General features: G+C 41.2%; 53 protein-coding genes, 17 tRNA genes, 1 rRNA gene and 1 riboswitch. Of the genes, 17 read left to right on the top strand and 54 right to left on the bottom strand.

The window, feature by feature from the left end:
• Positions 1 to 15: 15 nt before the first annotated feature.
• The gene (locus tag JI665_RS00355; RefSeq protein WP_206834859.1) at positions 16 to 270 is read left to right on the top strand and encodes a YhdB family protein; all 255 of its coding nucleotides are present in this window, start codon (positions 16 to 18) and stop codon (positions 268 to 270) included.
• 58 nt (positions 271 to 328) lie between these two features.
• Here the strand turns inward: JI665_RS00355 and JI665_RS00350 are convergent, their stop codons facing one another.
• The 6 genes from JI665_RS00350 to JI665_RS00325 form a co-directional block, all read right to left on the bottom strand.
• Complete coding sequence (locus tag JI665_RS00350) at positions 329 to 865, bottom strand: NADPH-dependent FMN reductase (protein ID WP_206834857.1); 537 nt, start codon at positions 863 to 865, stop codon at positions 329 to 331.
• Between the two features lie 140 nt (positions 866 to 1,005).
• On the bottom strand, positions 1,006 to 1,653 hold the full coding sequence (locus JI665_RS00345; protein WP_206834855.1) for a response regulator: 648 nt from the start codon (positions 1,651 to 1,653) through the stop codon (positions 1,006 to 1,008).
• Complete coding sequence (locus JI665_RS00340; RefSeq protein WP_312886112.1) at positions 1,654 to 2,784, bottom strand: GAF domain-containing sensor histidine kinase; 1,131 nt, start codon at positions 2,782 to 2,784, stop codon at positions 1,654 to 1,656.
• Between the two features lie 145 nt (positions 2,785 to 2,929).
• On the bottom strand, positions 2,930 to 3,652 hold the full coding sequence (locus tag JI665_RS00335; RefSeq protein ID WP_206834850.1) for an SDR family oxidoreductase: 723 nt from the start codon (positions 3,650 to 3,652) through the stop codon (positions 2,930 to 2,932).
• A gap of 42 nt (positions 3,653 to 3,694) precedes the next feature.
• Positions 3,695 to 5,440 carry a phospho-sugar mutase gene (locus JI665_RS00330; protein WP_206834849.1) on the bottom strand — a complete coding sequence of 582 codons (1,746 nt, stop codon included), beginning with the start codon at positions 5,438 to 5,440 and terminating at the stop codon, positions 3,695 to 3,697.
• Positions 5,441 to 5,608: 168 nt separating this feature from the next.
• The gene (locus JI665_RS00325) at positions 5,609 to 7,111 is read right to left on the bottom strand and encodes a bifunctional GNAT family N-acetyltransferase/carbon-nitrogen hydrolase family protein (protein ID WP_009331513.1); all 1,503 of its coding nucleotides are present in this window, start codon (positions 7,109 to 7,111) and stop codon (positions 5,609 to 5,611) included.
• Positions 7,112 to 7,482: 371 nt separating this feature from the next.
• Here JI665_RS00325 and JI665_RS00320 point away from each other — a divergent pair, with 371 nt between their 5' ends.
• Positions 7,483 to 7,923 carry a disulfide oxidoreductase gene (locus JI665_RS00320; protein WP_206834847.1) on the top strand — a complete coding sequence of 147 codons (441 nt, stop codon included), beginning with the start codon at positions 7,483 to 7,485 and terminating at the stop codon, positions 7,921 to 7,923.
• The gene (locus JI665_RS00315) at positions 7,923 to 8,393 is read left to right on the top strand and encodes a thioredoxin family protein (protein ID WP_206834845.1); all 471 of its coding nucleotides are present in this window, start codon (positions 7,923 to 7,925) and stop codon (positions 8,391 to 8,393) included. Before JI665_RS00320 ends, JI665_RS00315 begins: the two co-directional genes overlap by 1 nt.
• 39 nt (positions 8,394 to 8,432) lie before the next feature.
• Here JI665_RS00315 and JI665_RS00310 read toward each other — a convergent pair whose 3' ends face one another.
• Complete coding sequence (locus JI665_RS00310; RefSeq protein ID WP_206834842.1) at positions 8,433 to 8,831, bottom strand: YhcU family protein; 399 nt, start codon at positions 8,829 to 8,831, stop codon at positions 8,433 to 8,435.
• Positions 8,832 to 9,173: 342 nt separating this feature from the next.
• Here JI665_RS00310 and JI665_RS00305 point away from each other — a divergent pair, with 342 nt between their 5' ends.
• Positions 9,174 to 10,094 (top strand): RluA family pseudouridine synthase, encoded by a 921-nt coding sequence (locus JI665_RS00305; RefSeq protein ID WP_206834839.1) that lies wholly within the window; start codon positions 9,174 to 9,176, stop codon positions 10,092 to 10,094.
• A 113-nt stretch (positions 10,095 to 10,207) separates the two neighbouring features.
• Here JI665_RS00305 and JI665_RS00300 read toward each other — a convergent pair whose 3' ends face one another.
• The 3 genes from JI665_RS00300 to helD form a co-directional block, all read right to left on the bottom strand.
• Positions 10,208 to 10,468: a GlsB/YeaQ/YmgE family stress response membrane protein gene (locus JI665_RS00300; protein ID WP_206834835.1), complete on the bottom strand. Its 261-nt coding sequence runs from the start codon at positions 10,466 to 10,468 to the stop codon at positions 10,208 to 10,210.
• Between the two features lie 207 nt (positions 10,469 to 10,675).
• Positions 10,676 to 11,503, bottom strand: coding sequence for an aldo/keto reductase (locus JI665_RS00295; RefSeq protein WP_280516049.1), 828 nt, complete (start codon positions 11,501 to 11,503; stop codon positions 10,676 to 10,678).
• A gap of 288 nt (positions 11,504 to 11,791) precedes the next feature.
• A complete protein-coding gene (gene helD / locus JI665_RS00290) occupies positions 11,792 to 14,059 on the bottom strand; it encodes an RNA polymerase recycling motor HelD (protein WP_206834832.1) in 2,268 nt (755 codons plus the stop codon).
• A gap of 387 nt (positions 14,060 to 14,446) precedes the next feature.
• Here helD and JI665_RS00285 point away from each other — a divergent pair, with 387 nt between their 5' ends.
• From JI665_RS00285 to JI665_RS00270, 4 genes are all read left to right on the top strand, one after another.
• Positions 14,447 to 14,710 carry a CD3324 family protein gene (locus JI665_RS00285; protein ID WP_206834829.1) on the top strand — a complete coding sequence of 88 codons (264 nt, stop codon included), beginning with the start codon at positions 14,447 to 14,449 and terminating at the stop codon, positions 14,708 to 14,710.
• 140 nt (positions 14,711 to 14,850) lie between these two features.
• On the top strand, positions 14,851 to 15,489 hold the full coding sequence (locus JI665_RS00280) for a FusB/FusC family EF-G-binding protein (RefSeq protein WP_206834827.1): 639 nt from the start codon (positions 14,851 to 14,853) through the stop codon (positions 15,487 to 15,489).
• Between the two features lie 189 nt (positions 15,490 to 15,678).
• Positions 15,679 to 16,296: a DUF47 domain-containing protein gene (locus tag JI665_RS00275; RefSeq protein WP_206834824.1), complete on the top strand. Its 618-nt coding sequence runs from the start codon at positions 15,679 to 15,681 to the stop codon at positions 16,294 to 16,296.
• Positions 16,297 to 16,308: 12 nt separating this feature from the next.
• Positions 16,309 to 17,307, top strand: coding sequence for an inorganic phosphate transporter (locus tag JI665_RS00270; RefSeq protein ID WP_206834821.1), 999 nt, complete (start codon positions 16,309 to 16,311; stop codon positions 17,305 to 17,307).
• 42 nt (positions 17,308 to 17,349) lie between these two features.
• Here the strand turns inward: JI665_RS00270 and gntK are convergent, their stop codons facing one another.
• The 3 genes from gntK to gnd form a co-directional block, all read right to left on the bottom strand.
• Positions 17,350 to 18,894 carry a gluconokinase gene (gene gntK, locus JI665_RS00265; RefSeq protein ID WP_206834819.1) on the bottom strand — a complete coding sequence of 515 codons (1,545 nt, stop codon included), beginning with the start codon at positions 18,892 to 18,894 and terminating at the stop codon, positions 17,350 to 17,352.
• 103 nt (positions 18,895 to 18,997) lie between these two features.
• The gene (locus JI665_RS00260; protein WP_206834817.1) at positions 18,998 to 20,341 is read right to left on the bottom strand and encodes a GntP family permease; all 1,344 of its coding nucleotides are present in this window, start codon (positions 20,339 to 20,341) and stop codon (positions 18,998 to 19,000) included.
• Positions 20,342 to 20,448: 107 nt separating this feature from the next.
• Positions 20,449 to 21,345: a phosphogluconate dehydrogenase (NAD(+)-dependent, decarboxylating) gene (gene gnd, locus JI665_RS00255; RefSeq protein WP_206834815.1), complete on the bottom strand. Its 897-nt coding sequence runs from the start codon at positions 21,343 to 21,345 to the stop codon at positions 20,449 to 20,451.
• 195 nt (positions 21,346 to 21,540) lie between these two features.
• On the opposite strand from gnd, the gene JI665_RS00250 reads away from it, so the two are divergent.
• A complete protein-coding gene (locus JI665_RS00250; protein ID WP_206834812.1) occupies positions 21,541 to 22,395 on the top strand; it encodes a MurR/RpiR family transcriptional regulator in 855 nt (284 codons plus the stop codon).
• Between the two features lie 12 nt (positions 22,396 to 22,407).
• On the opposite strand, the gene JI665_RS00245 is transcribed toward JI665_RS00250, so the two are convergent.
• Entirely contained in the window at positions 22,408 to 23,067 is a 660-nt protein-coding gene (locus JI665_RS00245) for an HAD family hydrolase (protein ID WP_206834808.1), read from the bottom strand.
• Positions 23,068 to 23,149: 82 nt separating this feature from the next.
• Positions 23,150 to 24,820 carry a M20 family metallopeptidase gene (locus JI665_RS00240; RefSeq protein ID WP_206834805.1) on the bottom strand — a complete coding sequence of 557 codons (1,671 nt, stop codon included), beginning with the start codon at positions 24,818 to 24,820 and terminating at the stop codon, positions 23,150 to 23,152.
• A 280-nt stretch (positions 24,821 to 25,100) separates the two neighbouring features.
• Here JI665_RS00240 and JI665_RS00235 point away from each other — a divergent pair, with 280 nt between their 5' ends.
• Both JI665_RS00235 and JI665_RS00230 read left to right on the top strand, forming a co-directional pair.
• Positions 25,101 to 26,402, top strand: a complete 1,302-nt coding sequence (locus JI665_RS00235) for an NCS2 family permease (RefSeq protein WP_206834802.1) — start codon at positions 25,101 to 25,103, stop codon at positions 26,400 to 26,402.
• Positions 26,403 to 26,536: 134 nt separating this feature from the next.
• Positions 26,537 to 27,118 (top strand): YitT family protein, encoded by a 582-nt coding sequence (locus JI665_RS00230; protein ID WP_206834799.1) that lies wholly within the window; start codon positions 26,537 to 26,539, stop codon positions 27,116 to 27,118.
• 48 nt (positions 27,119 to 27,166) lie between these two features.
• Here the strand turns inward: JI665_RS00230 and JI665_RS00225 are convergent, their stop codons facing one another.
• Both JI665_RS00225 and proC read right to left on the bottom strand, forming a co-directional pair.
• The gene (locus JI665_RS00225) at positions 27,167 to 28,555 is read right to left on the bottom strand and encodes an L-cystine transporter (protein ID WP_206834796.1); all 1,389 of its coding nucleotides are present in this window, start codon (positions 28,553 to 28,555) and stop codon (positions 27,167 to 27,169) included.
• 217 nt (positions 28,556 to 28,772) lie between these two features.
• Positions 28,773 to 29,588 carry a pyrroline-5-carboxylate reductase gene (gene proC, locus JI665_RS00220; RefSeq protein WP_206834793.1) on the bottom strand — a complete coding sequence of 272 codons (816 nt, stop codon included), beginning with the start codon at positions 29,586 to 29,588 and terminating at the stop codon, positions 28,773 to 28,775.
• A gap of 140 nt (positions 29,589 to 29,728) precedes the next feature.
• Here proC and JI665_RS00215 point away from each other — a divergent pair, with 140 nt between their 5' ends.
• On the top strand, positions 29,729 to 30,325 hold the full coding sequence (locus tag JI665_RS00215; protein WP_206837595.1) for a DNA-3-methyladenine glycosylase: 597 nt from the start codon (positions 29,729 to 29,731) through the stop codon (positions 30,323 to 30,325).
• 75 nt (positions 30,326 to 30,400) lie between these two features.
• Here the strand turns inward: JI665_RS00215 and JI665_RS00210 are convergent, their stop codons facing one another.
• Positions 30,401 to 31,543 carry a cation:proton antiporter gene (locus tag JI665_RS00210; RefSeq protein WP_206834791.1) on the bottom strand — a complete coding sequence of 381 codons (1,143 nt, stop codon included), beginning with the start codon at positions 31,541 to 31,543 and terminating at the stop codon, positions 30,401 to 30,403.
• Between the two features lie 328 nt (positions 31,544 to 31,871).
• Here JI665_RS00210 and JI665_RS00205 point away from each other — a divergent pair, with 328 nt between their 5' ends.
• Positions 31,872 to 32,066, top strand: a complete 195-nt coding sequence (locus tag JI665_RS00205; protein WP_206834788.1) for a hypothetical protein — start codon at positions 31,872 to 31,874, stop codon at positions 32,064 to 32,066.
• Positions 32,067 to 32,327: 261 nt separating this feature from the next.
• On the opposite strand, the gene JI665_RS00200 is transcribed toward JI665_RS00205, so the two are convergent.
• Complete coding sequence (locus tag JI665_RS00200) at positions 32,328 to 33,545, bottom strand: homoserine dehydrogenase (protein ID WP_206834783.1); 1,218 nt, start codon at positions 33,543 to 33,545, stop codon at positions 32,328 to 32,330.
• Between the two features lie 111 nt (positions 33,546 to 33,656).
• Positions 33,657 to 33,758, bottom strand: a riboswitch (SAM riboswitch).
• 76 nt (positions 33,759 to 33,834) lie between these two features.
• Positions 33,835 to 34,473: an NUDIX hydrolase gene (locus tag JI665_RS00195; RefSeq protein WP_206834782.1), complete on the bottom strand. Its 639-nt coding sequence runs from the start codon at positions 34,471 to 34,473 to the stop codon at positions 33,835 to 33,837.
• Between the two features lie 213 nt (positions 34,474 to 34,686).
• On the opposite strand from JI665_RS00195, the gene JI665_RS00190 reads away from it, so the two are divergent.
• A complete protein-coding gene (locus JI665_RS00190) occupies positions 34,687 to 35,298 on the top strand; it encodes a general stress protein (RefSeq protein ID WP_206834780.1) in 612 nt (203 codons plus the stop codon).
• A gap of 61 nt (positions 35,299 to 35,359) precedes the next feature.
• Here JI665_RS00190 and yhbH read toward each other — a convergent pair whose 3' ends face one another.
• Positions 35,360 to 36,532 carry a sporulation protein YhbH gene (gene yhbH, locus JI665_RS00185; RefSeq protein ID WP_206834777.1) on the bottom strand — a complete coding sequence of 391 codons (1,173 nt, stop codon included), beginning with the start codon at positions 36,530 to 36,532 and terminating at the stop codon, positions 35,360 to 35,362.
• Between the two features lie 302 nt (positions 36,533 to 36,834).
• Entirely contained in the window at positions 36,835 to 37,020 is a 186-nt protein-coding gene (locus JI665_RS00180) for a hypothetical protein (protein WP_113883540.1), read from the bottom strand.
• A 116-nt stretch (positions 37,021 to 37,136) separates the two neighbouring features.
• On the opposite strand from JI665_RS00180, the gene JI665_RS00175 reads away from it, so the two are divergent.
• Positions 37,137 to 37,274: a hypothetical protein gene (locus JI665_RS00175; protein WP_206834775.1), complete on the top strand. Its 138-nt coding sequence runs from the start codon at positions 37,137 to 37,139 to the stop codon at positions 37,272 to 37,274.
• 125 nt (positions 37,275 to 37,399) lie between these two features.
• Here the strand turns inward: JI665_RS00175 and JI665_RS00170 are convergent, their stop codons facing one another.
• The 5 genes from JI665_RS00170 to queG all read right to left on the bottom strand — a co-directional run bounded on the left by JI665_RS00170 (position 37,400) and on the right by queG (position 43,246).
• On the bottom strand, positions 37,400 to 39,295 hold the full coding sequence (locus JI665_RS00170) for a PrkA family serine protein kinase (RefSeq protein ID WP_206834774.1): 1,896 nt from the start codon (positions 39,293 to 39,295) through the stop codon (positions 37,400 to 37,402).
• A 414-nt stretch (positions 39,296 to 39,709) separates the two neighbouring features.
• The gene (gene nfsA, locus JI665_RS00165) at positions 39,710 to 40,459 is read right to left on the bottom strand and encodes an oxygen-insensitive NADPH nitroreductase (protein WP_206834772.1); all 750 of its coding nucleotides are present in this window, start codon (positions 40,457 to 40,459) and stop codon (positions 39,710 to 39,712) included.
• A 97-nt stretch (positions 40,460 to 40,556) separates the two neighbouring features.
• Positions 40,557 to 41,030, bottom strand: coding sequence for a tRNA (uridine(34)/cytosine(34)/5-carboxymethylaminomethyluridine(34)-2'-O)-methyltransferase TrmL (trmL, locus tag JI665_RS00160; protein WP_206834770.1), 474 nt, complete (start codon positions 41,028 to 41,030; stop codon positions 40,557 to 40,559).
• 62 nt (positions 41,031 to 41,092) lie between these two features.
• Positions 41,093 to 41,971, bottom strand: a complete 879-nt coding sequence (locus JI665_RS00155) for an amidase domain-containing protein (protein ID WP_206834766.1) — start codon at positions 41,969 to 41,971, stop codon at positions 41,093 to 41,095.
• A gap of 141 nt (positions 41,972 to 42,112) precedes the next feature.
• The gene (queG, locus tag JI665_RS00150) at positions 42,113 to 43,246 is read right to left on the bottom strand and encodes a tRNA epoxyqueuosine(34) reductase QueG (protein WP_206834763.1); all 1,134 of its coding nucleotides are present in this window, start codon (positions 43,244 to 43,246) and stop codon (positions 42,113 to 42,115) included.
• 107 nt (positions 43,247 to 43,353) lie between these two features.
• On the opposite strand from queG, the gene JI665_RS00145 reads away from it, so the two are divergent.
• On the top strand, positions 43,354 to 44,022 hold the full coding sequence (locus tag JI665_RS00145; protein WP_206834759.1) for a B3/B4 domain-containing protein: 669 nt from the start codon (positions 43,354 to 43,356) through the stop codon (positions 44,020 to 44,022).
• A 125-nt stretch (positions 44,023 to 44,147) separates the two neighbouring features.
• On the opposite strand, the gene JI665_RS00140 is transcribed toward JI665_RS00145, so the two are convergent.
• The 10 genes from JI665_RS00140 to JI665_RS00095 form a co-directional block, all read right to left on the bottom strand.
• Positions 44,148 to 44,221, bottom strand: a tRNA-Gly gene (locus tag JI665_RS00140).
• A gap of 193 nt (positions 44,222 to 44,414) precedes the next feature.
• On the bottom strand, positions 44,415 to 45,383 hold the full coding sequence (locus tag JI665_RS00135; protein WP_206834756.1) for a sugar phosphate isomerase/epimerase family protein: 969 nt from the start codon (positions 45,381 to 45,383) through the stop codon (positions 44,415 to 44,417).
• A gap of 18 nt (positions 45,384 to 45,401) precedes the next feature.
• Positions 45,402 to 46,439, bottom strand: coding sequence for a Gfo/Idh/MocA family protein (locus JI665_RS00130; protein ID WP_206834753.1), 1,038 nt, complete (start codon positions 46,437 to 46,439; stop codon positions 45,402 to 45,404).
• Between the two features lie 9 nt (positions 46,440 to 46,448).
• Entirely contained in the window at positions 46,449 to 47,477 is a 1,029-nt protein-coding gene (locus JI665_RS00125) for a Gfo/Idh/MocA family protein (RefSeq protein ID WP_206834751.1), read from the bottom strand.
• 1 nt (position 47,478) lies between these two features.
• Positions 47,479 to 48,219: a ThuA domain-containing protein gene (locus tag JI665_RS00120; protein ID WP_206834749.1), complete on the bottom strand. Its 741-nt coding sequence runs from the start codon at positions 48,217 to 48,219 to the stop codon at positions 47,479 to 47,481.
• Positions 48,220 to 48,235: 16 nt separating this feature from the next.
• On the bottom strand, positions 48,236 to 48,964 hold the full coding sequence (locus JI665_RS00115; protein WP_206834747.1) for a response regulator transcription factor: 729 nt from the start codon (positions 48,962 to 48,964) through the stop codon (positions 48,236 to 48,238).
• Between the two features lies 1 nt (position 48,965).
• A complete protein-coding gene (locus JI665_RS00110) occupies positions 48,966 to 50,756 on the bottom strand; it encodes a sensor histidine kinase (protein WP_206834745.1) in 1,791 nt (596 codons plus the stop codon).
• A gap of 147 nt (positions 50,757 to 50,903) precedes the next feature.
• Entirely contained in the window at positions 50,904 to 52,190 is a 1,287-nt protein-coding gene (locus JI665_RS00105; RefSeq protein ID WP_206834742.1) for an ABC transporter substrate-binding protein, read from the bottom strand.
• A gap of 69 nt (positions 52,191 to 52,259) precedes the next feature.
• Positions 52,260 to 53,087: a carbohydrate ABC transporter permease gene (locus JI665_RS00100; RefSeq protein WP_206834740.1), complete on the bottom strand. Its 828-nt coding sequence runs from the start codon at positions 53,085 to 53,087 to the stop codon at positions 52,260 to 52,262.
• Positions 53,087 to 54,028 carry a carbohydrate ABC transporter permease gene (locus JI665_RS00095; protein WP_206834738.1) on the bottom strand — a complete coding sequence of 314 codons (942 nt, stop codon included), beginning with the start codon at positions 54,026 to 54,028 and terminating at the stop codon, positions 53,087 to 53,089. The genes JI665_RS00100 and JI665_RS00095 overlap by 1 nt, the downstream gene beginning before the upstream one ends.
• Before the next feature lie 181 nt (positions 54,029 to 54,209).
• On the opposite strand from JI665_RS00095, the gene JI665_RS00090 reads away from it, so the two are divergent.
• On the top strand, positions 54,210 to 55,160 hold the full coding sequence (locus JI665_RS00090; protein ID WP_244671062.1) for a nuclease-related domain-containing protein: 951 nt from the start codon (positions 54,210 to 54,212) through the stop codon (positions 55,158 to 55,160).
• A gap of 577 nt (positions 55,161 to 55,737) precedes the next feature.
• Here JI665_RS00090 and JI665_RS00085 read toward each other — a convergent pair.
• From JI665_RS00085 to rrf, 17 genes are all read right to left on the bottom strand, one after another.
• Positions 55,738 to 55,819, bottom strand: a tRNA-Leu gene (locus JI665_RS00085).
• A gap of 23 nt (positions 55,820 to 55,842) precedes the next feature.
• A tRNA-Leu gene (locus JI665_RS00080) sits at positions 55,843 to 55,931 on the bottom strand.
• Between the two features lie 28 nt (positions 55,932 to 55,959).
• A tRNA-Cys gene (locus JI665_RS00075) sits at positions 55,960 to 56,033 on the bottom strand.
• A gap of 18 nt (positions 56,034 to 56,051) precedes the next feature.
• A tRNA-Gly gene (locus tag JI665_RS00070) sits at positions 56,052 to 56,126 on the bottom strand.
• 4 nt (positions 56,127 to 56,130) lie between these two features.
• Positions 56,131 to 56,205 (bottom strand) — tRNA-Gln (locus tag JI665_RS00065).
• 60 nt (positions 56,206 to 56,265) lie between these two features.
• A tRNA-His gene (locus tag JI665_RS00060) sits at positions 56,266 to 56,341 on the bottom strand.
• 11 nt (positions 56,342 to 56,352) lie between these two features.
• Positions 56,353 to 56,426, bottom strand: a tRNA-Trp gene (locus JI665_RS00055).
• 7 nt (positions 56,427 to 56,433) lie between these two features.
• Positions 56,434 to 56,517: transfer RNA gene (locus JI665_RS00050), tRNA-Tyr, on the bottom strand.
• A 16-nt stretch (positions 56,518 to 56,533) separates the two neighbouring features.
• Positions 56,534 to 56,609: transfer RNA gene (locus JI665_RS00045), tRNA-Thr, on the bottom strand.
• An 18-nt stretch (positions 56,610 to 56,627) separates the two neighbouring features.
• Positions 56,628 to 56,700: transfer RNA gene (locus tag JI665_RS00040), tRNA-Phe, on the bottom strand.
• A 23-nt stretch (positions 56,701 to 56,723) separates the two neighbouring features.
• Positions 56,724 to 56,800: transfer RNA gene (locus JI665_RS00035), tRNA-Asp, on the bottom strand.
• A 3-nt stretch (positions 56,801 to 56,803) separates the two neighbouring features.
• Positions 56,804 to 56,877, bottom strand: a tRNA-Met gene (locus tag JI665_RS00030).
• A gap of 9 nt (positions 56,878 to 56,886) precedes the next feature.
• A tRNA-Val gene (locus tag JI665_RS00025) sits at positions 56,887 to 56,962 on the bottom strand.
• Between the two features lie 4 nt (positions 56,963 to 56,966).
• Positions 56,967 to 57,041, bottom strand: a tRNA-Glu gene (locus JI665_RS00020).
• 15 nt (positions 57,042 to 57,056) lie between these two features.
• A tRNA-Ser gene (locus JI665_RS00015) sits at positions 57,057 to 57,147 on the bottom strand.
• A 3-nt stretch (positions 57,148 to 57,150) separates the two neighbouring features.
• Positions 57,151 to 57,225 (bottom strand) — tRNA-Asn (locus JI665_RS00010).
• Between the two features lie 20 nt (positions 57,226 to 57,245).
• A 5S ribosomal RNA gene (gene rrf, locus JI665_RS00005) occupies positions 57,246 to 57,344 on the bottom strand; the annotation flags it as partial.

Genomic DNA, 57,344 nt, shown 5'->3' with positions numbered 1-57,344 from the left:
AGGAGGAGAGGACAAATGAATAAAGTGGATTATGACCGTGCGCTATATTACACGCACCGGTCAGAATGGGATAACCTGCTGATCCTGATGGTCAGAACAGATGATCAATTTCTTTCGAAGAAGATCGAACATTTCCTTCATGCCTACAACTTCGAAAAAGACTATTCTGTTATTGAGAAACATTTATATTCACTCTTGAGATATATTGACCATGCCAATGAATTATCGGAAAAACTGCTGCCAAACACAGTATTTTATGAACTAACTTAAAAATGAATTCCACCAATAATAAAACACGGATTTTTGGGTCCGTGTTTTTGTATTTATTTTATTTTATTTCCTGCTTAATTTGACCATACGCCTTCATATAAAGCTGAAGTTCTTTCATTAATCCCTCAACAAGCTGGGCAGGTTCCTCAAAAAGGCCATCATTTTCATAATCGAAACAATGCGGGTCCAGGACCAGCTGCTTAGGAATGACATTGGCGTATACACCCCTGCCCGCAATTCTCAAATTATTCAGGGCATTGATGCCGCCTTTTCCGCCTCCTGCCACAACCAGCAAGCCGACTGGCTTATGGGCAAATTGCTCGCTTCCGAGAAAATCCAGCGCATTTTTTAGAGCTCCGCTCATAGCACTGTGATACTCAGGGGAAGCAAGAATAACCCCATCAGAATCTGCAATCTGCTGGCGCAGCTTTTTAACGGCAGACAGCTGATATTGATCTTCTGTTCCATTATATAAAGGAATTTCTCCAAGACTTAAATCGATCAGTTCAGCATTATATTTCCTTGCAATATAACGAGAGGCTATTCCCGTTCTTCCCTTAGCTCGCGGGCTTCCATTAATAATCGTAAGCTTCATTCTAAACTCTCCTTTTAGTTCCTATATTCTTTAGTATATAGAAATATGCGCTTTTAAACATCGTCAGTATGGCTGAGTTTTATAAAGCTTATCTTAGGACTAATTCAGTAAATATCTTCTGCAACTTTAGGATGATTTTTTCAATTTGAATCTGCAATACCATGACGCACTGCATATAGTGCTGCCTGTGTTCTGTCAGCAAGTTCCAATTTGGACAATAAGTTGGAAACATGTGTTTTGACTGTCTTTTCTGTTATATAAAGGGATGAAGCAATTTCTTTATTGCTTTTCCCTTTTGCAATTTCCCGCAGAACTTCCAGTTCTCTTTTTGTCAGTTCTTCCAGCGGCTGCCTTTCTGTACTGTTTTTATTCGTTAAATGTGTGAGCAGATGGGAGGTGGCTTTGGGATGCAGCTGGTTCTCCCCTTTCATCAGCTGGATAATTGCCTGAACAAGAATATCCGGCTCAATGTCCTTGAGCTGATATCCTGAGGCCCCCGCCTCAATTGCCGGAATCACATGATCCTGGTCTGAAAAGCTTGTGAGTATCATGATCTTCACTTCAGGGCAGCTCGCTTTAATTTGCTTTGTGGCTTCAATACCATTCATAACAGGCATATCCAAGTCCATTAATACAACATCAGGCTGGTTTGTTTGCATCATCTCTACAGCTTCACGGCCGTTTTTTGCTTCTCCGATAATTTCTATTTCAGGCTGTGTTTTCAGAAAGAATACAAGACCCCTTCTTACAACATGATGATCGTCCGCTATTAAAACCTTGATGGCCATCTATTTCCCTCCCTTTTTCAAAGGAATGATAATTTCAATTTTCGTTCCTTTGTTTGGCTCTGTTTTTATTTTAAATAAACCATTCAGTGCTTCCGTCCTTTTCTTCATGCTTTTGAGCCCGAGAGAAGGGATATCATTTTCACGATAATGAAACCCTCTGCCGCAATCGGAAATCACCATTTCAACTGTTTTTTCATCCACTGTCAGTTCTAAATCTGCTGTTGATCCACCAGAGTGTTTTTTGCAATTGGCCAGTGCTTCCTGGCCAATTCTCCATAGTGTCTCTTCCACTTTTCCGGGCAGACAGATCACACCATTTACTTTTGAATTGAGCTTCAGGCCAAGCATTTGGCTGTAGGTCTGCATAGCACATACAATCCCATTTTCCAGGCCGCGGGGTTTCAGCTGCCAGATAAGTGCCCTCATCTCGCTTAAAGCTTCCTGTGCGAGATCCTGCATGTAAGAAAAGGTCTCTTTAATTTCAGGGCTATCAGTCATTTCAGCCCCTCCTCTTGCCGTTAAGCTTAAGGAGAATAATAGCTGGTTAACTGAATCATGCAGGTCCCTTGCCAGCCTATTTCTTTCCGCAGCAAGAGCCGTCTCCTGTTCCAGCTGCGTCAGTTTGATTCGTTTTATAGCCGTTCCAATTTGAAAAGCTACCGATTCCAGCAATGCCAATTCTTCAGGTGAAAAATGGGTTTTATCAGGTGAGCCGATATTAAGGATCCCAAACTTTTCTTCCCCTGCTCTCAGCGGTACGGAGGCATGATGGGTAAGCCCGTTGGTATCCTTTCTTTGCTCGGCAATGGCATCTTCTATTCTTTTGCATTCAATAATGTTCGAAGCTTTGTTTAATCTGCCGTCATTATAGCGGTCAATACACCAGCAGTCTCCCTTGCACATCGGTCTGCAGTTATCCGCTGAAAGAGCAGGAGGCAGTTTCTCTTCTGCTGCCAGGCGAAACTCCCCTTGGCTATCGATTAGAAATACCCATCCCGTTTCAAGACTGGTAATATGAAGCAATTTCTGCAGAACCTCTTTTAAAAGGGAATCAATTTCTGTTCCTTCATTCAACAGTTCTGCTATTTCTTTTAAAATTCTGATTTCAGATTGCCTTTTTTCCCCTAACACCCTTATCCCCCTTGGAACTTTCATATTATGTACTTTTATTATATAACTTTTATTCCCTTTCTTCCTTGGCATTTTGGAGGAAGCGGCCTGCGACTAAAGTTGTAGACAGAAAAACACCGAAGAGGAGGCCTCTCCGGTGCATATATTATGCAATTGGATAGTTTTGAACAAATGGATGAAGGACGATTTCGTCTATCAGCATGTGTTTCGGCGCAGACGCCATGTAAACAACAGCATTGGCGATATCTTCGACCTTTAGCCAATCTCTTTTCTCTTCAAGCCCCTGCTTAGATTCCGCAAAAAACGTATCTACCATGCCGGGATTAATGGTTCCGACGCGGATACCGTATTCTCTGACTTCCTGAGCTAAGGATCCCGAAAAGCCCTGCACTGCATATTTTGTAGCTGTATAGGCTGATCCATTGGGGATGGTGTATCTGGCTACGTCTGAAGAAATGGTAATGATTGTACCGGATTTACGCTCTTTCATGTACGGCAGTACTGCCTTGCATCCGAGGAAGACTCCCTGCACATTTACTTCAAAGACCTTTTTCCACTCGTCCAGTGTTGTTTCATCAACCTGCTTAAAAAAGCCCACCCCTGCATTGTTCACCAGAAGATCAAGCTGTTTGTACTTCTGAAGAGTTTTTTCAACTGCATCCTTTACTTGGGCTTCATCTGAAATATCTGCTTGAATGGGCAGTACATCTGCAAATCCCATATTCTTGAGATCTTCAGCAGATTGATTAACTTCCCCTGAACTTCCAATCAGGGTAAGCTTCATGCCCTGCTGGGCCAGTTTAACAGCAATTTCCTTGCCGATTCCTCTTGATGCACCTGTTACGATTGCCGCTTGTCCCTTTAACATCGAATCTTCCTTTCCGGATAATAACTTTCTGGATATTAAAAGCTATTTTAATACTGAACTGCCCATTCTTTCTTCTACGATTTGCATAAAGTCTTTTTGAACAGATTCCAGTTTTTCCTTGCTGCTGGCTAATGAGGAGGCACTGATTCCAAAGTAGAATTTAATTTTCGGTTCTGTACCTGATGGCCTTAGGCAGATCCAGGTCCCATCTTCGAAGAAATACTTAATAACATTGGACTTCGGCAGGTCTATTACTTTCTCCATTCCATCTTCTTCTGTTCTTATTCCTGTTAAGTAATCTTCAACTGCCTGGACCTTCATTCCTTGAAGGTCTTTTATCGGATTGGCACGGAAGGATGCCAGGGTCTGCTGGATTTTTTCTGCTCCTTCAATTCCCTTTAGAGTAATTGATTTTAACCCTTCAAGAAAATAGCCATACTCGTCAAATAAGCTGAGCAATGCATCATAAAGGGACATGTTTTTCTTTTTATAAAAAGCAGCCATTTCCGCAGCAAGCAAAGCTGCCTGGATAGCATCTTTATCCCTTGCAAAGTCGCCGATAAGATAGCCATAGCTTTCCTCATATCCAAACAGGAAGCTGTATTCACCAGTCTCCTCGTATTCCTTGATTTTTTCTGCAATAAACTTAAAGCCTGTTAAAACATCGATGGTTTCTACACCAAAAGATGAAGCAACCTTGCGTCCAAATTCAGATGTAACGATCGTTTTTAGCATAATGCCATTGTCGGGCAGTGTATTCTTCTCTTTCTTCTGAGAAAGTATATAGTGAAGCAGCAATGCACCTGTCTGATTTCCTGTCAAAAGGACATACTCACCATCTTTGTTTTTTGCAGCAATGCCAAGACGATCAGCATCTGGGTCTGTAGCAATTAAAATATCTGCATTTGTCTCTCTTCCATCTCTCATGGCCAGCTCAAATGCAATTTTCTCCTCTGGATTAGGACTCTTTACTGTTGAAAACTCAGGATCCGGGAGCTCCTGTTCCTTTACTACATGCACATGTTCATAACCCAAAGCAGCCAAAGCCTCTCTAATTGGCTTATTGGCTGTACCGTGCAGAGGTGTAAAAACTACATGAACATCTGTTTCATTTGCAGCATCAGGGTTTTCGGAAATGGTAAGGAGCTGCTTCTGATAGGCCTGATCAACTGTAGTTCCAATCATTGTGATAAGCCCTTTTTCCTTTAAATTGTTCTCGTCCATCACTTCAATAAGCAGTTCGTTTTCTATTTCATTTACTTTGCCGATAACAATGTCAGCTTCGGCAGGAGTCAGCTGAGCACCGTCCGATCCATACACCTTATAGCCATTGTATTCCGGAGGATTATGGCTTGCTGTCACGACTATCCCAGCATACGCATGCAGGTACCGGACTGCGAATGAAAGTTCAGGTGTTGGGCGGAGTTCGTCAAATACATATGTCTGAATGCCCCTGCTGGCAAGTGTTTTAGCCGCTTCCATTGCAAATTCAGGGGACATGCGGCGTGAATCATATGCAATTGCCACCCCTCTGTTCTTTGCTTCCAATCCTTTTTCTTCTATGTATGCGGCAAGTCCCGCAGATGCCTTACGGACTGTATATATATTCATGCGGTTTGTTCCAGGTCCTATCTCCCCGCGCATACCGCCTGTTCCAAATTCCAGTCCCTTATAAAACGCTTCTTCAAGGAGCTTTTCATTTCCCTGCAGACCTTTCAGCTGTTCCAGTAATTCACTGTCCAAATTCTCATGTTTTATCCATCGTTCTGCCGCTGTCTTCCATTCCATCGTATGACCTCCTAAAAAAAGCTTCTTCATATTCCTTTTCGAGTTCCAGGCGATTTTCCCTCTTAAAAACATCCGAGTTTTTTTGACAAAATTCACCCTAAAATTATGTATGCTTCCGCTGAAAAGCATTGAGCGCCAGGTGAAAGGCGCTCAATCTGCAACTATATATTACTTCTTATATTTAATGCTGTAAATATCATGCCTGCGGTCTTTTAGCTGGCGCACTGTGCCATCCTGTCTTTGCCGGCGGAGAATTTCCAGATCAACATCACCAATCAGGACCATTTCAATATTTGGATTGGTCTCTCCCACAATGCCATCCCTTGCAAACTCAAAATCAGATGGTGCAAATATGGCAGACTGTGCATACTGAATATCCATATTCTCAGTTTGCGGAAGATTGCCCACCGTTCCTGAAATTACCGTGTATATCTGATTTTCAACAGCGCGGGCCTGAGCACAATAGCGCACCCGCAAATATCCTTGGCGATCTTCAGTACAAAAAGGTGTAAATATAATTTTTGCACCTTTATCAGTGGCAATTCTCGCCAGCTCAGGGAATTCGATATCATAGCAAATTTGGATGGCTATTTTTCCGCAATCCGTATCAAATACTTTCACTTCGTCCCCGCGGCTGATTCCCCACCATTTGCGCTCATTTGGCGTAATATGGAGCTTATACTGCTTTTCAATCGTCCCATCGCGGCGGAAAAGATAAGCAATATTATAAATCTCATCATCATCTTCTTTAACAAAATGAGAACCGCCAATTATATTGATATTATACCTGACTGCCAAATCCGTAAATAACTCGATATATTGCTCAGTGTATTCCGTCAGCTTCCTGACCGCAAGGCTTGGTGACCGTTCGTCCAGAAATGACATTAACTGGGTGGTAAATAGCTCGGGAAATACAGCAAAGTCAGAACCGGAATCAGAAGCAACATCTGTAAAGTATTCCACCTGATGGGCAAATTCATCGAAGGATTTAATCTGCCGCATTAAATATTGCACCACACATATACGGACCGGGTAGCTTGTTTTATAAAAACGCTTAGTCATTGGCCTGTAATCAACATTATTCCATTCCATCAGCGTTGCATATTTATTTGACTGAACATCATCAGGCAAATAGTTCGGGTTAATCCTCATCAGAGTAAATCCATTCAGGAGCTGAAAGGATAATACCGGGTCATAGATTTTATGAAGAGAGACCTCGTTCACATACTCACGGGGGTTCATTTCTTTCGCGTATTTATGATAATTCGGAATGCGCCCCCCTATGATGATACTTTTTAAATTTAAAGATCTGACAAGCTCTTTTCTCTCCTCATACAGGCGATGGCCAATTTTCATTCTGCGGTAATCCGGATGAACCATGACTTCTATCCCATAAAGGTTATAGCCTTCCGGATTATGGTTCGTTATGTATCCTTTATCTGTTACATCATCCCAGGAATGACGATCATCATACTCATCAAAATTGATTATAAGGCTCGAACACGAACCAATGATTTCCCCATCATATTCTGCAACAAACTGGCCTTCTGGGAAAATATCCAGATGGCTTTCAAGCTGATCCTTCTTCCAGGGTATCATGCCGGGGAAACAGAGCTCCTGAAGTGCAATGATATGATCTATATCTGAATGCCGTGTATTTCTGATAATCATTTTTTTCTCAAACTTCTTTAAATCAAGCTTTGTCAATGGTGGTGCACTCCTTTTGGAAATAATAATTATCCTGGGGGCTGATAAAAAGTTCATCCTCTCCAGTGATATACAGGTCTTTTCCCTTATTTACTGTATTCATAACACCCTCTGAATTTTCTCAGCCAATTTCCCCCTTATGCTTATCTTGCGTCTTTTCCTTTATATATATTTCTATAAAGGGGCTGAATGTCTTCTTTTAATTTCCGTAATGATGCTAATACCATTTCAATATTACAATTGCCCTATTTCTGATGGTCGTTTGAACATGTTAATTTACAAGGCATGTCCAATAGCTTTATAATTTTAGAGTACATATTAATAAGGAGATTATTATGGAGAAAACACAAACAGACCGACGGGAGAATTTGCTGTTTATTGCCTGGGCAGCATCAATTCTGGCCCTGTTCGGCAGCCTTTATTTTTCGGAAATCAGGCAATACGAGCCTTGCGAGCTTTGCTGGTATCAAAGAATTGTCATGTACCCATTTGCTGTTATATTAGGCTTGGCTGTTATTAAGAAAGATTATCGCATCAGCCTTTATACAATGGTGCTATCTGCAGTTGGAGCAGGAATATCGATATACCACTATTCCATCCAGAAAATTTCATTTATGGCAGACCATGCTGCAGCATGCGGGAGAGTTCCCTGTACAGGGCAATATATAAATTGGCTTGGATTCATCACAATTCCGTTTTTAGCATTGACAGCTTTTATTATTATTCTTACATGCAGTTATCTTGTCTGGAAGAAAACCAAGGAGGTAGCAGTTTAATGAAAAAGGTCATCATTTTCCTTGCCATTATCGTTGTGTTATTCGCAGCTGTTGGAATCTTAACTAAAATGCAAAATGAAGAAAAAGTGTCAGGGGATAATCCATATGAAAAGGATTCACTTCATCCTGAAACAGTCAAACAGCTTGAAGACCCAAATTATCAAAATTTGATTCTTCCTGAGGAATTGGACAAAAAGTTAAATGAAAATGAAGATGTAACTGTGTATTTTTATAGCCCGACATGCCCTCATTGCCAGAGGACAACTCCTATTGTGTCTCCTCTCACAGAAGATATGGGCATCGACCTGGTTCAATTCAACCTGCTTGAATTTGAAGACGGCTGGGATAATTATGGAATTAAGGAGACTCCAACAATTGTTCAATTCAAAGACGGCAAGGAGGTTAACAGAATTACTGGTTACCAGGAAAAAGAAGTCTTTGAACAATGGTTTAATGAGAATTCGAAATAACCAAAAACGCCTGCGGCTCAGTCAGCTGCAGGCGTTTTTTTATACAAGCATTTCATTTGCGGCTTTGGCATAGACACTGAACAAACTATTCCGCGGCATCCTTTCTCCGCAAAAATGACTGTAGTCAAATGGGAATGACAAACCGAATTCTTGAAGTATTTGAACATTTTTGACGAAAATCATCTCATATTTGTCATTCATTTGCCGGGATTCCAGAATAGCCATTAGCGTCTGCAGCCCTGCTATAACCTGGTAAGCCTCCTTTAATGTTCCGAAGTATTCAAAGTGCCGTGTAGAAGTATGTAAAATCTTCTGCTGTTCAAATTCTCTTATGTCATCATCTGTGAAATAAAGAGGAAACACATTTGAATAGAATTTTCTAATTAACTCTTGAATTTTTTGTTCCTGATCAGGAGTTGATGCAAATACAACTTTCACTGATAACCCACCTTTGTAATCCTTGTAATCAGTTCGTAATATATAATTTAGAATATCATATTCTGAAAGCCCTTTAGGGTGGTAATTATACCCATGGAGAAGGGATTTGTTGACATTTATTCCTCCTGAGGAAATAGATGGCACAGGTTTAATGCTTTATAATTGGTTCTAAAGTTCTATATTAACTCCATTTTCAGCAAAATAAAAGGTGTTATTAAATATTACAATAATATTTTGTAAACACCTATTCCTTTTATCAGCTGTTTTTAAAGGCTAATATATTATTGTAATTAATTTATATGTATGAAAGTCACGATTATTCAATCAGGATAGGAGTAATTTATGGTAAAAATACAAAGGTTTGGCGAATGGTGTGAAATAGAGGTGCCTGTTAAATGGCAAGGATATACCGTCCAATATATAGTCCGGACATTATGGGGAGCACCCAAAAAACAGACACACAATATGAGGATGAACAAGCAGGTATTAATCAATGATGAACCTGCCAATTGGACAAAGCCGCTAAATGCAGGGACTAAATTAAAATTCCACTTCTTTGAAGAGGAAAATATAGGCATTCTACCCTATTATTATGACATCGAAGTACTCTTTGAAGATGATCATTTACTTGTTTTGAATAAGCCTGCAGGCATGGACACGCATCCTAATTCTCCAGAGCAAAATAATACATTAGCAAACGCTGCTGCCTTTCATATACAGATGCAGGGCGAATGCAGAAGCATAAAACATATTCATCGCCTGGATCGAGATACGACCGGTGCCATTTTGTTTGCCAAACATGCCTTGGCAGGAGCAATCCTGGATAAAGAACTGGAAGACAGAAAAATAAAACGTACATATTTAGCATTGGTTCATGGCAGGGTTTCAAAGATCAAAGGAACCATCAGCGAGCCAATTGGGCGGGACAGGCATCATCCAACCAGAAGAAGAGTATCTCCCAGCGGCCAGCCTGCTGTCACAAACTATGAACTGATCGAGTACTTTCCTAAGCTAAATCTTTCACTTATTAAGTGCCAGCTGGATACAGGCAGAACACATCAGATCCGTGTTCATCTCAGCTATATCGGACATCCTCTAGCAGGGGATATTTTATATGGCGGGAAACCGGCTTTTCCCCGGCAGGCACTGCACGCCGTAAAACTTGAGATTCCACACCCTTTCTTAGAGGAAACTATAGTCTGTCATGCACCTTTTTTAGATGATCATGAGGTTTTTAAGGGAATTGATCCGTATGCCTTTTAATAACGATTTAAGCTGCCCTTTCAGGGGCAGCTTTTAATTCACTAAAACAAAGAAGTTGTGGCTATCAGCTCAAAAAAAGAAGCCCCATATAGGACTTCTTTCAGATGATTCTATTAGTCATGAGATTTGCGCATAGCCTTCATAATGAAGCCTACAATGAATACAAGCACGATAGCACCAATTAAAGCAGGAATAATAGCAAAGTCAGCTACTACTGGACCCCAATCACCAAGAATTAATGAACCTAACCATGCACCAATGAAACCAGCGATGATGTTACCAATTACGCCTCCTGGAATATCTCTTCCCACAATCATACCTGCTAACCAACCAATGATACCACCTATAATTAATGCCCATAAAAAGCTTAACATTGAAAATCACTCCTCGTTTTGATTTAATTTAGTTTCTGTTCAGATTAAGAATTTCATTCAGCAGCTGCGCAGCTTTTGGTGATCTTATCTGCTTGTACAATTAAATTACCCAGGATTCACTATCTAAAACCAAAAAATAAAAAACTATTCTTCTGGAAAAATTTTATATAAAAAAAGCACCCCTTAGGATGCTTTTAAATAGCTTAATTAAAAATCAAATTTGTCCGGGTCGGCCCCAAATCGCTGATTTTTATTTAATGTATTCATTTGTCTCATATCTTCTTCCGTTAATTCAAAATCAAAAATATTTGCATTTTCCCTTAATCGTTCTTCTTTAACTGATTTGGGTATTACGATAATACCATTTTGGAGATGCCACCTTAATATAACTTGGGCTGATGATTTGCTGTGATGTTCGGCAATTTCTTTTATTGCAGGGTCCTCCAGCACTCTGCCCCTTGCAATTGGAGACCAGGCCTCCACTTTTATATTGTGCTCATCACAAAATACCCTTATTTCTTCCTGAGATAGCAGAGGATGAAGCTCAACCTGATTGACTGCAGGCTTTTCACCTGAGTTTTCCATTATGTCCTTTAAATGATGAATTTGAAAATTGCTCACGCCGATGGCTCTTACCTTTCCATCCCTATAAAGCTTTTCAAGCGCTCGCCAGGTTTCCAGGTATTTCTCCTTAACTGGCCAATGGATTAGATATAAATCGATGTACTCTAAACCCAATTTCATTAAACTCTTATCAAAGGCACCTAAAGTTTGCTCATATCCCTGTTCCGTATTCCACACCTTTGTCGTTATGAAAAGATCTTCCCTGGGAACACCGCTTTCTTTTATTGCCCTTCCAACACCCTCTTCATTGTCATAAAAGGCAGCGGTATCAATTAGTCTGTAGCCTATGTTTATTGCATTTTTCACCGTGTCTTCAACCTGCTGGCCCTCTTCTACTTTATATACTCCCAGCCCGAATTGGGGCATTTCAACTCCATTATGCAATGTTAAAGTGCTCCTGATATCCTTCAAGATGAAATCATCTCCTTTATGTTTTTACTTCATTTTACCATTTGCATGAAAAGGAGACCTACTCTTTACACTGCCAAAACAAAAGCGATTGCCCTGGGATGCAATCGCCGATCTATATAAACGGCAAATGCCGGGATTGTGATATCGCGGTTTTTCGCCATCCCTTCATATGTAAGATTGATTTTCCCGGAGAAAAAATGTCCTAAACAATGGACTATAAATTTTTTTTTGAATTACGAAGCAATCTAATCAAAAAAAAGCAGCCTGAAAAATCAGCTGCTAAAAGTACTATCCTATAATAAAATTGTTTTTTTCCAGTCCATAGAAATATAATCGATGCAGAGGCCTTGTCATGGCAACATAAAGAAGCTTAATATCCAATTCATATTCTTTGGAAAATTCTTCTTCAAGTGACAGAATCATGACCGCATCAAATTCGAGGCCCTTTGCCAAGTAGGAAGGTACGATGACGATCTCATCCTTTGGTATACTTTCCTGCTCCTGCAGCAGTTTAAAAGGGAGTTTGGCATGCTCTTCAAAAAGGCCATGAATGAGCAGGCAGTCTTTCATCGTTTTCCCGATCACTGCAAACGTTTTATAATTTTCTTTTTTTAATGAAATTACCTGTTCCTCAAGCTGCTGTACAAGCCCATGGCCATTCTCTCTCTTGATAAATTCAGGACTTTTCCCATGGCGGACAACCGGCTCCACTTCGGGGAATGAATAGGGAAGAAGCTTGAGCAATTCATTTGCCTTTTCCATGATTTCCACTGTAGTACGATAGCTTTTTTGAAGCTCTGTATATGTTGCACGCGGAAAAATAAAGTCTAGAACCTCCTGCCAGCTTGTTAATCCCCTGTAAGAATGAATTCCCTGTGCAAGATCACCCACTAATGTGAACATATCCGTATCAAGTGACTTCTTTAAAGAGAGGAGCTCCATAAAGCTGTAATCCTGTGCTTCATCAATGACGATATTTTTTGCCTTCAGCTCTTTAGGAATGCCAAAAAGGCTTTCCTGCAGGTAAAGCATTAAAGCTAAGTCTTCTCTCTCATAAACTTTTTTTCTGAACAACTTCCGGCAATATTCACATAGCAGTTCTGCATCTCTTACAGGCAATTTCCCGCCTGATAATCTTGAAAGACGGATGGAGTCTTCAAACAGGTCTTTATAGTAACGGACCAGGCTTTTTTTCGGAAATTGTTTCATGTATTTTGGCACAGCAGTTCTGAAGCTTTTCTTTAATTCTTCCAGTCTGGCTGCTTTTTTATCAAGCGCATCTGAAACATATTGCCTTCTTTTTTCAGGGTCTTTCCCTCTGTAAAGTGCCCTTTCGATCCTCACGTCATAATACGCTTCCATTTTCTTTATGATATTTTTCTTTTTCTTAGCAAGATCGTTTTGAAGCACAGCCTTTAATTTTTCCAGCCTTCGATAAAGAGGGAGATAATTGTAATCCACCAAAAAAAGCTGGAAGAACTTCTTATGGCTGAACAGCCTGAATTTATCTACCATAAAATCATCACTTGGGCAAAAGCTATTATAAATTTCTTTTAGGTAATTGGCGAGGATTACCTGAAAAACAGGCGATCCTTTAATGGAAGATGCCCAGGCTGCAAGGTTTGCTTCTTCACTGCCATGGCCTTCGAGCAAATTCACCAATTTACTGTCATCATCCATTTTAAGTTTTTCACCAAGACATGCCAGCACAAATTCCTGGTAGGTAGTCTGGCGGACTCTTTCTACCCCAAGCTCTGGAAGAGCTTCTGAAATATAATCAATGAATAGCCTGCTCGGTGCCAGAATCATAAGCTGTTCAGGCGCAAAATTTTCTTTGTACTGGTAAATGAAATAACTTATCCTGTGCAGGGCAATTGTTGTCTTGCCGCTGCCTGCTGCCCCCTGAACAATAATGGGCTTATTCAAATCAGCACGTATTATTTTGTTCTGTTCTTCCTGTATGGTTGAAATAATGTCTGTGAGGCGGTTGCTTGAGCTTTTAGACAGTGATTCCTGAAGTAATTCATCTGTAGTCGTGAGGTCTATATCCCGGATCTCATCCAGAACCCCGTCTTCAATCATATATTGCCGTTTCAATGAGAGATGGCCTGTAAAGCTTTCTTCATAGGAATGGTATTGAACCTTACCCAGCCTGCCTTCATAGTATAAATTGGCTATCGGAGATCGCCAGTCAACAATAATCTGCTCCTGGTTCTCCCTTGAATACAATGAAGTTTTGCCTATGTATAAAATCTCTTTTTCATTTAAATCTTCCCTTAGGAAATCTATTCTGGCGAAATAAGGCTTTTTCCGTGCTTTTTTCAATTGTTTTAATTCATCTTTGGACATCTCAAAAAAACGGGCATTTGTCAGTAAAGAAGAGTAACTTAAACTTGATTCAAGCCAATCAACGTCTTCGAAAGCTTCTTTCATATTCTCCTGAAATTTATCTTTGCTGGATTCTGATGTTTTAATTACGACATCAATATAACGTTTCGTAAATTCCAGCCGCTGAATTTCCTGCTGAAAATCGGGGTGTTCGAATTCAGATGGCATATGTTTCTCCTTTCAATTGTTTTTCAGCCGCAATGGAGAAATACATATGAGCGTACGCGTGGGCAGAAAAATATATTATCAGAAAAATCTGCAAGAAGCAAGGGTCAGGAACTGATTTGGCTTTGTCGAATTGGGGTGTTAAATGCATTGGGAATCATGTTAATTTATAATATAGAAAAACCCTTTTTAGGAGGTGATGAAAGTGGACATTGCAATTGCAATGCCTGATAATGCAGCGTCTCATGCAAAGCCTGATATTGGTGGCGATACTTTGCATGAGGCGGTAATGGACTAAATATTATCGCCCATTCAGATGAAACCATTTCTGATATCGGCTTTGCACCTTATTCATTTTTTATTGTCAAAAATAATAAGGAGCTGGCAGAAATGAGTTATGTAAAAGCGAATGCCGTTTTACCGGAGAATTTGATAGCAGAAATTCAAAAATATGTTCAGGGTGAGGCCATTTATATCCCCAAGCCTGAAAAAGCCTACCAAAAATGGGGCACCCGCTCTGGAGCAAGAAAGGCACTGGAGGAAAGGAACCATTCTATTAAAGGTGCCTTCCAAAACGGCAAAACAATCAGCCAATTGGCGGAAGAACATTTTCTTTCAGTAGAAACAATCAAGAAAATAGTTTATAAAAAGTGAATTATTCGCACTGAACCTTGTTCAGTGCTTTTTCATATGCCAAGTTCATTTCCTAATCGTTCTATACATTTACATTTTTATGTAATTCTTTTAAAGTGAAGGTGATATATAAAGGTGCTGAAGGTATAGGAGTGGGAATAATGGAACCTTTCATCAGAAATGATCAATATAATTTTATAAAATCTCAGACGCAAGTGTTAATCAATGGCCATGCCTCTGTCAATGATACAGGAGTGCTGAATGCACTGAAATCACTTTCGGCTGAGAAGGTATTAAGCCTTTTTGAAGAAATTAGCGAGGAACAAAAACAGCTTCTTTCCCCAGTTGTTGATATAAAAGAAAGAGATCAGGCTGATGCCTTCTTGGCACAAATAAAAGATTATGTGATACCGTTTCCATCTTTGACAGAACAATCCATCAAAAAGCTGTTCCCTAAAGCAAAAAAATTAAAGATACCAGCACTTGAAGATATTGATTTCAGGGAAATAAGCTACTTGGGATGGGATGACAAAGGCACAAACAGGAAGTATATGATTAGCCTGCTGAATGGCAAACTGACTGGTTTAGTTGGAACATTTAAACCGCTGAGCAAAAAAGGAATCTGTTCCATCTGCAGCAAATTCGAAGAAACAGGCTTGTTCTTAACTGAAATCAAAGGGGCTTCGCTTGGCACCTATACAAAGAAAGGGAATTACATTTGCCGGGACAGCCAGAAATGCAATGAAAATTTGAATTCACAGGAAAAGCTCCAGGATTTTATTGGAAGGCTGAAAGGATAGATAGTTATCCCCATAATTAAGACACCGCCGAGTTTGGCGGTGTCTCTTTCAGTTATAAATGGGCTTTTCGTTTATTCTCCATAATCTAGGGAATATTATTGTAATAAAAAAAACTATCATATTTTGTCGATTTCGTATAAAATAGTTACGTTTGATTGAATTTTTCCTAAAATAATTGGGGGTAAAAAAATGGTTTTTAAGAAGAAGGACAAGTTTAACACATTGTTAAGCAATATTTCCGTGAATTTAAAAGATAGTGCAATTTACTTTGCCGACTATAAGATTAACAATGTCAGTGATTTAAAAACCTTTTCAAAAACAATGAAGGATTATGAAACAAAAGGAGATTCCTATGTTCATGAAGTCATTAAAGAATTAAATAACGCTTTTATTACGCCTATTGAAAGGGAAGATATCCTCCACCTCGCTATGAGCATGGATGATGTGCTGGATGGTTTTGAAGAATGTGCAGATTTATTTGAAATGTATTCAATGACACAGGCAGATGAATTTATGCTGAAGTTCGTTGATGCGATTAAAAACTGTGCAATTGAAATTGAAAAATGTGTGGTACTTCTTTCAACTAAGAAATTACTGCAGATCAGAGAGCATGCAATCAAAATAAAAGATTACGAATCCAAATGTGATGGAGTCCGCCGTCAGTCAATCAAGCATCTTTTTGCTACAGAAAAAGATCCTATTCGAATCATTCAATATAAAGAAATTTATGAAACTTTGGAAGAAATTGCTGACAGCTGCCAAAATGTCGCCAATACGCTTGAAACCATCATTATGAAAAATGCTTAAGGGGCGATCACAATGGATGCAATATTTATTATAACGATCTTAATTGTCATTGGGGCCCTGGCATTTGACTTTATCAATGGTTTTCATGATACAGCAAACGCAATAGCTACCTCGGTCTCCACCAAGGCTCTTAAACCAAGACATGCCATCGTTTTGGCAGCAGTCATGAACTTTGTTGGTGCCATGACATTTACTGGAGTTGCAAAAACCATTACCAAAGATATTGTGGACCCTTTTACCTTGCAGAATGGATCTCTTGTCATTCTAGCCGCTTTAATCGCTGCGATATTCTGGAATCTGCTGACTTGGTATTATGGCATCCCAAGCAGCTCTTCCCATGCGATCATAGGCTCGATAGCCGGTGCTGCGATTGCGGCAGCAGGATTTTCAGCTTTAAATTATCAGGGATTTTTAAAAATTCTTCAAGCACTTATCTTTTCGCCGTTAATTGCATTTGCAGCCGGTTTTATTGTTTACAGCATTTTCAAGATCGTTTTTAAACACAACAACCTCACTAAAACAAACAGGAATTTCAGGCTGTTCCAAATTTTCACTGCCGCACTGCAATCATATACACATGGAACAAATGATGCACAGAAAGCTATGGGTATTATTACAATGGCACTTATTGCAAACAATTATGTCACTTCAACAGATATTCCTTTCTGGGTACAGTTTTCCTGTGCTTTAGCCATGGGGCTTGGGACTTCCATCGGCGGCTGGAAAATTATCAAAACGGTCGGCGGAAAAATTATGAAGATCCGGCCAATAAATGGAGTGGCAGCAGACTTAACAGGTGCAATGATCATTTTTGGCGCTACATATATCCATTTGCCAGTCAGTACTACTCATGTTATCTCCTCTTCTATCCTGGGTGTAGGTTCTGCCCACAGACTTAAGGGAGTAAAATGGGGTACAGCGCAGAGAATGCTTATTACATGGGTAATCACCTTGCCAATATCAGCTACTTTAGCTGGCATTGTCTATTTAATATTGAATGCCATTTTTTAATAATAATTTTAAAAAGGAGCAGGCTGAGCCCACTCCTTTTTTTCATCCTAAATATTTTCTTTGAAAATCTGAAAGACTTTCATATTCATTTTCAAACAAACGCGATAAGCGTATATAAATCGGCATTAACTCCCTGTATACTTTTGCATCCTCTTCCTTCGGCTGATGGCTAAACGTTGCACCTACCATATCGGAGACAACATTTAAGTCCTCAACCACCCCTAAAGCATATAATCCAAGAATAGCCGCTCCCAGGCAAGAACTTTCATAGCTTTCAGGCACAACAACTTCCTGATTGAAAATATCGGCCATCATTTGGCGCCAAAGATCTGATCTGGCAAATCCTCCCGTTGCCTGAATCCTCTTCGGCTCCCCTGTCAGCTCCTCTAAAGCAAGCAATACAGTATATAAATTATAGATAACCCCTTCAAGCACAGAACGGATCATATGCTCTTTTTTATGGTGAAGGCTCAGACCAAAGAATGACCCCCTTGCGTTGGCATTCCATAAAGGTGCGCGTTCTCCTGTCATATAAGGATGGAAAATCAGGCCATCTGATCCAGGTGCAACTCCTGATGCAATCTTTGTTAATACATCATAAGGATCAATTCCCAGACGCTTGGCCGTTTCAACTTCTGATGCAGCGAATTCATCGCGCACCCAGCGGAAAAGCATGCCTCCATTATTTACCGGTCCTCCAATAACCCAGTGTTTTTCTGTTAGAGCGTAGCAGAAGATCCTTCCTTTTGGATCGGTTACGGGCTTATCGGTTACAGCACGGATCGCTCCGCTGGTTCCGATCGTTACAGCCACCACTCCTGGATCAATCGCATTAACTCCAAGGTTGGAAAGGACTCCGTCACTGGCACCTACAACAAATGGGGTATCCAAGCTTAAACCAGTCAGTTTTCTGAATTCCTCTTTCATCCCTCTTACAGAATAAGTAGTTGGAACAGGCTTCGACAGTTTTTCGGCTGTAATTCCAGCAGACTCTACCGCTTCTTTATCCCAGTCCAGCTTCTTCAAATTAAACATTCCAGTAGCTGATGCTATTGAATAATCAACGATGTACTCACTAAATAATTTGTGAAAAACATACTCTTTAATGGAGATAAATTTGCTGGTGCGCTTGAATATTTCCTCCTGCTCATTTTTCAGCCAAAGGATTTTCGACAGAGGTGACATCGGATGAATAGGCGTTCCAGTCCGTAAGTATATTTCATGGCCATTCATTTCCTTTTTTATCTTTTCAGCCCATTTTGCACTGCGGTTATCAGCCCAGGTAATGCTGTTTGTCAATGGCACCCCATCTGCGTCGACAGCTATGACACTATGCATGGCTGAACTGAAGGACACGCATGTAATATCCTCAGCTCTAACATTTGATTCCTTTATGCAGCCTCTAAGGGTTCCTAGAACAGCTTGAAAAATTTCTTCCGGGTCCTGTTCTGCAGTCGAAGGATTAGGAGTATGAAGAGGATACTCAATTGTGTATTTCCCAAGAACTTTACCGTTATGGTCAAATAATACTGATTTTGTACTTGTTGTTCCAATATCCGTACCGATTACATATTTTGTTGCAGACATTGATAATCTCCTTTCAAAAACAATTCTGAAAAAGCGTCACTTAAAAACTGAAGAAGGAAGCGGCTCTAACAAGTCGCCACTTCCCTTCTTCTTCATATTAATTTTAGGCAATAAAGAAGCCAAGTATAAATACTGTCGCAAACCCGACTAAAGCAATTAATGTTTCCATCACTGTCCATGATTTCAGTGTATCTTTAACGTCAAGGCCGAAATAGCGGTTCACAAGCCAGAAGCCAGAGTCGTTAACATGTGAGAATATCGTTGCGCCGGCCGCAATGGAGATAACAATCAATCCAAGTACCGGACCTTCAAGTCCCATTGTTTCAATAAGCGGAGCCATCAATCCTGCAGCTGTAACCATGGCTACAGTGGCTGAACCTTGGGCAACACGTACAAAAGTAGAAATCAGAAAGGCCAGGAGGATTGGAGGCAGGGCGGAAGCAGCCATCATATCTCCCAATACCTGTCCAACACCTGAATCAATCAGGACCTGTTTGAAAACACCTCCGGCACCAGTAACAAGGATGATAATCCCTGCCGGCTCTAAAGACTTTGTAGCAATATCCTGGACTTCCTGACGGGAGTAACCGCGTTTTGTTCCAAGACTGTAGAATGCCAGTAAAGTAGCCAAAGTCAAGGCAACAAAAGGGTGACCCATAAAGGTGAAGAATGCTCTTAATCCATTTCCTTCTTCCAAAATAACACCTGATACAGTATTTAGAAGGATTAAAACCAGCGGAATGAAAATGATGCTTGCAATTAGCGCAAAGCTCGGAAGCTCTTTGTCATATTCTTTTTCCTCTATTTGCATATAATCTGGAACCGATACATGTATTTTTTTCGCGATATACTTACCAAACAAAGGACCCGCGATAATCATAGAAGGAATACCGGCAATAACACCAAATAAAATTACCCAGCCAAGATCAGCACCAATTAAATCTGCTACAGCTATCGGTCCCGGAGTCGGCGGAATAAAGCTATGTGTAACTGCCAAACCGGCTAAAAGCGGAATCCCGTAGTAAAGCAATGACTTTCCTGTTTTCTTTGCCAGACCATAAACAATCGGCACAAGAATGATAAAACCAACATCAAAAAATACTGGAATTGCGACAATAAAACCTGTAATACCTAGCGCCCATTGAGCTTTATCTTCACCGAATTTCTTGATCATTGTCTGTGCAAGACGTTCAGCACCTCCAGAAACCTCGAGCATACGGCCAAACATTGCACCAAGACCCACAACAACAGCTACGAAACCAAGTGTTCCGCCCATCCCATTCTGGACTGATTGAATTACACCATCAAGCGGCATCCCTGCTGCAATCCCAACTAGCAAACTCACAAGCAATAAAGCTACAAAAGCATGAAGCTTCGTTTTCATAACTAAGAATAATAACAAGAAGATACCAGCCATCGCTACTAATATTAACATTGAGCCTGACATTTCATTTTCCCCCTTTGTATTTGAAGCGTTTTCATTTATTGATAAAAATATATATCTGCGGGATTTGGAAAGCTGCCATTGGCAGCTAGTCCAGTTCCCAAAAAAGTTTATTTCTTTTCTACTGCATGTCCGCCAAATTCATTTCTTAGTGCAGCGACCACTTTACCCGAGAATGTATCTTCTTCCAGTGAGCGGTAGCGCATCATTAATGACATGGTAATGACTGGAGCAGCTGTCTGTAGATCAAGGGCTGTTTCAACCGTCCACTTCCCTTCACCGGATGAATGCATGACACCTTTTAAGCCATCAAGCTTAGCATCCTTCGAGAATGCATTTTCAGTTAGTTCCATTAGCCATGAACGAATTACAGAACCGTTATTCCAAACTTTAGCGACTTTTTCATAATCATAGTCAAACGGGCTCTTTTCAAGGATTTCAAATCCCTCCGCAATTGCCTGCATCATGCCGTACTCAATTCCGTTATGTACCATTTTCAGAAAATGGCCACTTCCTGTTCTTCCGGCATACATATAGCCGTTTTCCACAGTAATATCCTTAAAAATTGGCTCAATTGTTTTAAAAACTTCCGCATCCCCGCCAATCATTGTGCATGCCCCATTGCGTGCACCTTCCATACCGCCGCTTGTACCGCAATCGAAGAAATAAATTCCTTTTTCCTGCAGCATTTCAGCTCTGCGCAGCGTTTCCTTATAATTGGAGTTGCCTCCATCGATTAATATATCGCCTTCTTCGAGAAGTGCTGATGTCTCCTCAATAACTGCCTCTGTAATATCACCTGCAGGCACCATCATCCATACCACACGCGGCTTTGTAAGATTGTTGACCATTTCCGCAATAGATGGGACTCCTTTAATCCCTTCAGCAGAAATTTTTTCGATTATATTATTGTCTTTATCAAATGCTGTCACTTCATGTCCATGGTCTTTCAAATTCAGGGATAAGTTGTATCCCATCTTTCCTAGACCGATCATTCCTACTTGCATAATTGCCTCCTGGATGAAGAAAATTTTTTTCGTATGTGACTTTATTATACAAAATATTTTTCTGTTTGCAATCGTTTTCAAAAAAATATTTTTCGATTATAATAGAAATTGAATTTAGAAAGCGCTTTATTCCCTTCTATCTTCTATACCTAATGAAAAAATTTTTTTAAATTTATTTTAGGGAGTTGCCCATAAATGGTTCATGATAACTTATATTGTTTTGCCCGAATTAAAACACATTATGCAAAATTCAGCGATAAAGAAAAAAAGATTGCAGACTATATTCTTGAACACCCTGAAAAAATCGTTCACAGCTCCATTAACCAGCTTGCTGATGACCTTGGCATAGCTGATTCAACTGTATTCCGTTTTTGCAAACGGATTGGCTTTAAAGGCTATCAGGCTCTTAAAATAGCATTGGCGTCGGAAATCGTTACACCTATTAAGGATATTCATGAAACCATTAATGAAGATGATGGAATCCTGACTGTTTCGGAAAAGGTGTTCCGCTCCAATATCAAGACCCTTGAAGATACCCTTGGAATCATTGGCGGGGGGGCTTTTGAAAAAGCAGTCGACCTAATATTGAATGCAAATAAAGTCGAATTTGTCGGGAGCGGCGGATCCAGTATTATCGCGATGGATGCTTACCACAAATTCATCCGCACCGGCATTACTGTGCTGGCAAACAGCGATTCGCATTTGCAGCTAATGTCGGCTTCGCAGCTGACCGAGAATGATGTGGCAGTTTTTATTTCTCACTCCGGCACAACAAAGGATGTCATTCAGGTTCTTAATGTGGCAAAACAAAATAAGGTGAAAACCATTGCCATTACAAATTTTGCAAAATCACCGCTCAGCCATAATGTTGATATCTCACTTTTCACAGTAGCAGAAGAAACCGATTACCGCTCTGAGGCCCTATCTTCCCGGATTGCGCAGCTAAGTATTATTGACGCGCTATACGTGAACGTCATGATGGCAAGAAAAGAAGATGGCAAAAAAGCACTCCACAAGATGCGGAATGCTATTTCAGTTAAAAGGATATAAAAAGGCAAGGGCTTATCCCTTGTCTTTTTCAGTTATCAATTCATCAATGGGAATTTCAGAGAAAGCTTTATACCGCATAACCTTTTCGTGAAAAGAGAGGAAATGCGTCACATCATTCGGAACAGCCGCACAGTGCATTCCTGCCTGAACAGCTGCGATTGATCCATTTACGGAATCTTCAATGGCCAGACTTTCTCCCGGCTCGACGCCCATTTCTTCTAGTGCTTTTATGTAAAGAGCCGGATCAGGCTTTACTTTTTCAACATCTTCTTTTGTTTTAATCGTTTGAAATTGACCCTCAATTCCAAAATGGTTCAGATAATGCTTAACCCAATCCCTGCCGGAGCTGGATGCAACTCCAAGCTTAAGGCCTTTTTCAATGCACTTTTCTATTAGGTCCTTAATCCCTTCCCTCAGAATTAAAATATCCCTTTGACTATTGAATGCTTTTTCTGTTTTTTCCTGAACAGATTCTCGATTAATTTGAATACCTAATTTACTGTCAATATAATTAAATAGAATATCATCTGTGGTGCCAATGCCCTTCGCAAAATCCTCCAGCCCAAGCTCAAATCCATAATCTTCTGACAGGGTTTGTTTAAAGACCTCATACCATAAAGACTCTGTGTCTACAATGGTTCCATCAAAATCAAAAATTACAGCTCTTATCATTCTGCCACCGCCTCCTGATTCTTTCCCCTTACATTAGACGTTACTGCTATATTAAAGTTACTAGGTTGAAGAAAGCCGGGAACTATTTTCCCGGCTTTTGAAGTATTTTGCTTGTAAGCTTTCGGATGATCTCAGGCAAAACTTTAAACGTATATGGTTTATAGACCCGTTCAGTCCACTTATGGCCAGCCTTCCCATAAACTCCAAGGTTAATGACAGGAATACTTAAATCTCTCATTGCCTTTAATGGAATGGGAAAAAGGCTTTTTATAGCAGGAAAGTTCTTTTTAAGAGATTGTATATCCTCATCCGAGCCGTCAAAAGATAGGAAGCTTCCGTCAGATAAGTAGGGAAAATATTTGCGGATCTTGAATGCTTCACCTGTTTTCTCAGCCTCTTCAGCAAGCACTTCCTCCAGGCAATTTTTCAAAAAGATTCCTCTTTCTGCATTCACATCAACCGTGTTGGCAGGAAGAAAAGGTGTTCCATAAAATAAAACCACTCTAGGTTTCTTCTCAGGATCTGATTGGTGTAAAGCTTCTACAATATCAAAAGCAATCATTCTGGCATCGGTTTCTTTAAGCGAGCTTTGCTTCCTTGCTTCTTCCATAACACTCACTGTATCTATGCCCTTCTCTTCAAGGTAAACAAGAAAATCCTCTAAAGGCGTCACCTCTGTTCCCCAATCCAGCTGTCTTTCCGGCAGCTTATTGACAGTCCGAAAATCTTTATAGGCACCTTTCAGCCGGTGCTCTACTGCAATAGCTGCATCTTCGGCAATCATCCCCAGTTCTTTCGAGAGCTGCTTCAGGGGTTTTTCATAGAAAAAGTAATTGAAGTAAACCCTGCAGCCGACTGCCGTCTGAACATCATAGCGTTTTTTATCATCTCTCATATATAAACAGCTTGGAGGAAGCACCAGCTCCCCTTCAAGCTTCTCAGTCAGCTGAAAATTCTGGCTTATACGGGCGGTCAGCTCTGCAGCAATCAAAGTTGGATCAATCCCCGCAAGACTTTCACCTGCATGGGTCTCCCTTCCGAAAATAGAAAAACACGGCAGGATTTTTCCCGCTGTACCGGTGTATATATACTTTGTGGTGTCCCCATCATACAATGGCGAGATAAAATCATTATTAATTGCAGCCAGATATTCCAGGCCCATTTTTTCTTTCAGCCTTAGCAATTCGGACAGGGCGGCTCTGCTTCCTTTATGCTCGCCCTCTTCATCAGCATTAAACATGACAAGCAAATTGCCGTCCAATTCGTCGGGATTTTCCGAGAAAAACAAGAGATTGGCAAGATGGACAGCAATTCCGCTCTGCATATCCAAGGCTCCTCTGCCAAAAAGCCACTCCTCAGACCGGGCATCTTCCTGCACTTCCGGATCAGAGCCATATTGTACAAAGAACTCCTGCAGCTTATCGGGATCATGGGCCATGCCCTGAATCGGGCCAAAATCCTCTGTGCCGACCGTGTCTAAATGTGCCAGATATATAATAGTTTTTTTGCCTCTGGAACGCCCCTTGAGGAAGGCAAACACATTCTTGCGGCCCAATTCATCACCAGGTATTTCCTGAGTCCATACTAAATTATCATTATTATAAAAAGATGGGTACGAGTGTATTATTTCTTTTAAAAAGTCAGCTTTATGCTTTTCTCCATCCGAATGATTGTAGCTCTTCATCTGCACAAGGGCCTTTGTTAAATATTCGGCCTGCTGACTCAAATTCATTGTTTTAAGATTTGCAAACATAGGCCAACCCCATTTCGTTACTGTTTGACAATAGTGTATAAGCATACTCCATTGATAATCAACACATTTTTATATAATGGCTGTTTCACGGAAAGCAAGTTTCCGTATCCAAGCTTTTTTCTTTATATAAGGATGAAACCGCCAATATATAGAATAATAACATTAAGGTCTTGAAATCTATATCAAAAACGAATATTATATAATTTGTTCTTTCTTAACGTTCGTATTTATTGATAACACATACAAGCTGAAAGAAGTTTTAGTTTATGGGGGACTTTATATGTTCAAATTAAAAGAAAATCAAACAAACGTAAAGACCGAAGTTCTGGCAGGCATCACCACTTTCTTAACTATGGTTTATATAGTGGTTGTTAACCCTGTCATATTATCTGATGCAGGTGTACCTTTTGAGCAAGTTTTTTCCGCAACCATTATCGCAACCGTTGCAGGTACCCTTTGGATGGCACTGTTCGCCAATTATCCGATTGCCATCGCACCGGGAATGGGCCTGAACGCCTATTTTGCCTATTCCGTTGTCGGCACACATGGAAATATTGATTACATGACTGCATTCTCAGCAGTATTTATTGCAGGTATTATCTTCATTATATTGTCGCTTACCCCTTTCCGGGAAAAACTGATCATTGCAATACCGGATAATTTAAAGCACGGAATTACTGCTGGAATCGGCTTATTTATTGCATTTATCGGCTTACGGTTAACCGGGCTGATTACAAGCCACCCAACAAATCTTGTTGCACTCGGGGACTTGCATTCTCCACAATCCATTCTTGCTCTTGTCGGTCTTGCTGTGACTTTAATTCTTATGACACTTGGGATTAATGGGGCTTTATTTTTCGGAATGATTCTCACAGCCTTAATTGCCTTCTTTACCGGCCAGCTCTCTTTTGAACAAGGATTTGTTTCGCTGCCTACGCTTCCGGATGGGATCATCATTTTAAATCCATTCGAAGCAATCGGAGATGTTATCCAGCATAGTTTATACGCAGTAGTTTTCTCCTTCCTGCTTGTAACGATTTTTGATACGACTGGAACGATGATCGGTGTGGCCCAGCAGGCGGGATTAATGAAGGGCAATACGATGCCTAGAGCTCGTGAGGCGCTTTTGTCAGACTCCATCGCTACTTCTATCGGTGCCATGTTTGGTACAAGCCCGACTTCAGCTTATATTGAATCTTCTACAGGTGTGTCAGCGGGCGGAAGAACAGGATTAACAACCTTGACTGTTGCAGGTTTGTTCCTGGCTGCAGCTTTCTTCGGACCGCTTGTCAGTGCGGTATCAGGACTTGCTGCCATTACTGCACCAGCCCTGATCATCGTTGGAAGCCTGATGATGGGCAGCATTTCACATATTAAGTGGAATGAACTTGATGAAGCATTCCCTGCATTTCTGATTATCTTAAGCATGCCGCTGACATCCAGCATTGCAACAGGAATTGCGCTTGGATTCATCGCTTATCCTCTTATGAAAGTGGTAAAAGGCAAATGGAGAGAAGTTCATCCGCTGGTTTATTTATTTGCCGTGCTATTCTTTTATCAGCTCGCATTCCTGCCGCACTAAAAAGAAAAGCGGAATCCCTTATAACAAAAGCTTGTCCAAATCGGACAAGCTTTTTTGTTTTTTAACGCTTCTATTTAATACCCGACCATTCATATTCTATAAGTATAGAATTGGACAAGTTAGGGTGATAGCTTATGTATGAAAAGCTGTTTGCAACTTTAATTGGAAGTTTATTATTAGGGATAGGCATTAACGGTTTCCTTGTCCCTCACCATTTGCTAGATGGGGGCATTATTGGCATTGGGCTGATCCTCCATTATTATTACGAGCTTCCCACTGGATTGAGCATGATTGTCTTAAGCATTCCATTGTATGTACTTGCCTGGTTTTATGAGAAGAAATATTTTTTCTATAGTCTGCACGGACTCCTGATTTCATCCTTCATAATTGATTTGCTTTCTGCTATCCGAGGTCATTTCGATCTTTCCATATTGCCCAGCTCGATTTTAGGCGGCTGCCTGGTCGGTTTTGGGATCGGCCTTATGCTCCGTTATGAAACCAGTACAGGGGGGACTGACCTGCTGGCACAGCTGATGACAAAGCTCCTCCCTATTAATATCGGCGCTTTAATATTTGCAATTGATGGATTGGTCATTTTAAGCGGTTTAAAAATTGTCGGTATTGAAAAGTTCCTGTACTCATTTATCACCATCATATTTGTTGGCGCTATGACATCGCTAACAGTTATAAGAAAAGAGCAGAATATCGTTGAATGAAAAAAGCGACAGATGCCCCCGCACCTGTCGCTTTTCTTATGCTTATGCTTATGCTTCTGCTTCTATTTTTTCATTCATGTCGCTATACAGATTTCCATCAATTTCACCGGTGATACGGCTCGTCAAAATACCTGAGGTCATGGATCCGCTGACGTTAACAGCTGTGCGTCCCATGTCTATCAGCGGTTCAATTGAGATCAGCAAGCCGGCCAGTGCAACTGGCAGGTCAAGGGCAGATAATACCAGGATCGCTGCGAACGTCGCACCGCCGCCGACCCCTGCCACACCAAAGGAGCTGATTGCTACAATAAGAATGACGGTAAAAATAAATCCTGGTGACAGCGGGTTAATGCCTACAGTCGGAGCAATCATTACCGCCAGCATTGCCGGATAGATTCCAGCACATCCATTTTGGCCAATGGAAAGACCAAATGACCCGGCAAAGTTTGCAATTCCTTCAGGAACCCCCAGTGACTTTTGTGTTTTAATGTTCAATGGCAATGCACCAGCACTTGTTCTGGATGTAAAGGCAAATGTTAATACAGGAAATGCTTTTTTCATATATGTGATTGGATTTAAACCGCTCATTGTTAAAAGCAGCAGGTGAATCAGGAACATGATGGCAAGTGCCACATAAGAAGCAATAACAAATTTCCCTAAATTTAGAATCGAGTCGAAATCACTCATGGCCACTGTTTTCGTCATAATGGCCAATACTCCGTACGGAGTCAAGCGCAGAATTAATGTGACAACACGCATGATAATTGCATAGAAGGCATCAACAATTTTCGCAAAAAGGTCAGCCTGCTCGGGTGATTTCCGTCTGACACCCAGGTAAGCAATTCCTAAAAAGGCTGCAAAGATAACAACTGAAATGGTGGATGTAGGCCTTGCTCCTGTAAAATCAAGGAATGGATTGGCCGGAAGAAGATCCAGCATCTGCTGTGGGAATGTCCTTCCTTCAATGCCCTGATAGGTTTCTTCAAGCTGTTCCCCGCGGGCTGTCTCTGCATCGCCTCCGCTGATTTGGACTGCCTCCAAGTCAAAGCCGACAGCTGTTGCAATCCCTACAGCGGCAGCAACTGCAGTTGTGCCTACAAGCAGCCCAAGGATAAGCACACTGATTCTTCCAATATTATTAGTTAATTTTAGCTTAGTAAATGCACCTAATATAGAAATGAAGACAAGCGGCATTACAATCATTTGCAGGAATTTGACATAACCCCCGCCTACTAAATTGAACCAGTCTGCAGATTTAGCAATGATCTCAGCACCAGGTCCGTAAATCAGCTGAAGGGCGAAGCCAAACAAAATCCCTAATCCAAGCGCTGTAAACACACGCTTTGAGAATGAAATATGCTTTTGTTGCATAAAGAATAATACGCCTATAAGCAGAAGCATAATGGCAATATTTAAAACTAAAAGTCCTGTACTCATCGGACTGAATCCTCCCCAATAGATGTTTTCATAATGACTTACTATAATACATGTATTCCTATGAGTCAAGTCGGGATTAAAATTTAAATTTTCTTATTATATATTCCATTCTGCCTTGAAAGGTTCAGTGTTTTCCCTTTGATCTGTGCCTAAATTTCAGCGACAATTAGATCACCCGGCAGTTGTATATCTGCCGGGATTAGGTAAATATATCTGTTTAATTGTTTTTCTCTGAAAGAGCCTTTGTTTTTTCAAAACATTGATCCATTGCACTCATTACCGCTGCACGGAACCCAGTTCTCTCCAGTTCGGCAACTGCTTCAATCGTTGCTCCACCTGGAGTACAGACCTCATCCTTTAATTCCGCTGGATGCAGACCCGTTTCCAGCACCATCTTGGCTGCCCCCAAAACAGCCTGTGCGGCGAGCTGATAAGACTGTTCACGGGGCAATCCTGCTTTTACACCGCCATCTGCCAATGCTTCAATGAACATATAGGCATACGCTGGAGAAGAACCGCTTATAGCAGGAATAGCGTCCATCAGCTTTTCTTCCATAAAAGCTGCTCTTCCAATGCATGAAAATATTTTTTCCACTTCCTCCATATCATCTGGAGATACTGATTCATTAACAGAAAGGACGGTCATTCCTTCTCCTACTAATGATGGCGTATTTGGCATGGTTCGTACTGCTCTGACTTTCCGGCCAAATGACTGTTCCAGAAATGATAGGCTGATGCCGGCCGCAATGGTTATGATGATGGCATGGGAGCGAAGGCTATCTTTAATCTCATCAATAACTTCCCCATGTGCATCAGGCTTAATAGCCAAAAACAGTATATCCGCTTCTTCCGCTGCTCCAATATTGGAAAGGCGTGTTTGTATATTCCACCTGCTTTTTACATCCTCAAGCGTCTTTTCAGTTCTGGCAGAAGCAATAATCTGGATTGGATTTACCAGATTGGATTTGAGTATTCCTCCAATTATGGCCTGAGCCATTTTTCCGCATCCGATAAAACCGATATTTTTATTCATCAATGCCCACATCCTGTATAGTATTTCCTTTTGCTATTATACTGCAGGTATGGTTATGAAAAAATAGCAAAGGGTAAAAACATAAGACACGATACTGCAACACAATAAAATTCTGTTTGGAGAGATTGATCTTGAAAGTTATAAATCCATATGCTCCTCTGCCAGAAAGCTTTTTTCAGCAGCCGACACTACTATTGGCGGAAGCACTGCTGGGCTGCTTATTGATCAAAGAAACGGAAGAGGGAATCGCCTCAGGCTATATCGTTGAGACAGAAGCATATATGGGCCCGGAAGACAGGGCAGCTCACAGCTTTGGGAACAGGAGAACAAAGCGGACCGAAATCATGTTCAATGAACCTGGATTTGTCTACACGTATGTGATGCATACCCATTGTCTGGTTAATGTTGTTAGCGGCCCAAAGGAAAAGCCGGAAGCTGTATTGATCAGGGGAATTGAACCTGTAGATGGGCTTGATTTAATGAAAAAAAGACGAAAAATGGAGAATCTGAAGAACCTCACAAATGGGCCAGGTAAATTAACCAAAGCTCTCGATATTACAATAGATGATTATGGACGGCATTTTACAAGCCCCCCTCTTATGATTGCTAAAGGAATTCCTCCCGGGAAAGTCACACGCGGAAAACGAATCGGAATTGATAATTCCGGTGATGCAAGGAATTATCCCTGGAGATTTTGGATTGCTGAAAACCCTTTTGTTTCACGCAGCAGGAAGTAAGAAGAAGAAATTAATAAACAGCAAACCGGAAAAACTCTTCAGAACAAAGGGTTTTCCGGTAATTTTCTATTGATATTACCTGGAATTCCTCTGCACCCGTGAATGGATCCAGGTTGATAACTGAAACAGCAGCATGCCGGCCAAAGCTGCAATCAGGATATAAGCCCCGGCAAATACTTTAAGGCCCCCTGTGGCCAATCCGGCAATAATTACAGAGAATTCTCCTCTTGATGATAATGATAATCCCGCCTTTAGAGCTTCCTGTTTCGACAGGCCATACCATTGCCCTCCAAAATACCCTGCAGCAAGCTTGTGAATGATGGACCAGATAACAATAATAACCAGAAGACCGAAAGAAGGAATTTCTTCATTAAACTCAAGCGAAAGCCCGAAATTCAAGAAAAAAAACGGAAGAAACAAATTCCTTACGGGAAGTACAACTTCCTCTGTTTTTTCTTTTACCTCCGTTCCGGCAAGAATGATGCCGGCAAGAAATGCGCCAATAACCTCTGATAGCCCCAGAAATACTGCAAATCCGCCATAGGTAATCGCTACTCCGAGAACAAGAATCAAAAAGGAATCTTCATGAGCAACTTTCTTCATCCAATGCTGGGCTTTATGAAGAACTATTCTGCTCATCCAAACTGCAGCGCCAGCAGGAAGAGAAACCTTTAGAAAAATAAACAGAAAATCTGCAGCGGAGAAACTATTTCCGCCGCTCAGCCCAATCAACACGGTCACTAGTATCGGGGCAGTGAGGTCTTCAAAAATCAGAAGAGAGAGCATATATTCAGAGTCTTTATCTTCAAGGCGATTTTTTGATTCCAGCAGCTTAACAGTAATTGAAGAACTGGTTGCATATACAATTCCAGCAATCAATAAAGAGACAAACATGTTTTGACCTGCAGCATAGGCAATTCCCGCAGTCACTCCCACTCCCAGAAAAACATCCAATAGCCCGGATTTCCAGACTTTCCTTCCATTATTCCTTAATTCACCCACAGAGAATTTTGTGCCAAGCAGAAAGAATAACAGAATTAAGCCAATTTCACCTGCAGTTTCAATTACTTTCGCCTCTTTGTAAAATCCAAAAAAACCGATGCAGGTTCCTAAAATAATATAAATAACAATATCAGGAATCCTTAGGATTTTAATCCCGATTATTGCAGTTATATAAAGGGCAATAAAAATGAGCCCAATTGCAAGAGGCATATTCATATTCCGTTTTTCATCCTTTTCTGAAATTGTATTTTTACGGACTATAAATACCCTCTTTGTTTGAATTTCACTCCTGCCAGTTAGATCCAAAATTAGATAGCATTCATTGCGTATTCCCTTCAAGCATTTCTTTCGGTTATATTTGATTTCGGAAGAATGCTTAATTATTTATAAAGAGAAAATTCGACAGGTACCTGGCACCAATAAAATTTGTCGATAAAAAAACAGGCTATTTTACTGGACTTTTTTTATTAAAGCGTTTATTTTACTATAAAAAGGCAATATTCTATGTATAAGTTTCAATAAAACGGAATGGGATGGTGTTACGATGGCAGACAAGAAAAATGTTAAAACTCCCGGCAAAGATCTCAATATTGGTGCGAATGTTTCATTAAACGGCCTGGTAACAGCTGTTTTTGATAATATGGTCCATGTCCAGATTGGTGCTAAGATTGTAACAGTTCATGTAAAAGACCTTTATTCTGGATTAAATAACCCTTTGTTAAAGAACCAGCAGGCTTAAAGTGAAACTTCAATCAGTGAGGGGGCTTTATACTCCCACTGATTATAAGTTGTGGCCCACAGGACGTGGCGTTTTTAGTCTTTGTTCTGCTGGCGGGCCTTTACGGGCAGTTGGACTCCCACTTATCCTTTTTCGATTCCTCTGAGTCTGGAAAAGGGAGGCTTACTGCCCGTTAGACTGCGATAACATCCACCATCTCTAAACATACCTCAGGAGGGGCAGCTCATAAGCTTGCCCCTCCAGTTTTTTAGCATCATCATATTATACCGGCTGTACCTGCTTATTTTCCTTTGCAGCAGGAGCGTAATCTCCAAGCACCTGATAAGCCTTCAAATATGATGTATCTAATAAAGATACAGCTTTCAATGATGCCTTAACGATGAAGGCATCTTTTGAAACTTTGCTGATTGTTTCAAATCCTTCAGGCAATCCCCCTTTATCAGCATCACCAAATATAATCCAAACTGCCTGTTCAAGAACAGTCCCTTCCGAGTCGCCTTCCTCAAAGACTGAAGGAATATCGGCTCTGCCAACATGAATCAGATCTTCAATAATTGCGCTGGCTGTCGGGAACATGCCGGCACCAGGACCCTGCAGGCTGATATTCCCGACAATATCCGCATCAATCGAAACTGCATTTTGCACTCCTTCTACTCTGTACAAGGGATGTGCCTCCACTGTCAGGACCGGTTTTACAGTACAGCGGATAGTATCTTTTTCTCTCTGAATCGATGCTACATGTTTAAATTTCAGGCCCAGGGTATCAGCCAAACGGATTTGCTCAATTGTAATATCAGTAATGCCTTCTCTAACAGATGTTTCCTGCGCCGGTGCTTTCCCGAATACCAGCTCGCTCAGAACAACCGCTTTGTAAAAAGCGTCATATCCTTCTATATCATTTTTCGGATCGGCTTCTGCATATCCTTTTTCCTGCGCTATTTTCAGTGCTTCTTCAAATGATAAGTTCTCCTCGCGCATACTTGTCAAAATGAAATTGGATGTGCCATTTAAAATTCCTTCGATCCGTTCAATCTTGTTGGCATTCAGCAGCTGCTTGATAGTCTGAATTATAGGGATCCCGCCTCCGACTGTTGCTTCAAATCCTAATGATACATTATTTTCTTTTGCGAGCCTCGCAAGCTCACTTCCATGGAATGCAAACATCTCCTTATTTGCTGTAATGACATGGCATCCTCTCGATATGGCCTGGCGCAAATACGTATAGCCTGGTTCCCTGCCAACAATGGCATCAATTACGACATCAAGCTTAGGAAGCTCAATAATATCCTGAAAGTCATCAGTTAAAAGCACCTCATCATCAGGCAAAGAATGCTTACTCACATTTTTGACAAGGATGGCCGAGACCTTCACTTCTTTCCCGAATATCGCCTGGAGCCTTCCCTGATGTTTGCTGATCGTTTCATACACTCCTTTTCCAACTGTTCCAAACCCCAATAGCCCAATCGTTATCGCTGACATTTCACATTCCCCCTGGTTAATATTTAAAGTGCAGAAAACTATAAAAACAAAAAACCCCTTCCGTCTATACAGACAAGAAGGGGTTTGAATTTACGTTCCGTTCATTCCGCCTTCTTATCTTCGGAAAATGTATTCCTCTGAATTTGGCACCGTGCATAAATGCTGGTTGCCGAGGCTTCATAGGGTCAGTCCCTCCGCCTCTCTTGATAAGAAGTTTCAAAGTATTCAATTTATATGAATCATAAACATTTATAAGGACTGCGTCAACCTTTTTTGAAAATTATTTTCTTCAAACGCTCTTACTTTCCTCGAAATCTTCAGTAATGATTTCAAGAAAATGCTTAAGAATTCGGGCAGTCAGCCCCCAAATAACCTTATCTTTAAAATAGTAAAATACTTCTTCTACTTTCCTTGCCTGCCAATTGTAATTTTCACCTCCGGCAATCAAGTCAAATGGAAAATTCTCTTCGGGCTCTACTTTAAAATTCACGTGATACATTTCCGGCTTTACTTTTTTTAGAAATGAAAGAGGGACTGTAAAAACTTCTTCCACTTCATCAGGGTTTGGCTTAATCTGGTCCGGATTATGGATAATGCCTGCATAAGGGTAAATAATTTGACCGAAGGAAATCATGTAATCCAGCGGGGACACATCTGTGATGCTGTCTTCATTCACTCCGAGTTCCTCTGAGGTTTCACGGATAGCCGTATGCTCCTCATCCCTATCTTCCGGATCTATTCTCCCGCCCGGGAAACAGACCTCCCCAGGCTGCCTTCTCATTGTAAGTGAACGCACTTCAAAAAGGACATGTACCTCATTATTTATCTCAACCAACGGAAGCAAAATAGCGAATTTCGAAAATCGCTCACTCCCTAAAATGACTGGGGTCCTGTTACTTAACCTTTTAGCCAGTTTCTCAATCTCCATCTACCCACCTCCAGCAGCAATTCCAATTTATTGGCTATTATCTTTATCATACTGTATTTACTTTGTTTTATTAATTCATATGGCTTGTACCATGTAATGATTCAGGATAGTTTATTCCTTTGTTGACTGTCTGCCCTTCAAAAGAAAAAGAAAGTTTCTCCTCCTGCAATTCAGGGAAATTAGAAAATATAATATGACATTAGGAGTGAAAATATGAAGAAAAATATATTAGTAGGCGGGTATGATACTCAGGAAGATCTTAAAGTTGCTATTGAAGGGGCCTTGTCAAACGGGTATCAGAAAGACAACCTTGTGATTGTCTCAAAAGATGGAGCGAACCTCGAAAGCTTTGCAAACAATCATGGAGTGAACTTGCGAATAGTCGGATCCCAGGAGCTCGGCAATCAGCGCTTTCTTGATTCAGTGAAAGCCCTTTTTATGGGAGAAGATCCAGCCACAAGTTCAGGAATGGATCCTAATAAAAAAGATGGTACACGGTTTGATGAACATGACTTGGATAAATACGCAAGCATGGTATTTGATGGAAAGTATGTCTTAATCGCGGACTACTATGGGAACTATCCCGCTTCCCAGGAGGACAATCAAAGGATCAGTGCTGAAGACCCAGAAGGGTATCTCGAAAGCGCTTCAGCCCGGGAAGCTGTCCATGAATCAGATATCAAGACACTGGCAGATAAAACTGGTTACACATGTGCTCTCAATAATCAGGATAATGATCCTGTTCACATTTCACCCAAGTCTGCCGATGTGAAAACCAGTGCTGAATTTAACAGGGATGAACGATATACGAAGGAAAGGCTCTAATAGCAGAAGACCCCCGTTTGGGGTCTTTTTTTTTGGAATAAAAAAGAGAGGTTCCCCTCTCTTAAGCATACTTCTTCTTATCTTCCTCCTGTTTGAAGAAACTCTTCATCGCATGGAATACATCTGCTTTTTGCTTAAGGATATAATAGCGGAAATCCTCATTTTTAATATTTTTATAGGCTGACATCAGGGTCGAATGGCGGTTATACTGGTTAACTTCACCATATCCGAACATATTGGACACCTTCATCAGGTCTTCCACCAGCTTTACACAGCGGGCGTTGTCAGAGGTCAGGTTATCACCGTCTGAGAAGTGGAAAGGGTAAATATTATATTTGCGCGGGTCGTATTTGACCTCAATCAGTTCAAGCGCTTTACGATAGGCAGATGAACAGATGGTTCCCCCGCTTTCTCCTTTTGAGAAAAAGTCCTCTTCTGAAACAACCTTTGCTTCAGTATGGTGGGCAATAAATTCAATCTCGACTGTCTCATATTTAGTTCTCAGGAAGCGTGTCATCCAGAAGAAAAAGCTTCTGGCCATATACTTTTCCCAGATCCCCATCGAGCCGCTCGTATCCATCATAGCAAGCACAACAGCCTTTGAATCAGGCTTTACAATTTCATTCCAGGTCTTAAACTTCAAATCTTCCTTATAAATTGGGTGGAACGCTGCTTTTCCACTCATTGCATTACGCTTAAATGCCGACATCATGGTGCGTTTCTTATCAATATTGCCCATTAATCCAGTCTTTCTGATATCATTAAATTCGATGTCCTCTACCAGGTTTTCATCCTGCTCTTTTCTTTTTAAATTAGGCAATTCCAATTGTTTAAATAAAGCTTCTTCAATTTCCATCAGTGATACTTCTGCTTCAAAATAATCCTCGCCTGCCTGGTCGCCTGCTCCTTGCCCCTTTCCGGGTCCTTTCTGGCTGCCGGATCCATCACGTGCCACTACATCTCCAATCTGGCTATCTCCATCGCCTTGGCCGACATGTTTGTTTTTATCATAGTTATAACGGATTTTGTATTCATCCAATGAGCGAATCGGAATTTTCACTACTTCCCGCCCATTCGACATTACAATGTTTTCTTCCGTTATCAAATCAGGCAAATTGTTGCGGATTGCTTCCTGGACTTTATCCTGATGACGCTGCTGGTCATCATAGCCTTTGCGATGGAGGGACCAATCTTCTTGGGAAATTACAAACTGATGGTTATTGACATTCGTCATGTTAACCCCTCCTTTTAAATTCAATTTCACACATTACAGCTTTCCAACATACAATATCGCGAGTGTCAAAAAAGATGAAACATCCCCAATTCAGCAGTCTGCCTTACTTTCATAGACTCATTTCCCGGCAGCAAATTTGTTATTAATGCACCAATACAAAGAAATGTTTATTACTCTATCATATGCGAGAAGACAAAATAATTTACAAATAATTTTGACAATAAGACATTCGCATCATCTTTTGGACAAGCCCATTTTTTAATATGGGGATTTGCCTAAATAAACAAAATAAACCTCCGCGTTTAGCGAAGGTTCTTGTCCTTGTTTTTATGCTGAATGGGATCGGGATATTTATCATAATCCTCTTTTAATTCTTTATTGGTCCGCAAATTCTCCATTTGCTTTCCCAGATTTTCCATTTCTTCAATATTCTCTGCCATTGAGCTGTTTCTCGGTGTATAATCCTTATCTAATTCTTTCTTTTTCATGAATATCACCTCTGCTTTATTTATACCCTGTGTTGGGCTTATCTAAACTTTTAGGCAGGTTCTGCTGCATAAAGATGGCCAGGCGAAAATAGGATTATACTAAAGGGGGGATCTTTATGAGCGAAATCCTTTGCTGCAGCTGGTGCGGTGAATTATCACTGTATGATCGGACCGTTTATCTTGAGAACAAGCCGATTTGTCCGGAATGCCAGAAAAAAAAGAAAAAAGCTGCACTTAAAATAGAGAAAAATTGATGAAGAGGCTTTCGGAGCCTCTTTTTTATATGGGTATTTTTCATTAAATCTATCAATTACACCACAGTCTTTTCTCCATCACCCGCAAAAATAAGCCTGGCAGCAACTCTGCCAGGCTCTTCTTTTTAACGATTCAGCAAGCTTCCCACATAGCGGAGCAGTTCGTTTGCTGATGTTGAGTTATAGCCATGTTCGTCAATTAATCTTGCTACAACTTCATTCACCTTCTTCAGCTGCTGCTCATCCGGCGTTTTTGAAGATGTGGTGATCTTCACCACATCTTTCAGGTCAGCGAAAAGCTTCTTCTGGATTGCTTCACGCAGACGGTCATGCGAATTATAGTCAAAGCGCTTGCCTTTTCTTGCGTAAGCTGAGATGCGGATGAGGATTTCCTCCCTGAATGCTTTCTTCGCATTCTCGGAGATGCCGATCTGTTCTTCGATTGAGCGCATCAGCTTTTCATCCGGACTGATTTCCTCACCGGTTAATGGGTCGCGCAGCTTCGCTTTATTGCAGTATGCTTCAACATTATCAAGATAGTTTTCCATAAGCGTTTTCGCAGATTCTTCATAAGAATAAACAAATGCCTTTTGTACTTCTTTCTTCGCAATATCATCATACTCTTTGCGGGCCAGAGAAATAAAGTTCAGGTATCTTTCCTTCAGCTCTGGAGTAATGGATGGATGCTGATCCAATCCTTCTTTAAGCGACCGCAATACATCCAGCGCATTGATGCTTGTGATATTTTTGCGGATGATTGTAGAAGAGATCCTGTTGATGACATAGCGCGGATCAATACCGCTCATGCCTTCATCTGCATGCTCTTTTTTCAATTCTTCCACATCAGCCCTGTTATAGCCTTCAACGCTCTCTCCATCATACAAACGCATTTTTTTAACTAAATCTATATCGCCTTTTTTCGGATCTTTCATACGGGTTAAAATCGTAAACATCGCTGCAACCCTCAAGGTATGCGGTGCAATGTGCACATTGGAAACATCGCTTTCACGAATCATTTTATCGTAAATCTTCTCTTCCTCTGAAACCTTTAAATTATATGGGATTGGCATAACAATTATCCTGGAATGCAGTGCTTCATTCTTTTTATTGGAAATGAATGAACGATACTCTGTTTCATTCGTGTGAGCGACAATTAGCTCATCTGCCGAAATCAGAGCGAAGCGTCCAGCTTTAAAGTTGCCTTCCTGAGTCAGGGACAATAAATGCCATAAAAACTTCTCGTCGCACTTCAGCATTTCCTGGAATTCCATCATACCGCGGTTTGCCTTATTTAGTTCTCCATCAAAACGATAGGCACGAGGATCTGATTCTGAACCATATTCAGCAATGGTTGAAAAGTCAATGCTTCCAGTCAGATCGGCAATATCCTGTGATTTTGGATCTGAAGGGCTGAAAGTTCCGATCCCTACCCTTCGGTCTTCCGAAAAAATGATCCTTTCAATCAAAACATCCTCAATGCGGCCGCCATATTCCTGCTCAAGACGCATGCTATTCAGTGGCGATAAATTTCCTTCAATTCTAATTCCATATTCGTCATAGAAATCCTTTCGGAGATGGTGCGGGATTAAATGAAGCGGATCTTCATGCATCGGGCAACCCTTAATAGCATAGACCGCTCCCCTATCAGAATGAGAATATAGTTCCAAACCTCTTTTTAGCATCGTCACTAATGTTGATTTACCGCCGCTGACCGGACCCATTAATAAAAGGATCCTTTTGCGGACATCAAGGCGTTTGGCTGCCGGATGGAAATACTCTTCCACTAACCTTTCCAAAGCTTCTTCTAATCCAAAGAGCTGATTGCTGAAAAACTGATATCTTTTTTGCCCCTTCACTTCTTCCACACCGGCATCTTTAATCATGCTATATACCCGTGAATGTGCTGACTGGGCAACCCATGGCTTCTCTTTAATAATTTCTAAATACTCTCCAAAAGTCCCTTCCCATTTAAGCTTTTCCTCTTCGTGTCTGTACATCTCAATTTTTTTTAGAATATCCATAAGGACCTCCCCCTGTCGCATTATCAGAGACGATTAATATACTCTATGCGCCCCGGCAATCGAACATGCGTAAACTATTGAGAGTTTGGTTTGTACTTTTTACGGGGATATTTATTAGGAATACTTTGCTGCGGTCTCTAACTGTAAAAAAAACTCCTTACTTTTCATTCACAGTTATTCATTTTTGGGCTATAATAAGCTTATATTTACATGCTTGCCTATTGAGATACCGCTAAAGGAGGATTACATATACATGGGTACAATTATTATTATCGGTGTAATGGTTGCTTTCCTTGCTGCTATTTTCACTGCTGGTTATGATGACAAGCCAGGCGTGAGCAAAAAATAAGCTGCTGATCAATTCAGCAGCTTTTTTCTTATTTGTAGGACAGACTCTTGGTGTCCAATATACCCCTACCTTATATCCATCTTTTTCTTCTGTACAAAATCCTTCATATACATTCGTGTCTGCTTTTCAAGCATGCCGGCGATTTGGCCAGTCCATGTGTCCTTCCGCTTACCGCCCGTACGCTCACCATAGTACTCGGAAATGATTTGATTATACACTTCCAGCTCTTCGCGGTAGGCAGTTTCATCCTGCTTATATTCATTTTCATGGTATATGTGCTGAAGAGGAAGCCTCGGCTTTTTATCGTTCTTTTTGGAAGGATAGCCAACAGCCAGTCCAAACAAAGGTATCACGCGATCCGGTGTCTTTAAAAGTTCAGCTACTCCCTCAAGATTGTTTCTAATTCCGCCAATATAGCAGATTCCCAATCCCAGCGATTCAGCAGCAACGGCAGCATTCTGCGCAGCCAATGCTGCATCAATGACAGCCACCATAAATTTCTCTGTGCTTTCAATGGAAGGAATTACATTGATATTTTCCATTTGTCCCATGACTTCATGACGATGCAAATCAGCACAAAAAACAAAAAAATGGCCATTTTCTGCTACATAATTCTGATTGCCTGCAAATTCAGCAAGTTTCGCTTTCTTCACTTTATCGGTAAGACCGATTATTGAATAGGCTTGAACAAAACTTGAGGTGGACGCGGCTTGAGCAGAAAGTATAATCGTTTCTATCTGCTCCCTGGAAAGCGGCTTGTCCTCAAAGTGGCGCACGGAGCGATGGTCCATCAGCAAATTGGTCACTTCATTCATCACATCTCATCCTTTCCATATGTACTTTTTCATTTTACCCAGATAGGAAAGTTTTCTCCAAAGGAAAAGGCCCGAAAAATTTCAGGCCTGCTGTTTACTATTTTAAATGCAAGTAATCCTGCTGCCGCAGTGCTTCATAAACCAGAATGGCTGCAGCGTTTGATAAATTAAGGGAACGGACTTTATCGTTCATTGGTACCCTTAATGCACGCTCTTTGTTGGTTTCAATGATATTCTTCGGAAGACCCGTCGTTTCTTTGCCAAAAATAAAATAATAATCCTTTCCTACATTGCTGTAATCGAAAGTGGAATGCGGCATGGTGCCATACTTCGTTAAGTAGAAGTATTCACCGCCTTCGCTGCTATTAAAGAAATCGTCCAATGATTCATGATAGACGATCTTTACAAATTGCCAATAATCCAGACCTGCACGCTTCAGCATTTTATCTTCTGTCGAAAAGCCAAGCGGCCGGATCAGATGCAATGTCGTATCAGTAGCCGCACAAGTACGGGCTATATTACCGGTGTTTGCCGGAATTTCCGGCTGATATAATACTACATGCAATCCCACTTTTTTCACCTCTAAATTAATTCTGCATGTGCTATTATATCACTTTGATAACACCATACAAATTACTGATCATCAGTTATAGACAAAAATTTATATTTAATATTCGGTGTATAGGCTGTTGAATCTTCATAAGCCCAATAACGCATTCGGCTGTTATAAGTATGGGCATTGACCAGCGGCATTCCTGAGGCATCTTTCCCCGTCACGATCGTTGTATGGTCAAATCGCCCGTCTCCCTGAAAATCATAGCAAATGACATCTCCAATTAAGAGCTGATCCGGACTCGAGACTTCCTCCGCTCTTAACCCCGAATTCGAACTCGGCAGATACCACCGCAATGAATTTGCAACCGTCCAGCTGTAGCTCCAATTCCCGCTTCTCATCCACCATCCTTTTCCACGGTTAGGAAACCCTCTCATCGGTCCGCCGCCTACATGAAGACACTGGGAAATATAATTCGTGCAATCCACTTCAAATTTTTTATAAGCCGGATTATAGCTGTTCCACCATTTTTCTGCATACTGCACTGCCTTCATGCGGTCATACTCATACTCTATCCTTTCTTCCTCTCCATATTCACGGTCAGGAGACGCTTCAGCTTTTTGAATATCCTTAAAAGGGTTTTTCTCCCGATCCTCGACAAACACTCCTTTATAAAAGTCGGCTGTGCGCTCTTCAATTTCTTCTTCCATAAAGAATATGCCTTTTTGCTTAATTAAATATTTAAAGTGAACTCTGTATTCAACCTGCTTCATATCATCCTTCTCCCTGCCGACCGTGATCACTTTTCCGGTTGCCTGGGCTTTAACAATCTCACCGGACCTGCCGGAAAGTGATTCTTTCTTCTTTTCAATCTTAGGGCAGGTATGAATTGAACCTCTTGAATGGGAAACGCACTGCTGCACTCTTTTTATTAACAGCTCCTGAAGCTGGTCCCTCACGCATCTCACTCCTCTCCTATTCCATACATATGAGACGAAGCTGAGGACTTTGCTTAATTTTTCGTGCAATATATTAGTAAGTCAGCCGGGCTGACCAGTTTCTCTATTTGTCCATAAAAAAAGAGGGAGATTCCTCCCTCATCATTGTTCTATAAAACTTAAACCTTTTTCAATCTCAGAAACGACCTCTCCGTCTTTTTCCTGCTGCAACGCCTGTTCCAGGGCAGCCAGTGATTTCTCACCGCCAATTTTCCCGAGTGCCCAGGCAGCCGTTCCACGGATCACCGGCCGAGGATCTTCTGTCATGACTTTAATCAGATCTTCTACAGCTGTTTCGTCTTTGTAGTGAGCCAAGGCGATAATGGCATTTCGCTGGATCGGCTTTTTCCCTCTCCAGGAGCCTGAAACCGGGCCATATTTTTCTTTAAATTCCCGGTTGCTGATAAATAGGAGCGGCCTTAAAAGCGGCTTTGCCACTTCGGGATCCGGCTCCATTTCTTCGTGCAAATGAAAATCCTTGCCTTTATTTTCAGGGCATACAGTTTGACAGGTATCACACCCGTACAGTCTATTTCCCAGTTTTTCCCTATACGGCTCTGCAAGAAAGCCTTTTGTCTGTGTCAAAAACGCGATGCACTTCTGTGCATCAAGCTGACCTCCCTGGATTAAAGCTCCAGTCGGACAAACGTCAACACATTTATTGCAGCTTCCGCATCTGTCTTCCATTGGTATATCCGGTTCAAAAGGCAGGTTCGTTATCATTTCACCGAGATAAACATAGGATCCGAATTCGGGTGTAATAATGGAACAGTTTTTGCCGCTCCAGCCAATTCCGGCACGCTGCGCTACAGCCCGGTCAACCAGTTCACCTGTATCCACCATGGATTTGCATAACGCCTCAGGGATTTTTGATTGGATGAAGCGCTCAAGCTTTTGAAGACGTTCCCTCAGGATATGATGATAATCTTTACCCCATGAAGCGCGGCAGAAAATTCCTCTTCGCTCACCTCTTTTGCTGACAACTCTGACCTTCATTTTGGAAGGGTAAGCAACAGCAATTGAGATAATGGATCTGGGTTTGTCCATTAGCAGGCCCGGATTCACCCTCTTCTTAATATCAGGCTCTTCAAATCCTGATTGATATTGAAGTTCCTGCTGGCGAATCAGTCTATTTTTCATCTCATCAAAAGTGCTGGCTGCTGTAAAACCGATTTTATCTATGCCAATTGTTTTGCTGTATTCAATCACTTCCTGCTTGAATTGGGCAAAATCCATTGTATAACCTCCTTTCATGAAAAATTGATTTATATTAAAGTCTTTAATTTATTGAATCACCGCTTATTATGATAAACTATTTTAAAGTAATTTTGGAGGTGGAAAGCTTGGAAATTACGATTGCTCCCGAGTTGTGCAGGTTATTTCCCCAATTTAAAATTGGATTCATTACATATAAAAATATAGAAGTCGGACAATCTCCTCAAATGGTAAAGGGCAGACTCCAATTATTTCAGGAATCAATTTATTTTGACTTAGAGGACAAGAGTGTTACAGAACTTGAGGGGATCAAGGAATGGAGACAGATTTTCAAAACAGCAGGCAAGGATCCAAATCGGCACCGTCACTCTGCAGAAGCACTGTACAGAAGAATTAAAAAACAAAATTATCTGCAGCCGGTCAACAGCTCCATAGATATTAACAACTTCTTTTCCCTCGAATATCAAATACCGATTGGCGTGTATGACGCCGATAAGCTTTCAGGTAATCTGACTATCAGGTTAGGCAAAGAAGGCGAAGAATATAACGGTTTAAACGGAAGACCCAACTCACTTGCCAATTTAATTATTAGTGAAGATGCGGCAGGGCCATTTGGCAGTCCGTTTGTCGACTCAGAAAGGTCAGCGGTGACAGAGCAGACTAATAATGCCGTTCAAATCGTTTATTTGCGCCCTTCTCTGGAAATGGAAAAGGCTGAAAAAATGGTTGATTCTTTAATGAACATGTACACTCAAGTACATGGCGGAGAAGGAGCCTCTAAGGTAATTGGATGTTAAACAAGTTTCTAAAAAATCGAGTGGTATCCTCGGATGCCACCCGATTCTTTTTGCTTAATAGCCAAGGAAAATGAAAAAACGCAATACCTCGTTCTTTTTGAACGAAACACTGCGTTGGCTATGTATGGAGCGGGTGAAGGGAATCGAACCCTCATCATCAGCTTGGAAGGCTGAGGTTTTACCACTAAACTACACCCGCATTTGTGTATTTATATTTAATCAGCAATGAAATTATGACTAAACCCTATGTCGATTTTTATCAACAGAAAAAATAAACATTGTGTCGAATCCACTATTTAATAGTACTAAATTCAGTCAGAATGGTCAACCCCATTTGAGAAATTTGTCGAAAATACAGGGAAGGATTTTAAAATCCTCCCCTGCTAAAATTGTTACATCCACCACATTTCTGAAGGCTGCTCTTCGATTAAGATCGATTTAAGGTTTCTGACTGCCCTTGTAAATCCTTCTTCTATAGACATAAGCGGATCTTCATGCTCAATGCTGACAACATAATCATACCCAAATGTTCGCAAAGCGCTTATCATATCCGACCATTCCTGCAGCCCGTGTCCGCACCCGACTGACCTGAATGTCCACGCTCTGGTCTGAACATTTCCATATGGCTGCATATCTGTTAAACCGTACATATTAACATTTTCCTGATCAATATAAGTATCTTTTGCATGAAAATGATGAATGGCATTTTCTTTTCCCAATATTTTTATTGCCGCCACAGGGTCGATTCCCTGCCACCATAAATGGCTTGGGTCCAGATTGGCTCCAATGGCATCACAGGTTTCTCCCCTTAATTTTAGAAGTGTATAAGGAGTATGCACAAGGAACCCGCCATGAAGTTCAAGACCAATTTTCACATTATGGTCTTTTGCAAATTGCCCGGCTTTCTTCCAGTAAGGAATGAGTTTCTCCTCCCATTGCCATTTCAGCACTTCTCCATACTCATTCGGCCATGGAGCGACCGGCCAATTCGGATGCTTGGCCCCTTCCCCATCACCTGCAGTACCGGAAAAACAGTTAACAACCGGAACATTCATTAAGCTGGCTAACCTAATCGTGTCATATAAAACACGGTCCGATTCCTCTGCAAATGCTCTATCAGGGGAAATCGGATTGCCATGGCAGCTGAATGCGCTGATTTCAAGCCCTCTTGATAAAATCTTGTTCAGATAATCATCCCGGAGTTCTTTGCTTTCTAATAGCTCGTTCAGGCTGCAGTGAGCATTTCCGGGATATGCTCCCGTTCCGATTTCAACAGCCTTAAGCCCAGCAGCTTTCACATGATCAAGCATTTCTTCAAAATTCTTCTCAGCAAATAAAACGGTAAATACGCCGAGCTTCATAAAATCTCCTCCTTGCTTCTAAAATATTTCTCTTCTGCCCATTTCACTGCTTTTATAAATCGCATCAATAATTCTGGTTGTCTGCAGTGCTTCTTCTGCTTTAACTATGAACTCTTCTCTCCCCAAACAGCTGTCAATAAAGTTCTGTGCCTGCGCCAAAGCATAGTCATCCTCACCCGGCAGCCATTCTGGGCGTGTATTAAGGAGCATTCCATGTTTTGATTGGTTCAAACTGAATGGGAATAAATCAATTCCTCCATTCTGCCCCGAAAGGCTGAGGCCTTCATCATCCCCTTCGATATTGGCCGACCATGAGGTTTCAAAAAGCAAGGATGCGCCATTTGCAAATTTTATGTAAGCAGTCACATGATCATCGACATGAAAGGATTGATGGTCAAAACTTCCCCATAGATTCACCTGCCCAGGCATTCTGCTCAAAGTATTATAAGCTGTACCGGAAACCTCGGTTTCCTCGGGGTTTCCTAGAAGCCAAAGCGAGAGGTCAAGCAAGTGGCACCCATAATCAATCAAACTTCCTCCGCCCTGAAGTTCCTTATTAGTGAAAACACCCCATCCCGGTACCTTTCTTCTTCTCATCGCTCGTGCCCTGGCTGCAAATGGAAGGCCAATTTCATCTTCTGAAATGAGTTTTTTGGCAGCCTGAGCCTCTTTCATAAACCGGTAGTGGTAGGCAATGGCCAAAACCTTTCCCGACCTGTCTCTGGCCTCTATCATTTTCCTGCATTCATCTGCTGTCATGGCCATCGGCTTCTCACACAATACATGCAGCCCAGCCTCCATCGCAGCAACCGTAAGCTCTGCATGAAACTTGTTCGGTGTACAAATAACTACAGCATCAGCTTCATTGAATACTTCTTTATAATCTGTAAAAACGCTTCTAATTCCAAACTTCTTTGCAGCCAGCTGTGCAGTATCCTTATTCACATCGCAAATAGCCGTAATGGAAGCACGATCCGATAATTTTAATATAACTGGGATATGCCTGGACTGGGCTATTCCGCCAGCACCGATAATTCCAATCCGAAGTTTCTTCATGAATGCACCTCAATTAATTTTGACAATCTGCTTTGTTTCGCTTGACTGCAGCGCAGCAAGTATCACTTGGAGCGACTTCATTCCCTCGGTACCAGGAATCGCAGGCTCCTGTTCATTTAAGATACTTTCAACAAAATGATCAATGACGCCTGAATTCTTTTGTCCTCCTTCTTCATTTGTCTGAATCCCGCCGAGTTCGTACTTTACTGTATCACCGTTTGCATACTGAACAACGAGAGAATGCACCGGATCATCCTCTAATCTCAAAATTGCTTTTTCTCCATATATAATGGTGGAATTGTCTTCGTTAGAGACATAAGACCAGCTTGCAGCCAATGTACCGATTACACCGCTTTCCGTTTTCAAGACGCATACCGCTGTATCATCGACATCTGCACCAAGCTTGGCACTTGTTTCTACAAATGCTCCTGCCTCAGAGAACTCTTCTCCCAGCAGATAACGCAGCAAGTCGGTCTTATGTACACCAAGGTCGCCCATGGCGCCAATAAAAGCCTGATCTTTTTTGAAGAACCAGCTTTCTTTGCCATCTGCACTCCATCCCTCCGGCCCGCCGTGGCCAAAAGCCGACCGGAAACTATAGATTTTTCCTGCTTCACCTTTTGCGATCAATTCCTTTGCTTTTTTATGAGATGGTACAAAGCGCTGATTATGAGCAATCATTAATTTCTTTCCATTCTTACGGGCTGCTTCAATCATGTCCTGTGCCTCTTCCATAGAAGTTGCCATTGGCTTTTCACATAAAACATGCTTGCCGGCGTTTAATGCGGCAACAGAAATGGGTGCATGCAGATAATTCGGGGTGCAGACACTCACAGCATCTATATCCGGATTAGCCAGTAATTCTCTATAATCGGTGTACACCTTCACCCCATAAAGATCGGCAAACACATGTGCACGCTCTTCATTAATATCACATACCGCTGCAATGACAGCCCCGCTGTTTGCATGATATTCAGGCATATGCCGGTGCTTGGCTATACTTCCGCATCCAATAATTCCAATTTTGAGTTTTTTCATCTTAATTTTCCACTCCTTCTTGATTCACTCTGATTCTCTCCAATGGCTTTGCATTTCCATAGACCGGTACGGGAAAATCAGCTGGCTTAGCCCACTTAACTGCATTTTTAATAACCTGCTGAACATCCTTATGATAATAAGTTGGATACGTTTCATGTCCTGGGCGAAAATAAAAAATTTTCCCTTTTCCACGCCTGTATGTACAGCCGCTCCGGAAAACTTCCCCTCCCTCAAACCAGCTCACCATTACAAGTTCATCCGGCGCAGGGATATCAAAATGTTCCCCATACATTTCTTCTTTTTCAAGTTCAATATATTCTCCAAGTCCTTCTGCAATGGGATGGCCTGGATCTACAATCCAAATCCGTTCCTTTTCATCGGCTTCTCTCCACTTTAAATCACAGGATGTTCCCATTAATACTTTAAAAATCTTAGAGAAATGACCGGAATGCAGGACAATCAGCCCCATTCCCTCCAGCACTCTTTGCTTTATTTTTTCAACGATTGCATCCTCAACTTCCTCATGCGCGAGATGTCCCCACCAGACCAAAACGTCTGTTTCCTGTAAAACAGCATCACTAAGTCCATGCTGGGGCTCATCCAATGTAGCTGTCTTTACGTTATAATCTTCTTCATTGAAAAAGTCTGCAATGGCACCGTGAATACCATCCGGATAGACAGACCTTACCTTATCATCCTTTTGTTCATGACGATTCTCATTCCAGACAAGCACGTTGATCATGATCTTCCTCCTTCTGTTAATTCATACTTCGATATTCATTTGGGGAAATCCCCTCTGTCTTTTTAAAGACTTTGCTAAAATACTTTTCATCCTGATAACCGACCTGGAAAGCAATTTCATAGATTTTCAGTTTAGGGTTCTGCAGAAGCTCTTTTGCCTTGTTCATCCGGGCATTCGTAATAAAATCCGTAATGGTAGCCTGATATTCCTGTTTAAACTTTCTGGAAATGTATTCCCTGCTTAAATAAAACCTGTCTGCAATTTCCTGCAGGTTAATATCCTTGCTATAGCTTTCCAGCAAAAACTGTTCTATTTGCTGAATCACATTCATCTCCCCGTCATGCTCCTGCTCGCATTCCCCTGGATGACTTTGCTGTTTCCATTCATTTATGGCTTTCTCCAGGGTTTCATTCAATATTTCAGGATCAATAGGCTTCAAGATATAATCAAAGCTTTTATAACAGATGGCATTCCTCATATAGTCAAAATCATCATATCCGCTGACAACAATCGTCTTGCTGGATAGATCCGAAGAATGAATCCATTTTAAAAGGCTTATGCCATCTCTCTTTGGCATGCTCATATCAGTGAATATGATTTCCGGGCGATGCTCTTTAATCAGCCTTATGGCCTCATTTCCATCTGCCGCCTCCATGATTGTGTCAATTCCAAAGCGACTCCAATCCGCCAGAAGCATTAAGCCTTCCCTCACATGTTTTTCATCATCCACAATAATTGCTTTCATCTTATCCACCTTCCATCCTTTTTGGAAGTTTAATAGAAACAAGCAGCCCGCCTCGCTCAAGATTCTTAAGCTGCAGGTATGCCCGATTGCCATAGTAGAGTTTTAACCGGGTGTAAACATTCTTCAGTCCGATATTCGTTAACTCACCCTTTTGCCCAATCCGGTCATTCATCAAATGCAATCGGATTTCCTCCATCCTGTTCTCAGAGACGCCTGTGCCATTATCCCCGATCAGAATATCCAGATAAAATTCATCCTGTCTGCAGGTAATACTAACCTCTCCAGTTTTTTCACGCGCATCAAAACCATGCTTAAAGTAATTCTCCACTATGGGCTGTAAAATCATTTTCGGCACCGGAAACTCCAATGCCTCTTCATCAAGCTGAAAACGGAACTGAAGCTGGTCACCAAACCGCTCTTTTTGCAGCAGGAGATAGGCCCTCGTATGTTCAATCTCTTTTTGAAGAGAAACCATATCCTCCTCCATATTCATGCTGTACCGCATGATTTTAGAGAGGCGGGTTACAGACGAATAAATCTGCGGCCCTTGATTTTTTAAGGCAGCTGTTCCGATAGACTGCAATGCGTTATATAAAAAATGCGGATTGACCTGGGACTGCAGAACCTTTAGCTGATTGGTCTTGTTCTCAAGCTGGAGCTTATACTCCCGATTGATCAAATCATTAATTTTATCGATCATTTGTTTAAATCGATCACCGAGATAACCAATTTCATCATTGCCAAAAGATTGAAAACGGACATTAAGGTTTCCCTTTTCAACCTGATCAATATATTTCAGCAGGATTCTGATTGGAGAAGTGATTCTAACAGAGATAAATAAAGTGGCGAGTATAACCAGAATGAGTCCGATTACGCCAAACATGATATTGATTTTCGCCACGCTGAATGCACTTTCATATAGAGTGGTGTATGGGACACGCTTAACAAGATACCATCCGCCAGAATTTTGCGATAATTGATCGTATATCATGACGCCGTTGAATGAACCTTCCTTCCATTCAACCGTGCCATTTTCTTTATCTGTACTGATCACCCAATTAATCCAATCAGGCGTTTTAGTATCTTCATCAGTTTCATCAGTTGAACGGTAGATCAAATCACCTTCAGGAGATATTATATAGAATTCTTCATTATCGCCCGAATAAAGATTACGGCTGATATTGGTTATTTGATCCGGTGAAAATTCCAGTGAGATATATGCCAATACATCGTCTGATGGAATATTGATTAAAGATCTGTGAAGCGTTATTACATTTTTAGCCTTTTTGTCCTCAGGCTCCTTTATCTTATGAATAGGCTCAAGATACATATTGCTTGGACTTTCTTTTGCTTTTACGTAAAATTCCTGATTGGCATTTGACAGCTTCTTTGAAAAAATAACTGTAGAGCGCCTTGATGCTGTTATAAGCCGATCTTCCTTGGCAACAGCAATGTTGACTCTTTTGATATTTTCTTCTGCATACAGTATGGTAGAAATTACATTTCTTACAGCTTCCACTGCCTGATAATTATTTTCCTTTTGGGGATCTTTTAAAAAGTTTATTAAACCTGGATTATTGTATAGGGATAGTGTTAATCCGTCCAGCTCATTTATGTAACCCTCCAGGTTTACTTTTCCTTGATATAATAGGTTGCTATTTTCCTTTATGGCCTGGTCTTTCAATGATTCCGCTGTATGATAATAAGTGATGATTATTGACGCCCCAAATGGAACGATCGTGGCTACCATCAATAGAACAATCAGTTTATTCCTAATGCTCTTTTTGAACATGTACATCCCCCGCTGCTTTGTCTTTTACAATAGTATAAAGCGAACTTCCCTTTTTGGGGATGCCTTTTTGCTATGAGGGTTTAGCATATTTAAAAATATAAAACAGAAAGCATATCTTCCGCAGACATGCTTCCTGTTTAACCAAATTTATTTCAAATTATCCCAGGATGCCTGGAAGCGTTCAACGAGCGTATCATAGTCAATCTTTCCTGCAGCGTATTCCTGGATTGTTGCAGCAAACTCTTTATTTGCACCATCCGGCCATCTGAACCATGTCCAAGGAACGGTTTTGTCTTCCTTAGAATACTCAAGAATATGCTGGCCAAGTGGCCCTAAACCGGTTGGCTCGATATTGTCGAAGGCAGGAATGAACGCAAACTCTTCTGTGATATAACGCTTTCCTGTTTCAGAAGAAACCATCCAGTCAAGGAATAATTTTGCTTCTTCAAGATGCTCTGAATTTTTATTAAGAACCCAGTTGTTCGGAACACCTACCGGTAAACGGTCTGCTTCAGCTTCATCATCAGTCAGCGGAATTGGAAGGAATCCCATATTAATTTCAGGGTTAATTTCAAGAATCATGTTTTCTGTCCAGTTCCCCTGCTGAAGCATAGCCGTTTTGCCGGAAGCAAATAGCGTCACTTGCGTATTGTAATCTGTTGTTAATGGATTTTCATTTCCAAAGTTTATTTCAGTATCAAGCACTTCTTTGAACTCTTTAAATTTATCATTGCCAGTAATCTTTTCAGATCCGCTGTATAGGCCCTCAATAAATGCCACCGGATCTTCCTGCTGTGCAAATGGAATATTTAATAAATGCTGACCAATGACCCACCACTCTCCGTAGCCGGCAGAGAAAGGAGTAATTCCTTTATCTTTTAGTTTTTCAGCAGCATCCTTCAGTTCAGAAATCGTATTAGGCGGCTCAGTAATGCCTGCTTCTTCAAATAAATCTTTATTATAAATGAAACCATATCCTTCAAGGTTTACAGGCATTCCATAAAGTTTGCCGTCTGTATCAGTCATTGGAACTTTTCCAATTGGAAGCACATGCTCTGCCCAAGGCTCATTTGAAAGATCTGCAAGATGCTCTTTCCAAAGCTCCAATTCTTTAAATCCGCCATTGTTAAAAATATCAGGCTGTTCGCCGGATGCAAACTTTGCTTTTAATGCGGCACCATAATCAGCACCGCCGCCGACTGATTCAAGCTTTACTTTAATATTCGGATGTTCCTTTTCGAATTCACCGATCATTTCCTGAAGCTGATCGGCAATCTCCACTTTAAACTGGAACAAATTCAATGTTACCACTTCATCCTCATTCTTTGAATCATCCTTAGGCTTTTCATCCCCTGAAGAGCTGGAAGAAGAACAGCCTGCCATAATGCCCGCCATCAGAACCAATGACAGCAGTAAGAAAGCAAAGCGTTTCATTTTGTTTCCCCCCTGAATAATTTTTTATATAAACTTTAACGGCCCATTTGGCCGCAAAAGTCTCTATAACTACTTGATGGAGCCTTGTGCAATGCCTTTAATAATATGCCTCTGCAGAAACAGGAAGAAAATAACGACCGGGGTAATGCCCATCACAAGGGCGGCCAGTCCCATGTCCCATTGCTTTGTATATTGGGCAAAAAATGAGCTTGTGGCTAAAGGAATCGTCCTAAGCTCTGCATCCTGAAGAACAAGAAGCGGCAGCAGATAATCATTCCAGATCCATAACGTATTTAAAATAACAACCGTGACAGTGATTGGCTTTAGAAGCGGAAAAACAATTCTCCAAAAGACCCCAAACTGGCTGCACCCATCAATTCGGGCCGATTCTTCTATCTCGATTGGAACTGTTTTAATAAAGCCGTGATACAGAAAAAGTGATAACGGTACACCAAATCCAAAATACATAATGATAAGGCCAGGTATGCTGTTTGTTAGATTCAGCGTGCCTCCCAGCTTCATCAGCGGTATCATGACTGTCTGGAATGGAATAACCATGGCAGATACAAATAATGCAAACAGAATTTTGCTGAATTTCCCCGGGGTTCGAACCATCTTCCAGGCAGCCATGGAACTAATGACAACAAGTCCAATATTGCTGACTACCGTAATTATAAGCGAATTCCAGAAGGCCCTCGGGAAATTAATGATATCCCATACCTTCAAGTAATTGGAGAATAAAAATTCCTGCGGCCAAGCTGCAGCATCAATCAAAATATCTGCAAAGCCTTTTACAGAATTGATGATCACGAAATAAAAAGGTATGAGGAATATGACTCCTAATACGATTCCGATAATCTCCAGCAGAAACGTAACCTTCGTATATCTGGGATTCATTATGCCTCAACCTCCCTTTTCTTGGTCATCATCACCTGAACCGTTGTAAAAATTGCTACAACAAGGAAGAACAAAATGGATTTCGCGGTACCCAGACCATACCTGTTATTCTGGAAAGCTTCCTGATAGATATTAATCGCAACAGATTGAGTTGAATTAAATGGCCCGCCGCCTGTCAGTGAAATATTCAGATCGAAAATCTTAAATGCCATTGAAATAGTTAAAAAGAAACAAATTGTAAACGCCGGCAAAATTAGAGGAATGATAATTTTCGTCAAAAGTGTCCAGCTCGATGCTCCATCGATCCTTGCAGCCTCCAGCAGTGTCTGATCAACCCCCTGCAGCGCTGCAATATAAATAACCATCATATATCCGCTGATCTGCCAGGCAAACACAATCACAATTCCCCAGAATGCTGTTGTCTCATCCCCAAGCCACGGAAGCTTAAAAACGGACAGATCTGTCAGATTTCCAATTGCAGCAAACCCTTTTACAAAAATAAACTGCCAGATGAATCCAAGTAATAATCCCCCGATAACGTTAGGAATGAAAAATACAGTCCGCAATAAATTCCTGGACTTCAAGGCTGCGTTCAATAGTAATGCAAGCCCAAAACCTAGTAAATTACTAATAATAACCGAAGCTAACATAAACTTGGTAGTAAAAATAAAAGAATCAAAAAACTTAGGATCATTCTTAAAGATCTTTATATAATTTTCAAGTCCGACCCATTCAACCACAGAACTGACACCATTCCATGACGTAAAAGAATAATAAATCCCCATCAAGAAAGGAATGATCTGAATCACCAGGAAAAAAATTAATGCCGGCCCTACAAAAGCACTATATGTTAGAATTTTTTTCAGATTTGCTTTTTTCCTGGTTACTGTTTTTATCTCTGAATTAACTGCTGGTTTCCGTATCTCAGCCTTTGTCTCCAATTGTCTTCACCGCCCCCTCATTTATTGCAAACGCTTTCCTACATTATATTTGAAACCGCTTGCATATATAGGTGACTGGATTGACTAAAATGGTGCAATATTTTGACTTCTTAAATTGTAACTTTTTTTAATGGAAGATATTGCATAGAATGAAGCTATCTTGAATATTGGGATGTGAGATATGATATTAAAATTTCGGTATGAACCAGTAGAATTAAAGATGCTTCGGTTTTTAAATGGAAGATTGCGGCTGTCCCCTAAAGATTACAGCCACTTTCATAATTTAGAAAAAGGTTTTTCAAGTGAGAAAATATTTGATCAGCTCCTCGAAGAATTACCTGAGGAATGGATTATTCTTCATGATTTATTGTTCGATTACAGTAACACCTTTTTCCAGATAGATTCACTATTAATCACTGGGGACTGCATCTATATTTTTGAAGTTAAGGATAATGCGGGAGACTTTTATATCGAACAAGACAGATGGTACACCGCACCATCAAATACTGAAGTTAAAAACCCTCTTCTGCAGCTGCAGCGAAGTGAATCTCTCCTGAGAAGACTTCTGCAGGAATTGGGAGTAAAAACCCCTCTTAAGGCTCTTCTAATTTTTATTAACCCCGAGTTTCATCTTTATCAAGCCAAAATGAATCTTCCTGCTATATTTCCAGCACAAACTAAACGATTTATAGACAGGCTAAAATTGAAATCTCAGCAGCCGAATAAAAAACATTTAATGCTGGCGGACAAGCTAATGTCCATGCATTTGAAGGATAATCCTTATGGCAGGAGATTTGAGTATACCTTTGAGAAATTGGAAAAGGGAGTACAGTGTGCTTCTTGTGGCTTATTTATGTCTTTATTAAATAAAAACAATTTAAAATGCAGCTGCGGATCAATTGAGAAAACAGAATTTGCTATATTGAGGAGTGCTGAAGAATATAAAATACTATTCCCTGAAGAAAAAATAACAACCAAGTCTATTCATATGTTTTGTAATATTCTTAATTCAAAAAGATCCACCAAAAGATCTTATCTAAGCATTATCAGCTCAATGGATTTGGTAAGACATCCTATTATGAACCTTTTTGATTTGTTGATCAAAGTAGTTGCGCATTTTCCCCGCCCTTAAAGCCACCTGTAACATCATTCAAATTTCCTAGAGTTATAGAGAGTTGGATACAAATGTATTTATCCTCTGCTTTGACGCAGCTTCTTTTCATTTTTGATGGCTATGTGGTTTCTACCCTACACTTTGATGCACCTTCTTTTCGGTTTAGATGGATATATAGTTTCTATCCTATGCTTTGACGCAGCTTCTTTTCGGTTTTGATGGATATATAGTTTCTATCCTTTGCTTTGATGCAGCTTCTTTTCGGTTTTGATGGAGATGTGGTTTCTTGCTTATGCTTTAACCCCTTCTTTCTCGCTTGCTAATAAAGTCTTATCTACCTTGGACGGAACACAACATCTATTTCTTGCTTTAGTAATTCAAACCAGGTTTATCTTGTTTCAAAAGACCTTTCCGAACAGTTCAGAACCCTTTTTCGAAACTACCCTCTGAATCGTTCGGACCCTGCATTGAAACAACTTAATTCCCCATCAGCAAAATGGTTGAACTGTTAATTGCTATCCACTTTAAAATTCCCACGCATATCTATTAGGCAACAATAAAAAAGGTTTCCCAATAAAGGAAACCTTTTTTTAGATACCGGTGGTCGGGGTCGAACCGACACTCCAGAAGGAACACGATTTTGAGTCGTGCGCGTCTGCCAATTCCGCCACACCGGCATATTAAAATGTAGTAAATCTTGTGGTGCCGAGGACCGGAATCGAACCGGTACGGTAGTCACCTACCGCAGGATTTTAAGTCCTGTGCGTCTGCCAGTTCCGCCACCCCGGCGTATATCAGCGAGTCAAGATTTAGATTATGGAGGCGGCAACCGGATTCGAACCGGTGGTAAAGGTTTTGCAGACCTCTGCCTTACCACTTGGCTATGCCGCCATAAATTAAATATTATTCTGGAGCGGAAGACGGGATTCGAACCCGCGACCCCCACCTTGGCAAGGTGATGTTCTACCACTGAACTACTTCCGCAAAATGGCTGGGCTAGCAGGATTCGAACCTGCGAGTGACGGAGTCAAAGTCCGGTGCCTTACCGCTTGGCTATAGCCCATTGATCATTCGTATTACTTATTTATATGTGAGTTATACTCGTACTGTTACTTTAAAATTATGGGGCGACTGATGGGAATCGAACCCACGAGTGTCGGAGCCACAATCCGATGCGTTAACCACTTCGCCACAGCCGCCATAATAATATTGGCAGGGGTAGTAGGAATCGAACCCACATCAAAGGTTTTGGAGACCTTCGTTTTACCATTAAACTATACCCCTATTTAAATGGTGGAGGGGGGCAGATTCGAACTGCCGAACCCGAAGGAGCGGATTTACAGTCCGCCGCGTTTAGCCACTTCGCTACCCCTCCATATTAACATAAAAAATGGTGCCGGCGAGAGGACTTGAACCCCCAACCTACTGATTACAAGTCAGTTGCTCTACCAATTGAGCTACACCGGCTAATCAATTCAGTAAAGGTGGCTCAGGACGGAATCGAACCGCCGACACAAGGATTTTCAGTCCTTTGCTCTACCGACTGAGCTACTGAGCCACATATTATTAATATTGTAAAAATGGCGGTCCGGACGGGACTCGAACCCGCGACCTCCTGCGTGACAGGCAGGCATTCTAACCAACTGAACTACCGGACCAGATTGCGGGGGCAGGATTTGAACCTGCGACCTTCGGGTTATGAGCCCGACGAGCTACCGGACTGCTCCACCCCGCGACAATAATATGGTGGAGGATGACGGGATCGAACCGCCGACCCTCTGCTTGTAAGGCAGATGCTCTCCCAGCTGAGCTAATCCTCCAAAATGGTGACCCCTACGGGATTCGAACCCGTGTTACCGCCGTGAAAGGGCGGTGTCTTAACCGCTTGACCAAGGGGCCAATATGAAATTATAATGGCGGAGAGCAAGGGATTTGAACCCTTGATACGCGGTTAGCGTATACACGATTTCCAATCGTGCTCCTTCGGCCACTCGGACAGCTCTCCATTTGGCTCCGCAGGTAGGATTCGAACCTACGACCGTTCGGTTAACAGCCGAATGCTCTACCACTGAGCTACTGCGGAATAATGATATTTGTAAAACAGCCCGGCAGCGTCCTACTCTCACAAGGGGACAGCCCCTAACTACCATCGGCGCTGAGAAGCTTAACTTCCGTGTTCGGTATGGGAACGGGTGTGACCTT

Origin of the sequence: Bacillus sp. NTK034, from assembly GCF_017303275.1 — a bacterium.
Taxonomy (GTDB): Bacteria; Bacillota; Bacilli; order Bacillales; family Cytobacillaceae; genus Cytobacillus.
This window is presented reverse-complemented; position numbering and strand designations above follow the sequence as displayed.

Excerpts from the sequence above, each read along its gene's own strand:
- yhbH (WP_206834777.1), bottom strand. The coding sequence starts at position 36,532 with ATGACGAATGTCAATAACCATCAGTTTGTAATTTCCCAAGAAGATTGG.
- nfsA (WP_206834772.1), bottom strand. The coding sequence starts at position 40,459 with ATGAATGAAGTGACCAATTTGCTGATGGACCATCGCTCCGTGCGCCAC.
- JI665_RS00300 (WP_206834835.1), bottom strand. The coding sequence starts at position 10,468 with ATGTTAAGCTTTTTATGGGCATTAATTATAGGTGGTATCATTGGTTGG.
- JI665_RS00110 (WP_206834745.1), bottom strand. The coding sequence starts at position 50,756 with ATGTTCAAAAAGAGCATTAGGAATAAACTGATTGTTCTATTGATGGTA.
- JI665_RS00325 (WP_009331513.1), bottom strand. The coding sequence starts at position 7,111 with ATGATTATCAGAAATACACGGCATTCAGATATAGATCATATCATTGCA.
- helD (WP_206834832.1), bottom strand. The coding sequence starts at position 14,059 with ATGCCATCTGAATTCGAACACCCCGATTTTCAGCAGGAAATTCAGCGG.
- JI665_RS00230 (WP_206834799.1), top strand. The coding sequence starts at position 26,537 with ATGTATGAAAAGCTGTTTGCAACTTTAATTGGAAGTTTATTATTAGGG.
- JI665_RS00305 (WP_206834839.1), top strand. The coding sequence starts at position 9,174 with ATGGTAAAAATACAAAGGTTTGGCGAATGGTGTGAAATAGAGGTGCCT.
- JI665_RS00175 (WP_206834775.1), top strand. The coding sequence starts at position 37,137 with ATGAGCGAAATCCTTTGCTGCAGCTGGTGCGGTGAATTATCACTGTAT.
- JI665_RS00250 (WP_206834812.1), top strand. The coding sequence starts at position 21,541 with ATGGTTCATGATAACTTATATTGTTTTGCCCGAATTAAAACACATTAT.
- JI665_RS00205 (WP_206834788.1), top strand. The coding sequence starts at position 31,872 with ATGGCAGACAAGAAAAATGTTAAAACTCCCGGCAAAGATCTCAATATT.
- JI665_RS00170 (WP_206834774.1), bottom strand. The coding sequence starts at position 39,295 with ATGGATATTCTAAAAAAAATTGAGATGTACAGACACGAAGAGGAAAAG.
- JI665_RS00130 (WP_206834753.1), bottom strand. The coding sequence starts at position 46,439 with ATGAAGAAACTTCGGATTGGAATTATCGGTGCTGGCGGAATAGCCCAG.
- JI665_RS00115 (WP_206834747.1), bottom strand. The coding sequence starts at position 48,964 with ATGAAAGCAATTATTGTGGATGATGAAAAACATGTGAGGGAAGGCTTA.
- queG (WP_206834763.1), bottom strand. The coding sequence starts at position 43,246 with ATGGATTTTGCCCAATTCAAGCAGGAAGTGATTGAATACAGCAAAACA.
- gntK (WP_206834819.1), bottom strand. The coding sequence starts at position 18,894 with ATGTCTGCAACAAAATATGTAATCGGTACGGATATTGGAACAACAAGT.
- JI665_RS00260 (WP_206834817.1), bottom strand. The coding sequence starts at position 20,341 with ATGTCAGGCTCAATGTTAATATTAGTAGCGATGGCTGGTATCTTCTTG.
- JI665_RS00285 (WP_206834829.1), top strand. The coding sequence starts at position 14,447 with ATGAGTTATGTAAAAGCGAATGCCGTTTTACCGGAGAATTTGATAGCA.
- JI665_RS00200 (WP_206834783.1), bottom strand. The coding sequence starts at position 33,545 with ATGTCAGCGATAACGATTGGGCTATTGGGGTTTGGAACAGTTGGAAAA.
- JI665_RS00280 (WP_206834827.1), top strand. The coding sequence starts at position 14,851 with ATGGAACCTTTCATCAGAAATGATCAATATAATTTTATAAAATCTCAG.
- JI665_RS00345 (WP_206834855.1), bottom strand. The coding sequence starts at position 1,653 with ATGGCCATCAAGGTTTTAATAGCGGACGATCATCATGTTGTAAGAAGG.
- JI665_RS00275 (WP_206834824.1), top strand. The coding sequence starts at position 15,679 with ATGGTTTTTAAGAAGAAGGACAAGTTTAACACATTGTTAAGCAATATT.
- JI665_RS00335 (WP_206834850.1), bottom strand. The coding sequence starts at position 3,652 with ATGTTAAAGGGACAAGCGGCAATCGTAACAGGTGCATCAAGAGGAATC.
- JI665_RS00355 (WP_206834859.1), top strand. The coding sequence starts at position 16 with ATGAATAAAGTGGATTATGACCGTGCGCTATATTACACGCACCGGTCA.
- JI665_RS00120 (WP_206834749.1), bottom strand. The coding sequence starts at position 48,219 with ATGATCAACGTGCTTGTCTGGAATGAGAATCGTCATGAACAAAAGGAT.
- JI665_RS00315 (WP_206834845.1), top strand. The coding sequence starts at position 7,923 with ATGAAAAAGGTCATCATTTTCCTTGCCATTATCGTTGTGTTATTCGCA.
- proC (WP_206834793.1), bottom strand. The coding sequence starts at position 29,588 with ATGAATAAAAATATCGGTTTTATCGGATGCGGAAAAATGGCTCAGGCC.
- JI665_RS00235 (WP_206834802.1), top strand. The coding sequence starts at position 25,101 with ATGTTCAAATTAAAAGAAAATCAAACAAACGTAAAGACCGAAGTTCTG.
- JI665_RS00330 (WP_206834849.1), bottom strand. The coding sequence starts at position 5,440 with ATGGAATGGAAGACAGCGGCAGAACGATGGATAAAACATGAGAATTTG.
- JI665_RS00195 (WP_206834782.1), bottom strand. The coding sequence starts at position 34,473 with ATGGAGATTGAGAAACTGGCTAAAAGGTTAAGTAACAGGACCCCAGTC.
- JI665_RS00105 (WP_206834742.1), bottom strand. The coding sequence starts at position 52,190 with ATGAAACGCTTTGCTTTCTTACTGCTGTCATTGGTTCTGATGGCGGGC.
- JI665_RS00350 (WP_206834857.1), bottom strand. The coding sequence starts at position 865 with ATGAAGCTTACGATTATTAATGGAAGCCCGCGAGCTAAGGGAAGAACG.
- JI665_RS00270 (WP_206834821.1), top strand. The coding sequence starts at position 16,309 with ATGGATGCAATATTTATTATAACGATCTTAATTGTCATTGGGGCCCTG.
- JI665_RS00225 (WP_206834796.1), bottom strand. The coding sequence starts at position 28,555 with ATGAGTACAGGACTTTTAGTTTTAAATATTGCCATTATGCTTCTGCTT.
- JI665_RS00125 (WP_206834751.1), bottom strand. The coding sequence starts at position 47,477 with ATGAAAAAACTCAAAATTGGAATTATTGGATGCGGAAGTATAGCCAAG.
- JI665_RS00100 (WP_206834740.1), bottom strand. The coding sequence starts at position 53,087 with ATGAATCCCAGATATACGAAGGTTACGTTTCTGCTGGAGATTATCGGA.
- JI665_RS00190 (WP_206834780.1), top strand. The coding sequence starts at position 34,687 with ATGAAGAAAAATATATTAGTAGGCGGGTATGATACTCAGGAAGATCTT.
- JI665_RS00320 (WP_206834847.1), top strand. The coding sequence starts at position 7,483 with ATGGAGAAAACACAAACAGACCGACGGGAGAATTTGCTGTTTATTGCC.
- JI665_RS00135 (WP_206834756.1), bottom strand. The coding sequence starts at position 45,383 with ATGAAGCTCGGCGTATTTACCGTTTTATTTGCTGAGAAGAATTTTGAA.
- JI665_RS00090 (WP_244671062.1), top strand. The coding sequence starts at position 54,210 with ATGATATTAAAATTTCGGTATGAACCAGTAGAATTAAAGATGCTTCGG.
- JI665_RS00210 (WP_206834791.1), bottom strand. The coding sequence starts at position 31,543 with ATGAATATGCCTCTTGCAATTGGGCTCATTTTTATTGCCCTTTATATA.
- gnd (WP_206834815.1), bottom strand. The coding sequence starts at position 21,345 with ATGCAAGTAGGAATGATCGGTCTAGGAAAGATGGGATACAACTTATCC.
- JI665_RS00245 (WP_206834808.1), bottom strand. The coding sequence starts at position 23,067 with ATGATAAGAGCTGTAATTTTTGATTTTGATGGAACCATTGTAGACACA.
- JI665_RS00180 (WP_113883540.1), bottom strand. The coding sequence starts at position 37,020 with ATGAAAAAGAAAGAATTAGATAAGGATTATACACCGAGAAACAGCTCA.
- JI665_RS00240 (WP_206834805.1), bottom strand. The coding sequence starts at position 24,820 with ATGTTTGCAAATCTTAAAACAATGAATTTGAGTCAGCAGGCCGAATAT.